Origin of the sequence: Sinomonas flava, from assembly GCF_039531875.1 — a bacterium.
Taxonomy (GTDB): Bacteria; Actinomycetota; Actinomycetes; order Actinomycetales; family Micrococcaceae; genus Sinomonas; species Sinomonas flava.
The window spans coordinates 1003903-1060715 of record NZ_BAAAQW010000003.1; the positions used below are offsets into that span (position 1 = coordinate 1003903).

The following is a 56813-nucleotide window of genomic DNA, read 5'->3' on the forward strand; positions in this document are numbered from 1 at the left end:
ACTGGGTGCCCGGCGAGAGGAGGTTGACGAAGAAGTCATTCGTCAGGACCCCGGGCCGGTCGGTGAGGACGCCGTGCGCGGAGCCGCCGATGTTGCCGCCGAGCGCGCGCATGCCGCCCACGAGGGCCGTCATCTCCGGGGCGGACAGGCCCAGCATGTAGGCCTTGTCCACCAGCAGGGTCTCCGCCGGAACCTTCTCGCCAGCGCGGAGGTAGTTGCGGAACCCGTCGGCGCGCGGCTCGAGGTACGCCACCGACTGGACGTCGGTCTGCTCCTGGGTCGCGTCCGTGCGGCCCGGCCGGAAGGGAACCGTCACGTCGAAGCCGGCGTCACGGGCCCCCTTCTCGACCGCGGCACAGCCGCCGAGGACGATCAGGTCCGCGAGGGAGATCTTCTTCCCGCCCGTCTGCTCGTCGTTGAACTGCCGCTGCACGCCCTCGAGGGTCTGCAGCGCGGTGGCGAGCTGCTCCGGCTCGTTGACCTCCCAGCCGCGCTGCGGCTCGAGGCGGATCCGGGCGCCGTTGGCCCCGCCGCGGCGGTCGGTCTTGCGGTAGGTCGACGCCGAGGACCAGGCCGTCGCGATGAGCTGCTCGGGGGTGAGGCCGGAGTCGAGGAGCCGGGACTTGAGGGCGGCGATGTCGGCCTCGTCCACGAGCTCGTGGTCGACGGCCGGGACCGGGTCCTGCCACAGCTGCGGCTCCGGGACCCACGGCCCGAGCATGTGCGGGCCCACGGGGCCCATGTCGCGGTGGAGGAGCTTGTACCAGGCCTTGCCGAACGCGAGCGCGAACTCGTCCGGGTTCTCGAGGAAGCGGCGGCCGATCTTCTCGTACGTAGGATCCACGCGGAGCGAGAGGTCGGTCGTGAGCATCGTGGGCCGGTGCTTCTTCTCGGGGTCGAACGGGTCCGGGATAATCTCCGGCGCGTCCTTGGCGACCCACTGGTGGGCGCCCGCGGGGCTCTTGGTGAGCTCCCACTCGTAGCCGAAGAGGATCTCGAGGAAGCGGTTGCTCCACTGGGTCGGGCGGTCAGTCCAGGTGACCTCGAGGCCCGAGGTGATCGTGTCTCCGCCCTTGCCCGTGCCGTAGTTGCTGAGCCAGCCCAGCCCCTGGTTCTCGAGGTTCGCGCCCTCCGGCTCGGGGCCGACATGGGCGTCGGCCGGAGCCGCGCCATGGGTCTTGCCGAACGTGTGGCCGCCGGCGATGAGCGCGAAGGTCTCCTCGTCGTTCATCGCCATGCGCCCGAACGTCTCGCGGATGAACACCGCAGCCGCCGCAGGGTCCGGGTTGCCCTGGGGGCCCTCCGGGTTGACATAGATGAGGCCCATCTCGGTGGCGCCGACCACCGGGACCATCTCCTTCTCGCCGACATAGCGCTCGGGGCTCAGCCACGTGTCCTCGGTGCCCCAGAAGATCTCCTCGGGCTCCCACACATCCTCGCGGCCGAAGGCGAACCCGAAGGTCTCGAAGCCCATCGACTCGAGCGCGACGTTGCCGGCGAGGACGATGAGGTCGGCCCAGGAGATCTTCTGGCCGTACTTCTGCTTCACAGGCCACAGGAGGCGCCGGGCCTTGTCCAGGTTGGCGTTGTCCGGCCAGCTGTTCAGCGGCGCGAACCGCTGGGAGCCGTCGCCGGCACCGCCACGGCCGTCGAAGACGCGGTAGGTGCCCGCGGCGTGCCAGCTCAGGCGGATCATGAGCCCGCCATAGTGGCCGAAGTCGGCGGGCCACCAGTCCTGGGACGTGGTGAGCGCCGTCGCGATGTCCTGCTTGAGCGCCTCGACGTCCAGCTTGGCGAACTCGTCGCGGTAGCTGAAGTCCTCGCCGAGCGGGTTGCCGGCGGGGCTGTGGGCGTGGAGCACCGTCAGGTCGAGCTGGTTGGGCCACCAGTCCGAGTTCTTGCGCGGGCGGTGCGCCTTGGGCTTCGGCGAGTCGATCGCCGGGTTCTCGCTCTCGCTGCCGTGCGAGGTCACGCTGTCATGCGCGACAGGGCATCCGCCCTGCTGGCTCTCAGTCATTGCTTCCTTCCCTCCCCCGGGCCCGCCTCGGGACTCGGGCAACCGTCACGAATTCTGGCCCCTTGGAGCACGTCTGGTACGAGCACGGCGGCCGGAGGACGCTCTCGGAGAAGGTGCGGCCGCGGCGCCGTACTGTGCACCTCTGACGCTAGCAGTGAGGGGCGCAGGTCGTCTTGTTAGGTGTCCATTCATTGGACGGCCCGGGCGAGCGCGGCGATGTCCGCCGGCGTCGTGCGGCAGCACCCTCCCACGAGACGCGCCCCGAGGCCGAGCCACTCCCCTGCGCACGAGGCGAGCACGCCGGCGTCGTGCGCGGCGACCCAGGCCTTGGTGTCCGGGTCGTAGGGCTCCCCGGCATTCGGGTACACCACGAGGGGGAGGTCCGTGGACCGGGCCAAGTGCGCGAGCCCGCGGCTCGCCAGAGCGGGCGGGACGCAGTTGATGCCGACGGCGGCCAGCCCGGGGCGGCCAGCCAGCTCGCCGGCGAGCCTGCTCACCGGCGTGCCGTCGCTGAGGTGCTGGGCGTCGCGGAGGGTCACGCTGAGCCATGCCGTAGCGCCGAGCTCCCCGACGAGGTCCGCGAGCCCGAGGACCTCCTCGCCCGAGGGGATCGTCTCGCACGCGAGGACATCTGCCCCGGCCTCGAGCAGCGCCTCCGCCCGTGGCCGGTGGAACGCCAGGAACTGCCCCCGGGTGAGCCGGTAGTCGCCGCGGTACTCGGAACCGTCGGCGAGGTACGCGCCGTAGGGGCCCACGGACCCGGCGATGAAGAGCTCCGGCGACCCGGGCTGCTCGGCGAGGCGCCGCCGTCGTGCGCTGTCGGCGAGGCGGACGCTCAGGCGCACGACGTCGAGGGCCTCCTGAGCGCTGAGCCCTCGCCTCGTGAGGCCGGCCGGCGCGGCCTGGTAGCTCGCAGTGGTCGCGACGCGGGCGCCGGCGCGGAAGTAGTCGAGATGGACGGCCTCGATGGCCTCGGGCGCCTCGAAGAGGACCTTCGCGGACCACAGCGGGTCCGCGAGATCGAAGCCGCGGGCCTCGAGCTCGGTCGCGAGCCCGCCGTCGAGCACGAGGATCTCCCCCGCGGCGAGCGCGGCGGCGACAGGGTTCGGCGTGGCCTCCATGGGACGAGGCTAGTGCGCGCTCAGCGGTAGTGGACGCTGACGCTGCCGGAGCCGGTCTTGGCCTGGATGCGGTTGGGCGCCGTCGGGTCGGAGGCCACGTCGACCTGGCGGCTGCCCGAGCCGGTGTCCACGTCCACGGCGTAGGGGCCCTGCGGGACGCGGAGCGTGATGCTGCCGGCGTCGGCGCACCACGGCCGCAAGTCCCGTCTCTCCCATGCAGACGGCGCCCGCCACCTGCGACGGCGAGCGGGCGCCGTCGTGGTGTGGTTTCGACTCCGCTTCGCTGCGCTCAACCAGCGGCGGTTGAGTCGTGGTGTGGTTTCGACTCCGCTTCGCTCCGCTCAACCAGCGGCGGTTGAGCGGAGCCGAAACCCTAGATCCAGTACCGCTCGTCCTCGGTGTCGCCCGGGTGTTGGCGGACCATCCCGGCCGCGAGCGTGTTGCCGTCCTGCGGGTCGATCACGAGGAACGCCCCGGTGCGGCGATGGGTCGCGTACGGCTCGAGCGGCAGCGAGGCGGCCAGGCGGATCTGGACCTCGCCGATGTCGTTGAGCGCGAGCTCGGACGCGGGCGCCACCTCGAACGAGTCGAGGTCCAGCTTGCCGGTGACGGCCCGCACGAGCCCGCGGACGGTCGAGGTCCCGTGCTTCACGAGCACCTTCGCGCCCTCGCGCAGCGGCTTCGAGGACAGCCACGCGAGCGACCCGTAGAGGTCCGCGGTGCTCTCGGGCAGCGTCCCGGCGGCGGCGATCGTGTCGCCGCGGGAGACGTCGAACTCGTCCGCGAGGCGCAGCGCCACCGACTGCGGCGCAGCCGCCTCCGTCAGCGTCCTGCCGGCGACGTCGATCCCCACCACCGTGGTCTCGCGGGCGGCCTGGCCGGGGGTCACGACGGCGACGCGGTCGCCCACGCGCACGACGCCCTCGGTCACCTGGCCCGCATAGGCGCGGTAGTCGCGGAACGCCTCCTCGTCCAGGCCCGGCGCGAGCGCGCCCTGCGGCCGGATCACCGTCTGGACGGGGAAGCGGAAGGGCTCCGCAGGAGCAGAGCCAGAGTCGTCGAGCTCGTCCGTGCTCGGCAGGCTCTCGAGCAGCTCGATGAGCGTCGGCCCCGAGTACCACGGGGTGCGGTCCGAGCGGTCCACGACGTTGTCGCCGTCGAGCGCGGACACCGGCACGGCCACGGCCTCGCGGAGGCCGAGCTCGGAAGCCAGCCGCGCGACGTCGGCCGCGATCTCGGTGTAGACGGACTCGGAGAAGTCGACGAGGTCGATCTTGTTCACCGCGACCACGACGTGCGGCACCCGCAGGAGCGCCGCGACGGAGAGGTGCCGCCGGGTCTGCTCGAGGACGCCCTTGCGGGCATCGATGAGAAGCACGACGGCGTCCGCGGTGGACGCGCCGGTGACCGTGTTCTTCGTGTACTGCACGTGGCCTGGGCAGTCCGCGAGGATGAACGTGCGGCGGTCGGTCGCGAAGTAGCGGTAGGCGACGTCGATCGTGATGCCCTGCTCGCGCTCGGCGCGCAGGCCGTCGGTCAGGAGCGCGAGGTCCAGGCCGCCGCGCTCCCCGCCGAAGCCACGGTCAGCGGAGGTGCGGGCCACGGCGTCGAGCTGGTCGGCGAGGATCGCCTTGGAGTCGTGCAGGAGCCTTCCGACCAGAGTGGACTTGCCGTCGTCGACGCTCCCGGCGGTCGCGAAGCGGAAGAGGGTGCCCTCTTCGAGCGTGGTGGTTTCTACAGGCTTGGTTTCGGCGAGCTCAACCGGCGTGTTCATCAGAAGTACCCGTCCTTCTTGCGGTCTTCCATCGCCGCCTCGGAGATGCGGTCGTCCGCGCGGGTGGCCCCGCGCTCGGTGAGGGTCGACGCGGCGACCTCGCGCACGACGTCGGCCACGGTGTACGCGTCCGAGAGCACGGCGCCGGTGCAGGACATGTCGCCCACCGTGCGGTAGCGCACGGTGCGCACGACGACGTCCTCCCCCTCGCGCGGCTGGCTCACCTCGCCCACGGCGCGCCACATCCCGTCCCGGACGAAGACGTCCCGGTCGTGGGCGTAGTAGATCGAGGGGAGCTCGATGTCCTCACGCTCGATGTAGCGCCAGATGTCCAGCTCGGTCCAGTTGCTGATGGGGAAGGCGCGCACGTGCTGGCCCACGGTGTGGCGGCCGTTGTACAGGTTCCACAGCTCGGGGCGCTGGTTGCGCGGGTCCCACTGGCCGAACTCGTCGCGCAGGGACAGGATGCGCTCCTTGGCGCGGGCCTTGTCCTCGTCGCGGCGGCCGCCCCCGAACACGGCGTCGAACTTGTTGCGCTCAATGGCGTGCAGGAGCGGGACGGTCTGGAGCGGGTTGCGGGTGCCGTCGGCGCGCTCGGCGAGCTCGCCGCGGTCGATGAACTCCTGGACGGAGCCGACCACGAGCTTGAGCCCGAGCCGGGCCACGGTGCGGTCGCGAAAGTCCAGGACCTCGGGAAAGTTGTGGCCCGTGTCGACGTGCAGGACGGGGAACGGGATCTTCCCGGGCCAGAACGCCTTCGCCGCGAGGTGCAGCATCACGACGGAGTCCTTGCCGCCGGAGAACAGCATCGCGGGGCGCTCGAACTCTGCGACGACCTCGCGGATGATGTGGATCGACTCGGCCTCGAGGGCGTCGAGGAGGGGCAGCGCCCGGGGGTTGAGCGGAGCCGAAACCCCATTCTGGTTTCGACTTCGCTCAACCGACGTTTCTGTCGTGATGCTCATACGTGGAGTCCGCATTCTGTCTTGTCGGAGCCGGACCAGCGGCCGGCTCGGGGGTCTTCTCCGGGGGCGACGGCGCGGGTACAGGGTGCGCAGCCGATGGAGGGGTAGCCCTGGGCAAGGAGGGGATTGACGGGCAGGAGGTTGTCCTCGGAGTACTGCACGAGCGCTTCGAAGGACCAGGGGGCGACGGGGTTGACCTTGACGAGGCCGTTCTTCTCATCCCAGGTCACGAGCGGCGTGTTCGTGCGGGTGGGGGCCTCGTCGCGGCGCACGCCCGTGAACCAGAGCTCGTAGCCCGCGAGCGAGCGGTGCAGCGGCTCGACCTTGCGCAGGGCGCAGCAGCGGCCGGGGTCGCGGGCGAAGAGGTCCTTGCCCTCGGCGGCGTCCTGCTCGGCGACGGTCTGCTTCGGCGTCACGTCGACGATGGTGACCCGCAGGTTCTCGGCCACCTCGTTGCGGGTCTGGTACGTCTCCGGGAAGTGGTACCCCGTGTCGAGGAAGAGGACGTCGACGCCGGGGAGCTGGTCCGCGACGAGGGCGGGCAGCACGGCGTCGGCCATCGAGCAGGCGACGGCGGTCGCCTCCACCGCGAAGTTCCTAGCCACCCAGCCGATCACCTCCTCGGCGGACGCGTCCCATCCGAGCTCGGCGGCGCCGGCCTCGGCCAGGGCCTTGAGCTCCTCGGCAGAGCGGCGGTTGAGCGCAGCCGAAACCCCGGGTTTCGGCTCCGCTGCGCTCCGCTCAACCACCGTCGACTCCGCTGCTGCGTCTCGACTTCGCTTCGCTTCGCTCGACGAACGCCGCTCAACCACCGGAGTCGGAACCTGCTCGGTGCTCACTGGAGTGCCTCTTCCTCGGCCGCGAGGGCCCACTCGGCGAACGTCTGGTTCTCGTCGGCGCGGTCCGCGAGGAACCGGCGGGTGACGCGCTCGACGTAGTCCGGCAGGTCCTCGGCCGTGACCTTGAGGCCGCGCACGGTGCGGCCGGTGCCGGCCTCCCCGCGGGTGTCGGAGGCGAGGCCGCCTCCGAGGTGGACCTGGAACCCGGGGGTCTGTCCGCCGTTGCCATCGGGGAGGAGCTGGCCCTTGAGGCCGATGTCCGCCGTCTGGATGCGGGCGCAGGAGTTCGGGCAGCCGTTGACGTGCAGCGTCAGCGGCCGGAGGAGCTGGTTGGCCGGGATGCGCTTCTCGAGCTCGGCGATCGCCTCGGTCGCGGTGTCCTTCGTGTCCACGATCGCGAGCTTGCAGAACTCGATGCCGGTGCACGCGATGGTCGAGCGGCGCCACGGGCTCGGGTTCGCATACAGCCCGAGCTCCTCGAGGCCGGCGACGAGCGAGTCGACGCGGTCCTGCTCGACGTCGAGCACCACGATCTTCTGGTGGGGCGTGGTGCGCAGCCGGGCCGAGCCGTGGGCCTCGATGAGGTCGGCGAGCTTCACAAGCACATCGCCGGAGACACGGCCCACCGTCGGCGTCGCGCCGATGTAGAAGCGCCCGTCCTTCTGGCGGTGCACGCCCACGTGGTCGCCCGGCGTCGTGGGCGTCTCGGCGGCGGGGCCGTCCGGAAGCGGCGCGGAGAGGTACTCGGTCTCGAGGACCTCGCGGAACTTCTCGGCGCCCCAGTCCGCGACGAGGTACTTGAGGCGGGCTCGGTTGCGCAGGCGCCGGTAGCCGTAGTCGCGGAAGATGCTCGTCACGCCGACCCAGGCCTCGGCGGCCCGGGACGGCTCGACGAACGCGCCGAGGCGGACGGCGAGGTGCGCGGATGTCGAGAGGCCGCCGCCGACCCAGAGGTCGTAGCCGGGGCCGAGCTCGGGGTGCACGACGCCGATCAGGGCGAAGTCGTTGATCTCGTGGACCACGTCCTGGGACGGGTGGCCGGTGATGGCGGTCTTGTACTTGCGCGGGAGGTTCGCGAAGGAGTCGTCGCCGATGTACCGGTCCGCGATCTCGCGGATCTGCGGGGTCGGGTCGAGGATCTCGTCGGCAGCGATCCCGGCGACCGGGGAGCCGAGGATGACGCGGGGGACGTCGCCGCACGCCTCGGTGGTGCGCAGGCCCACCGACTCGAGGCGGCGCCAGATCTCCGGGACGTTCTCGATCTCGACCCAGTGCAGCTGGATGTTCTGCCGGTCGGTGATGTCCGCGGTGCCGCGGGCGAAGTCGCGGGAGATCCCGCCGATGACGCGCAGCTGCTCGGTGGTGAGCGCGCCGCCGTCGATCCGGACGCGCATCATGAAGTAGCGGTCCTCGAGCTCGTGCGGCTCGAGTGTGGCGGTCTTGCCGCCGTCGATCCCGGGCTTGCGCTGGGTGTAGAGGCCCCACCAGCGGAAGCGGCCGTGGAGGTCGGTCGGGTCGATCGAGTCGAAGCCGCCGGCGGCGTAGGTCGACTCGATCCGCTCGCGGACGCTGAGGCCGCCGTCCTCCTGCTTCCACACCTCGTTGGAGTTCAGCGGAGCGGTGCCGTCCACCTTCCACTGCCCGTTCGGCTTGGCGGCCCGGGGGCGCGCAGGCCGTGCCGTCTCGGGCCGAGCGGGGCGCTCGGCTCCGGCGGTGCGCTCGGGTGCAGCAGTCTCAGTCATGCCTTCGAGGGTACGGAGCCTCCTCGGCGCGCCCCTAGGCCCCTGCAACGCACGGTCACGAGAGGACACATTTCGTCGCAATGACCCGCGGCCGAGGGGGAAAGGCTTGACTCACTTCCCGCTGAACGAGGTCCACGGATGGGTCGCGCCGTAGCGCATGAGCCACACGGCCAGCCCCGCGCACACCGCGTACCCGGCGCCCACGGCGAGCCACCCGGCGTCGAACGTGCCCGTCGCATCGGCGAGCACGCCCATCATGAGCGGGCCGAGCGCGAAGCCCGTGTACATCCCGGCCGCGAGCACGCCCGACGCCGCGCCGATGCGCTCGCGGGGCACGACGACGAGGACCGCCGCGTTCGTGATGACGTTCGCCCCCAGCACGGTCGCCCCGTGCAGGGCCACGCCGACCCAGAGCAGCGCCGGCACGTCCCACGCGCCGGCCGCGAGGAGGCACAGCACGCCGACGATGGCGCCCAGCGCGAGCGTCAGGAGCAGCCCCGACGGCCGAGCGCCGAGGGCCATCCGACGCCCCCACACGATGCGGGATGAGACGCCCACGATGCCGGACACGCCGGCCGCGGCGCCCGCGAGGACGAGCGGGAAGTCCAGCTCGCGCACGGCGAAGAGGGGCAGGTACACGTTGGTGGCCTGCATGCCCATGCCGGCGAAGAAGGAGAACCCGGCGAAGATCCACACCGGGAACGGGAGTCGGCCGCCGTGGGCGCGCGCCGCCGTCGTGCGCGGCGCGGCGGAGGCCCGGGGCACCTGGGCGAGCCCGTACGCGAGGAGGGCCGCCGCGATCACGGCGGTGAGGCCGAACGACCACTGCCAGCCCAGCCACAGGGCGACCGCCGGGAAGAAGAGGCCGGCGAACAGCTGGCTCGCCTGCACCCCGGACTGCTTGATGCCGATCCAGCCGGGCCGCTTCGCGGGCGGGACCGAGGCGACGATGACCCGGTTCGTGGTCGGGTTGGAGATCGCCTGCGACGGGCCGGCGAGGATGACCGCGACGAGCAGCACCCAGAAGCTGTGGGCGAGCGCGGCGATCACGAGCGCGAGCACGGTGCCGCCGAAGATCAGGACCAGCTGGGTCCGGGTGGTCGCGCGGTCGCTGAGCCGGCCGAGGGAGAAGCTGCTCACGGCCGCTGACGCGAAGACGGCCCCCGCCAGGAGGCCGAACTGCGACTGCGTGATGCCGAGGTCGGCGATGATGAGCGGGCTGAGCGCGCTCATGCCGTAGTTGAGCAGCGGGCCGACCCCCATGGCGCAGACGAGGACGAACAGGAGGGCCGCAGACGGCCCCTTGGTCTGCTGCGTCACCTCGCCTCCGCGATGGCCGCGTCATAGCGGTCGAGGGCGATCTGCGCGATGGCCTCCGACGGCAGCAGCGGCGCCGTGACGGCGTCCGCCCCGGCCTTCGCGAGCTGGTCGTGGAAGTAGCCCGGCGCGAGGAGGTAGGACGCGATGACGACGCGCACGCCGTCGCCCGCCGTGCCGTCCGCCCGGGTGGTGGCCTCCTCCACGCGCAGCTCGGCGACGGCCTCGGGGACGGTCGGCGAGGCGCTGGCCCCGTAGCCCGGCAGGATGCGGTTCGGGATGCGGTGGCGGAGCATGTCCGCGAGGCGCTCGACGTCCGCCGCCGCCTCGGGATTGCTCGAGCCGGCGGCGGCGAGCACGACGGCGTCGTCCGCTCCCAGCCCGGCCTCGCCGAGGCGCTGGACGAGCAGGCCGGCGAGCCGCTCGTCGGGGCCGAGCGGCCCCGCGCTCAGGGTGCCCGGCCGGGAGGCGGCGGCCTTCGCGATGTCCACGCGCACGTGGTACCCGACGCTGAGCAGGAGGGGCACGACGACGGCGCGCGCCCCCTCGGGGAGGCCTGCCACGACCTCGGGAAGCTCGGGGCCGTGCACATCCACGTAGGCGTCGAGCACAGACAGCTCCGGGCGTGCCGTGCGGATCTGGTCGACGGCCGCGAGGATGGCGGCCCGCCCCTCCGCATTGCTGGTGCCGTGGGCACACGCCACGAGGATGTCTTGGGTCATGAGGGGAGCCTACTCCCGGGGCTGTTTACGCCACCGAAACGTGCGCCGGCGGCGCGACTAGGATGAGCAGCATGAACGAGATGTTCCTGGAGAAGTTCCGCGCGCTTGTCCCCAAGTACCTCGAGGATCCGTGGCAGCCGGCAGACGGCCTTTCGGAGGACGAGCTCGATGCGGCGCTCGAAGAGCATGCGTTCACGATCCCGCTGGTCCTGCGCGAGTTCTACCTCGCGCTCGGCGGGTCCGAGCTCATGGAGGCGTACCACTACTTCTGGGACCCCGAGGAGCTCGAGATCGACGAGGAGGGGTTCCTCATGTTCCTCGAGGACGAGGAGGAGCAGTTCACCTGGGGCTTCCGTGCCGGGGACCTGCGCGTCCCGGACCCGATCGTCTACCGCAAGAACAACGCCCGCGGCGAGTGGGTGTCGGAGGACGGGACCTTCTCAGAGTTCACGTTCGACATGTTCGAGTGGGTGTTCAGCGAGGATGACGAGCAGGCCGACTGACCGCGTGACTACCGTCCAGTAACCGTTCTGAAAACTGATTTACGTCTATCACTGGACTTTTTACAGATCTGTCATATGCTTGTTCATGGGTTCACTACTAGCCTCCAGTGAATCCGGGTGCGAACGGAAAACGGCCCCGGGAATCGGCAGAAGCCGAGTCCCGGGGCCACCCGTTTAAGGGGTCCAAAGTTGTCATATAGGTCGAAGGCTGTCATAGGGTTCCAAGGTCGTCACGCCCCCACCCGACGCCACACGGGGTGACCTCGAGAGGGTCAGGCCTGGCGATCCACCACCGCGTCGGCGAATGCCGCCAGCGAGTCCTTCACGACGCCTTCCGGCAGCGGCTCCAGGGCGGCCTTCGCGGCGTCGGCCCAGTCCCGCGCTACGGCCCACGCCTGCTCCGTCGCGGGATGCGCGGCCAGCGCCTCGACGGCCTCAGCGAGGGCATCGTCGTCCGTGAGGTCGCCGTCGACGAGGGCGACGACGCGCGCGGCGGAGGCATCGCCGTCGGCCGCGGCCTGACGCAGCAGCAGCACGGGCAGCGTGGGCACCCCTTCGCGGAGGTCGGTCCCGGCGATCTTGCCCGAGGAGGCGCGCCCGCCGGTGACGTCGATGACGTCGTCGGCAAGCTGGAACGCGACGCCGACCTTCTCGCCGTACTCGACCAGCACGGACTCGAACTCGGCGGGCGCACCCGAGAAGATCACGCCGAACTGCCCCGAGGCGGCGATGAGCGAACCGGTCTTGTCGGCGAGGACGGAGATGTAGTGCGCCACGGGGTCCTCACCCTCGCGGGGCCCGACCGTCTCGTGGAGCTGTCCGAGGCACAGCCGCTCGAACGTGCGCGCCTGGATGGCGAGGGCGCGGCCGCCGAGGTCGGAGACCAGGATCGAGGCGCGCGCGAAGATGAGGTCGCCGGCGAGGATCGCGACGGTGTTGCCCCACACCTCGTGCGCAGTGGGCGCCCCGCGGCGGTAGGGGGCGGAGTCCATGACGTCGTCGTGGTAGAGGGTCGCGAGGTGCGTGAGCTCGACGACGGCCGCAGCCTGCAGCACCTCGGCCCGCTCGGGGTCGCCGAGGTGGGAGGCGAGGATGGTCAGCAGCGGGCGGATGCGCTTGCCCCCGGCCTCCATGAGGTGCCGGCTGGTCGCGTCGGCCAGCGGGTCGGAGTTGGAGATGGCCTCGCGGAGGACCTTCTCGACGCGGGCCATGCTCGTGGTGATCGCAGGCCCCAGGACATCGTCCTCGGCAATCGCGGCAAAGCCGGCAGGCAGCTGCATGCCGACGGCGATCGCCGTGGTGGTGGGAGGCGGCTCGGCGGACTCGGGGCGCCCATGCCCCGCGTGCGTCCAGCGGCTGTCTGCAGATTCAGTCACGGTCTCAAGCCTAGCTTTCGTGGCGCCGCACGGACGCATCGCGGGGAGGGACGGTGTTGGACGTGGCGGGAACGAGCGATTCGAGGACGCGGATCGCGGCGTCGGGCAGGGCCCCGCCGGGACGGTCCGTGAGGTTGGCCAGCAGGCGGACCACGAACCGCATGAGCGGCGGGACCGGCATCCCCGTCGCGAGCGCCGCGCGCATCACGGCGGGGTGCCCGATCAGCGCGGCGAACATGCGCCCGAGCGTGAAGTGGCTGCCCCACTCACGGCGCACCCGGTCGGCATACGCGGCGAGGCGACGGTCGACGTCGGCCGCGTCCGCCCGCGCCCGGCCCGCCGCGCGCTGGGCGGCCGCAGCGTCGACGAGGTACTGCGCCGCGAAGCGCCCCGACTCCATCGCGTAGGAGATGCCCTCGCCGTTGAACGGGCTCACCATCCCGCCGGCGTCGCCCAAGAGCGCCATGCCGGGGACCACATGGGGGGTGCGGTTGAAGCCCATCGGCAGCGCGGCGCCGCGGATCGGACCCACCTGGTTCGCCTCGTCGAAGCCCCACTCCCCCGGCATCCCGGCGGTCCACTCGCGCAGCACCTGCCGGTAGTCGAGCTTGCCGAACTCCTTGGAGGAGTTCAGGATCCCGAGGCCCACGTTGCAGGTCCCGTCGCCCACCCCGAACACCCACCCGTACCCGGGGAGCGGCTTGCCGTCGGCGCCCGGGAGCTCGAGCCAACCCTCCATCCAGTCGTCCTCGTGGCGCGGGCTCGCGAAGTACGTGCGGTAGGCGACGCCGAGGGGCCGGTCGTCGCGCTTGGCCAGGCCGCGGGACACGGCGGCGCGGGTCGAGTTGCCGTCGGCGGCGAGGACGACGTCGGCGCGGAACTCGCGCGTCTCCCCCGTCTTCTTCCCGTCCCCGTCGAGAAGCTGGGCGCGGGCACCCACGACGCGGCCGCCGTCGTCCGTGATGACCTCGGTGACCGAGTGCCCCTCGAGGATCTGCGCGCCCGCGGCACGTGCGTGCTCAGCGAGGGCCTCGTCGAAGCCGAGGCGTGTGCGGATGAGCCCGTAGTCGGGGAAGTCCTCGAGCGCGGGCCACGGGAGCTCGAGCGTGCGGCCGCCGGCGATGAGGCGCAGGCCGCGGTTGCGCCGCCAGCCGTCCTCGGCGGCATGCGGCAGGCCGAGGAGCTGCATCTCGCGCACGGCGCGGGGCGTGAGCCCGTCGCCGCAGACTTTCTCCCGCGGGAAGCGGGTCTTCTCGAGGACGGTGACCGGCACGCCGGAGCGCGCGAGGTAATGGGCAGCGGTCGAGCCGGCAGGGCCGGCCCCTATGACGAGGACCTCCATGGGACTCAGCTCAGCGCGACGCGCGGCGGGAGCGGCGCACCTTCGCGAGCGGACCGGTGGACGATGCCGGCGAGACGGGCTTGTAGGCCCGGTGCACGGCCACGATCCCGCCCGTCAGGTTGCGGTAGGCGATGTTCTCCCACCCGTCCATCGCGAGCCACGCGGCGAGGTTGTCCTGGTCCGGCCACGCCCGGATCGACTCGGCGAGGTACACGTACGCGTCCGGGTTCGACGAGGCGCGGCGGGCGATCTCCGGCAGCGCGCGCATGAGGTACTCGAGGTACATGGTCCGCCAGAGCGGGTTGACCGGCGAGGAGAACTCGGCGATGACGAGCCGGCCGCCCGGCTTCGTCACCCGCAGCATCTCGGCCAGTGCCTTGTGCGGCTCGTTGACGTTGCGCAGGCCGAAGCTGATCGTGACGGCGTCGAACGAGTTGTCGGCGAACGGCAGGTTCGTGGCGTCGCCGGCGATGAAGTCGATGTCCGGGCGGCGCCGCTTGCCGACCTTGAGCATCCCGAGCGAGAAGTCGCAGGCCACGACGTCGATACCGGCGTCCGCGTAGGGCTCGGCGGAGGTGCCGGTCCCGGCCGCGAGGTCGAGGACGCGCTGGCCGGGCTTCGCCGCGACGGCGTCCACCACGACCCTGCGCCACCGGCGGGTCTGGCCGAGGGAGAGGAGGTCGTTGACGACGTCGTAGCGCGGTGCCACCTCGTCGAACATGGAGGCGACCTCGTCGGGTCGCTTGTCGAGGGATGCCCTGCTGCCTGCGCTGCTCACCCGCACCATTCTGCCAAAGATTACCGCGTAGTCTTGATCCATCATGAGCCACCCTCTGCGCGCCCTCACGGTTGATCTGGGCCCCACCGGCCCTGGCACCACCGGCCAGGGCGACGTCCCCGACGATCTGGCGGCACTCTTGGGAGGCGCAGACACGCAGTGCTGGATCCGCCGCGGCGAGGGGCAGGTCGGCTTCGGGGCGGTGGCCCGCTTCACCGTCACCGGGCCCGAGCGCTTCATCGAGGCCGAGGCCTGGTGGAAGCACCTTGTGATCGAGGCGGACATCGAGGACCCGGTCCAGCACCCTGGCACCGGCCTGGTCGCCTTCGGCAGCTTCGCCTTCTCCAAGACCTCCCCTTTCCTCTCGCGGCTGATCGTGCCCGAGCTCGTCGTCGGCATCCGGGACGGACGCGCCTGGGCCACCCTCGCGGCCGCCGACGGGAGGCGCCCCTCCGAGACCGAGGTGCGCGGCGCCGTCGTGCGCGCGCTCGCCGACCGCACCCGCGGCACCGGGGCGACCCGACGCACGACGGCGCGCGCGGACCTCGCGGGCGGCAACGGGCAGGCGGGGGGCCGGGCCGCGCGCAGGCCCGTGCGCCTCGGACCCGGCTCGCTCGGGGAGCAGCGGTGGATGCACGCGGTGTCCTCGGGAGTGGGGCGGATCGCCGCCGGCGAGCTGGAGAAGCTCGTGCTCGCGCGGGACATCGTCGTGGAGGACGGCGCGGGGATCGACCGCGGCGAGGTGCTGCGGCGGCTGTCGTCCGCCTACTGGGACACGTGGGTCTACGGCGTCGACGGGCTGGTGGGGGCCACGCCCGAGATGCTCATCCAGGTGGAGGGGCGCACCGCGCAGGCACGCGTGCTCGCCGGGACCCTCGACCGCCGTGACGCCTTCGGGAAGGGCGAGGACTACCCCGCCCGGGTGCTCGCGGGCTCGGCGAAGCAGCGGCACGAGCACGACATCGCCATCCAGTCCCTCACCGTGGCGCTCGAGCCGTTCTCGGACGCCATGAACGCCCACGACGAGCCGTTCATCCTCGAGCTGCCGAACGTCTTCCACCTCGCGAGCGACGTGAAGGCTGAGCTCGCCGAGGTCGAGGGGCACGTGCCCACCTCGCTCGCCCTCATCAACGCCCTGCACCCCACCGCGGCGGTGTGCGGGACGCCCACGCAGACCGCCGGCGCGATCATCCGCGAGCTCGAGTCGATGGACCGGGGGCCGTACGCCGGGCCGGTCGGGTGGCTCGACGCCGCCGGGAACGGCGAGTGGGGCATCGCGCTGCGCGGGGGCGTCATCGAGTCCCCGACGACGATCCGCCTGTACGCGGGCTGCGGGATCGTCGAGGCGTCCGTGCCGGAGACCGAGCTCGCCGAGACGTGGGCCAAGTTCCGCCCGATGCTCGAGGCGCTCGGCGTCGAGCGCTGACCGGGACCCCGCAAGCGCACGGCAGAGACCCCGCAACCGCCGTTGTGGTTGCGGGGTCTCTGGCAGGGCCTTGCGGGGTCCCTGGCAGGCCCTTGCGGGGTCCCTGGCCTCAGAGCACCTTACTCAGGAAGCCCTTGGTGCGCTCGTGCTGCGGATTGGCGATGACGTCGCGCGGGTTGCCCGACTCGACGACCACGCCGCCGTCCATGAACGTCAGGGTGTCGCCGACCTCGCGTGCGAAGCCGATCTCGTGGGTCACGACGATCATGGTCATGCCTGACGCGGCGAGGTCCTTCATGACGTTCAGCACGTCGCCGACGAGCTCGGGATCCAGGGCCGAGGTCGGCTCGTCGAAGAGCATGAGCTCGGGGTCCATGGCCAGGGCACGGGCGATCGCGACGCGCTGCTGCTGGCCGCCGGAGAGCTGCGCGGGGTAGTGGTTGGCCCGGTCCGAGAGCCCCACCCGGTCAAGGAGCTCGAGCGCGCGCTTCCGCGCAGAGGCCCTGTCGTGGCCCTTGACCTGGACGGGCGCCTCCATGACGTTCTCCACGGCCGTCTTGTGGCCGAAGAGGTTGAAGCGCTGGAACACCATCCCGATGTTGCGTCGCTGCCGGGCGATCTCCTTGACCCGGAGCTCGTGCAGCCTCCCGCCGTGCTCGCGATAGCCGATGAGCTCGTCGTCGACGAAGATCCTTCCCGCGCTGATCGTCTCGAGGTGGTTGATGCACCGGAGCAGGGTGGACTTGCCGGACCCCGACGGACCGATCAGGACGGCGACCTCGCCCTGGCGGACCGTCATGTCGATCCCGCGCAGCACATGGTGCTGGCCGTAGTACTTGTGCACTCCCTCGATCCGGACCAGTTCGCCAGCCCCGGAGGGAATGCGGTGGGTGCCTTCGGGCGCCGGTGCGCTCATCGTCCGCTCTCCTCGATGTCCTTGCCGGCCACGGTCGGGCCGCCGGGCATGGTATCCGCGGCGGAGCCGAGACCGGCGGCCGCGGCCTTGGTCGCTGCGGGGTTGACTACCGCGGCCGGTGCGAGGTTGTCCACGCCCTTGCCGTAGTGCTTCTCGATGAAGTGCTGGCCGACCATCAGGATGCTCGTGACCAGCAGGTACCACAGCGCCGCGACGATCAGCAGCGGGATCGGCAGGTAGGTCTTGTTCGCAAGCGAGTTCGTCACGAACGTCAGGTCGAGGGTGAACGGCACCGCCAGGACCAGCGAGGTGGTCTTGAGCATGCCGATCGTCTCGTTGCCGGTCGGCGGGACGATCACGCGCATCGCCTGGGGGAGGATGATGCGCCGCATGATCTTGCCCCTGTGCATCCCCAGGGCCTCGGCGGCCTCCATCTGGCCCTTGTCCACGGACTTCAGGCCGGCACGGAAGATCTCGGCGAGGTACGCGGACTCGTTCAGGCCCAGCCCGATCACCGCGGGCAGGAACCCGCGGGTGGGATCCTCGAGGACCCAGGTGACGAGCGCCGGCCCGAAGGGGACGCCCAGGGACACGGTCGGGTACAGGACCGTGACCAGGCCCCAGAAGATCAGCTGTGTGTAGACCGGGGTGCCGCGGAAGAACCACACCCACGCCCACGCGGACCAGCGGAAGATCGGGTTGTCCGACTGCCGCATGAACGCCAGGACGACGGCGAGCACGATCGCCAGGATCATCGACAGGACCGTGAGCAGGAGCGTCCAGCCCACGCCGCGGACCACGTTCACGTCCAGGATGTAGAGCGCGACGGTTTCCCAGTGGAAGTTGGGATTGGTGGCCAGGCTCTGGACGGCCAGAGCCAGCAGGAGCACGATGACGGCGGCGCCGACCCACCGGCCGGGGTGGCGCACCGGAACCGCCTTGATCAGTTCCGGTGCGCTTGCCGTGGAGGCTGGGGCGTCGGCCTTGTGAACAGTCATAGTCATCAGACTGCCGGGTTGACCTCAGACTTCGAAAGAGCGCCTTCGGCGTTGTTCCACGAGTCCAAGATCTTCTTGTAGGTGCCGTCCTCCATCAGGCTCGTCACCGTCTTCTGGATGAGCTGGGCGAACGCGGTGTCGCTCTTGGCCACGGCGATGCCCTGCGGTGCGGAGTCGTAGGTGTCGCCGAGCTTCTCGACGGCGCCGTTGGTCTGCTGGACCGCGTAGCCGACGATCGGCGAGTCAGCGGCCATCGCGTCGAGCGAGCCGTTCACGAGACGCGTGTTGAGGTCCGTCTGGGCCTTGAGGGAGACGACCTCGATCGCGGGCTTGCCAGCGGCGGTGCACTTGGCGTTGCGCTCTTTGAGGTCCGGGTCCTCCTGGACGGTGCCGGTCTGGACGCCGACCTTCTTGCCGCAGATGTCATCGAGCGAGAACTTCTTCGGGTTGCCCTTCTGCACGGCCCACGCGGTGCCGGCCTTGAAGTAGCTCACGAAGTTCACCGCGGCGAGGCGCTCGGAGTTGATCGTGAAGGAGGACATGCCGAGGTCGTACTTCGGACCGAGGGCGGGCAGGATCCCGGTGAACTCCGCGGTCTGGACCTCGGTCTTGAGGCCGAGCTTGGCGCCGATGGCCTTGGCGAGGTCGACGTCGTAGCCCATCGGCGTGGCGTTGTCGCTTCCGCCGAGGAACTCTGCCGGCGCGTACGACGTGTCGGAGCCGACGACGAGCTTGCCCTTGGACTTGATCGCATCCGGAACCTGCGAGGCCAGGCTGTCGTCCTTCTTCACCGACGACGGGTCGAAGGACGCCGATGCCGACCCCGACCCGCTCGGCTTTGCCGCTCCCCCGGTCTCGGAGGCGTTCGTGCAGGCCGTGAGCGCGAGGGCCCCGACGGCGAGGACCGCAGCGCCCTTGGCGGCGAGCTTCGCGGAGAAAGTCATATCTCTACCTTTACTTGGAGGTACATGTCAGAGGTGCTAGGCGACGCCCCATCCTACCCTTGACCGGGGCACGATGAGATGTGCATCACAGGCAACTTATGTTTCCCTATTGGACAACACCCTTGAAGGGTAATCAAGCCCTGTCACGGGGAGGTTTCCGAAATCCCAGACACCCGCCCCAAACGGGCGGCGAGGCCCCAGCCCCCCGCCTCCGCCGTTTCGGGTACGCGAATTCCCCGCCTCCTCCGTTTCGGGTACGCGAATTCCCCGCCTCCTCCGTTTCGGGTACGCGAATTCCCCGCCTCCTCCGTTTCGGGTACGGAGGATCCGCCGCGCTAAGACGTCCCTCCAAGCGGAGCTCCCCCGCGTACCCGAGACGGCACAGGCGTGACTTTGGCGTACCCGAGACGGCACAGGCGTGACTTTGGCGTACCCGAGACGTCACAGGCGTGACTTTGGCGTACCCGAGACGGCACAGGGGTGACTTTGGCGTACCCGAGACGGCACAGGGGTGACTTTGGCGTACCCGAGACGTCAGTTGGGGCTCACGGCCCTGCCCACGGCCAGCCGGATCCGCTCGTGCAGGTCGCGCAGGGACGCCCTGTCCACCCGGGCCTCGATGATCTCCCGCCCCCGTCGCCGCGGAGCGCCGAGCGCCGCGGACGCCTCTGCCGCGGTGCGCACGAGCGTGTGCCGCACCCCGTAGGCGGCGGCGAGTGCCCGGAGGTCGGCGCGGTGCGGCGTGCCGAAGAGGCGTTCGACGGCGGCCGCCGCGCCCGGGAGCGCCGGGTCGCCCACGCGCCCGTGCTCGAGCAGGCCGAAGATCGCCCCGCCGGCGTCGTTGAGCACGACGGCGCGCAGGTCCGGTTCCGCTTCCCCGTCGCCGAGGAGTAGCCCGCCGGTGTCGTGCAGGAAGGTCAGGTCTCCGAGGAACGCGGTGGTCTCGGTGCGGCGGCCGAGCCAGAGGCCTGTGGCGGTCGAGATGGTCCCGTCGATCCCGGACAGTCCGCGGTTGGCGAAGACCCGGGCGGCCGGCTGCGGCGGAGGGGCCGCAGCGAGGTCGACATCGCGGATCCCGTTGGACGATCCGAGCAGCAGCTGCCCCCGGGCGCTCTCCCACACGAGCTGCGCGAGCCTCGGCCCCGTCAGCGGAGCGCCGGGGCCGCCGACGATCCGGTCCACCGCCTCCTGCGCCGCGGCGCCGGCGAGGAGCCACGAGTCGAGCCACCCCTCGGCCCCGCGCCCGGCGAAGCCCGAGAGGATGTCGAGGTCGTCCACGAGCCGTTCCCGGCGTCGGCCCTCCCGGAACCACGCGACCGGGCGGGGGTGGTACAGCGCCGTCTGCACGCCGTCGCGGGCCAGGAGCGCCGTGACCGGCCGGGACAGGGTGGGCCGGCCGAACAGCACCACGCGCTCGATCCTCAGTCCGGGATGCCCGTCCAGGAGGAGCCGGTAGGGGCCCACGGCATGGCCGCCGAAGCGCGCATTCGAGGACGGCTCCGCCAGCAGCGGGAGGCCGTGCGCGGCCGCGAAGGCCTCCGCGAGCGGGCCCGCCCCATGGCCTGCGAGGACCACGGTGCGCCGCGGCGGCAGCCCGCCGAGGGCCGCGACCGGCGGCCGGCGGTAGGCGTACGGCTGGAAGGGAGGCGGCTCCCAGCCGCCGCCGGCGGGCGGCTCCCAGCCGGGTTCCGGCACGAGCGGGTCGCGGAAGCAGAGGTTCAGCTGGACGGGGCCGGCGGGGATCCCCTCGAGCGCCCCCGTCGCCGCGGAGAGGGCGGTCCGCACGGACGACGACGGCGACGCACCGGCCGCGACGCTCGTCGCGAAGCGCACGTGCTCGCCGAAGAGGTCGAACTGCTCGGTGGTCTGGTTCGCACCGGTACCGTGGAGCTCCTCGGGCCGGTCCGCGGAGAGGACCACGAGGGGCACCTCGGCGTGGTTGGCCTCCATGACGGCGGGCAGCAGGTTGCCCACGGCCGTGCCGCTCGTGGTCGCGACTGCGGCCGGCCGTCCCGAGGAGAGGGCCGCGCCGAGGGCGGTGAAGGCGCCCACACGCTCGTCGACCCGCACCACGAGCTCGAGGTGGCCCCGGCCCTCCGCCTCGGCCAGCGCGTAGGCGAGCGGGGCGCTGCGGGATCCCGGGCAGACGACGACGCAGCGGACGCCGCCCGCGAGCAGCGCGTCGACTGCTGCGCGGGCGGCGTCCAGGGAACTGAGGGCACTCACGCCCCCATCGTATGTACTACTTCGCGTGCGGGGCCGGGAGGACCTGCACCACGGCCGGGCGCGGGGCGCGGACCTGGCCGGCGGCGGGCGTGCCGCCCTTCACGTAGTCCGGGAAGAGCGAGTGCGGCTCCTCGAAGGTGCCCTCCTCGCCCGGGTGCTGGACCGAGACGTAGACGTGGCGCTCGGCGTCGTGGACGATCGGGCCACAGGTCTCGGCGTCCCGCGGGACCGAGAGGAACTGCTCGACCTTGCCGCGCTCAGGGCCCTCGAGGGTCACGCGGAAGAGGCCGTCGTTGTAGCCGATCGAGCTCGGCGCGCCGTCGGTGGCGAGCCACATGTACCCCGAGGAGTCGAACGCGACGTTGTCGGGGCACGAGATCGGGGAGACCTTGTCGGTGGGGTAGCCCGCGAAGTACGCGGTCTTGTTCTTCGCCGGGTCGCCGGCGACGAGGAGCAGGTTCCAGCCGAAAGCGGTGGCCGTCTGGTCGCCCCCGTCCTCGGTGATCTCGATGATGTGGCCGTCGCGGTTCGCGGTGCGCGGGTTGACCTCGTCCGCCAGCGCGTTGGTGCCCTTGCCGCGGTTCGAGTTGTTCGTGCAGACGACATAGACCTTGCCCGAGGTGGGGTGCGGCTCGACGTCCTCGCAGCGGTCCATCTTGGTCGCGCCCACCTTGTCGGCGGCCAGACGGGTGAAGACGAGGACCTCCTCGACGGTCATGCCCGGCACCGCGGAGGCGCCGCCGACGACGAGCGGGAGCCACTCGCCGCGGCCGTCGAACGCGCCGTCGGACGGGAGCGCGCCGGAGCCGTCGATCTCGCCGGCGGAGTTGCCCGTGAACTTGGCGACGTAGAGGTCGCCCTCGGACAGGAGGGTCATGTTGTGGGCCCGGTCGCCCTCCCTGTACGTGTCCTTGGAGACGAACTTGTACAGGTAGTCGAAGCGCTCGTCGTCGCCCGAGTACGCCACGGCCTTGCCGTTGGCTGCGATGCGGACGTTCGCGCCCTCGTGCTTGAAGCGGCCCAGCGACGTGTGCTTCTTGGGGGTCGACGTCGGGTCCATCGGATCCACCTCGACGACCCACCCGAAGCGGTTCTCCTCGTTCTCGTAGCCCGCGGTGCGGGTGTCGAAGCGCAGGTCGTCGAGCTCCCAGCCGCGGCCGGTCGCCTTGTCGGAGAGGCCGTAGCGCTTCTGGGCCGCCGTGGTGCCGGCAGAGCGGAAGTAGCCGTTGAAGTTCTCCTCGCCGGAGAGGATGGTGCCCCACGGCGTCGTGCCGCCGGAGCAGTTGCCGAGCGTGCCCTTGACCGTGCGGCCGGTCGGGTCGGCGGCGGTCTTCAGCAGCGCGGACCCGGCCGCGGGGCCGGTCAGCTGGTACTCGGTGTCGATGAGGAATCGGCGGTTGAGCGGGGCGCCCTTGACGTAGGTCCAGGCGCTGTTCTTGTCGCGGCGCGTGAGCTCGACGACGGACAGGCCGTGGGCGGCGCGGGCGACGGCGCGGACCCGCGCCGGGTCGGCGTCGAGCTGCGCCTTCGGGAACATGATGCCCTCGTTGGTGTACTCGTGGTTCGTGAAGAGCACCGCGCGGCGGCCGTTCTCGCCGTCGATCCGGATGATGTCGGTGTAGTCGTTGTTGTAGCCGAACTGGCGGGCCTGGGCGGCCTCCGTCTGGTCCGCGATGTCGAACGCGGGCGAGTCGTTGAAGAGCGGGTCGCCCCAGCGGATGATCGGCGTCCAGCTGTAGCCCGACGGGACGGTGAACTCGTCGACCGTGAAGTGGACGGGGCTGATCGGGGTGAAGTCGAGCTTGCTGGTGACGCCCTTGGCCGCCGGGGCAAGGCCAGCGGCCTCCGAGCGCCCGGCGCCCGTGCCCGTGAAGGCCAGGGTGAGCGCGCCGGCGAGGCCGAGCCCCAGAGCGGAGCGGCGCGAGATCGCCCCGGCGGCGATATCGCGGAAGTACCCGTTGTCCGAGGTGTTGCACACCTCCCCCAGGCACGCGTTGTCGCACTTGAGCGCGCAGGTCACGGCGCTTCGCTTGCCGCGGACGTGGTCCAGCATCGGCAGCAGCAGGCGTCGGTTCTCAGACATGTGAAGTGTTCCTCCCAGAAGGTGCGGGCTGCGAACCCTCAGACAAACAGTGGGAGGAGAATCTCGAATCTCGCCGAGGTGAACACTCGGCAAACACGCTGCCGAAACGGCGTGAGGTGCGCTATGTGCCCGTGTGACCGCCGTCGCTGTCCGCGCGGCTTTCTCCCCCGCGGCCCGGGTCCCGTGCCACGAGGACCGCGTGGCACCGGCGGAGCCGCTCGATCCACCACGTGCGCCGCTCCGCCTCCACGGCGAACCGGGCCAGCAGCTCGGGGTCCGGCTCTGACCGCCGGATCAGCTCGGCCCCGGCCCGGAGGTAGCCGCCCTCAGGCACGAGAGGCGACCGCACGACGTCGTGCGCCAGCAGGGCCCCGGTGCCGAGCCCGCACGCGTACGGAAGCTGCGGGAGCGCGGCGGCCAGCGCGACGCCGGCGGCGAGCCCCACCGAGGTGTCGAGCGCCGAGCTCACGACGGCAGGCAGCCCGGCCTCGCGCACGATCTCGAGGGCGCGCCGCACTCCCCCGAGCGGGGCGGCCTTGACGACGATGAGGTCCGCCGCGCCGGCGCGGGCGACGCGCAGCGGGTCCTCGGCCTTCCGGACCGCCTCGTCCGCGGCGATGCGCACCGGGGTGCCGCGCGCCTCGAGGAGGGCACGGACCTCGGCGAGCCCGTTGATGCCGGGGACGGGCTGCTCGGCGTACTCGAGGCCGAATGGCTCGAGCTGCCCGAGCGCCTCGACGGCCTCCGGCACCGACCAGCCCCCATTCGCGTCGACCCGCAGCGCCGCGTCCGGCAGCACCTCGCGCACGGCGGCGACCCGACCGACGTCGTCCGCGATGCTCTGCCCCGCCTCGGCGACCTTGACCTTGACGGCGGTGACCGGCCCGAAGGCGGCGAGCACCTCGGGGACGCGTCCCGCGGGGACAGCCGGGACGGTCGCGTTGACGGGCACCCGCTCGCGCACCGGCGCGGGGAACCCCTCCCACGCCGCCTCGACGGCGGAGGCGAGCCAGCGGGACGACTCTGCGTCGTCGTACTCGAGGAACGGGGCGAACTCGCCCCAGCCGGCCGGCCCGCGCAGCAGGAGCGCCTCGCGCTCGGTCACGCCGCGGAACCTGACGGTCAGCGGGACGCGCACGACGGCGGCGGCCGCCTCGAGCTCTGGCAGGTCAGGGAGCACGGGGCGCCGGGTGCAGCTCATGCGCCCACTGTACGCAGGGATCCCGTCAGCACCGCCCACGAGGCAACGCCGGCGAGGGCGATGACGGCGGCGAACGCGAACAGCCACACGGCCGAGGGGACGCCGGTCTTGCGGGAGAGGATGAACGCGTCCGAGCTCGCGAGCTCCCGCCGGCGGCGCGTATGCACCGACACAAGGTTCCACCAGTCCCGCGCGGCGCCCATCACGAGCGCGAGCCCGACGGCGAGCGTCAGGTGGCCCTGGAGGTCGACGGGCACCGCGGCAACGATGGCCGCGACGGCGATGATCGATCCGGCCAGGATGAGCACGCCGGCGAGGTTCCGGATGAAGAGGAAAACGAGCGCGAGCACGATCACGGACACCGACAGCGCAGTCCTCCCCCACCCGGCCGCGGAGGCCCACACGAGCGCGGCGCCGACGGCGGCCGGCGCCGGGTAGCCCCAGAAGCCGAACCACACGGCCCGGCCGCGGCCCACGCCGTGGGTCGTTCCGCCCTGGTCCATGCGCAGCGTGATCCCGGTGACCCGCATGCCAGTCGCGAGCCCCGCGAAGGCGTGGCCGAGCTCATGGACCACAGTGACGAAGCGGCCGAAGAACCGCCACAGGACCGGGACGACGCACAGCGCCGCGGCACCGCCCAGGATCCACAGCAGCTCCGCCGCGGGCACTACGAGCGGGCTCGAGCGCCCGAACCCGGAGAGGAACCCGTCGACGAAGGCCTGCCACCACTGTTCGATCACGGGCACCGAGCCTACCGGCGCCCGCTGGGAGGGGGCCGCGCGCCGTCGTGCGCCGGCCAAACGCCGCACACGTGTCAGGTACACTGCGGGCATGACGCGCAAGGCCACAGCACTCGATGTCGCACGGCGAGCCGGCGTCTCCCGCAGCGCCGTGTCGCTTGTGCTGAACGGGCGCGGCGACGGCAACGTCGCCAAGGACTCCCAGGAGCGCATCCTCGCGGCGGCGGCCGAGCTGAACTACACGCCCAACGCGATCGCCCGGAGCCTGCGGGACCAGCGCTCGCGCGTGATCGGGCTCGTCTCGGACCAGGCCGTCACGAGCCCGTTCGACGGCGAGATCATCGCCGGCGCCGACGCGGTCGCCCGCAGCCGGGGGTTCGTCACCCTCGCCACCGACACCGAGCAGGACGCCCTGAGGGACCTCGACGCGGTGCGGACCCTGCTCGACCGGCAGGTCGACGGGCTCATCTACGTGACGGTGGGCCTGCACGAGCTCCACGTGCCGCAGGGCATGCTCGCGGTCCCGGCCGCCCTCGCCAACTGCTACGCGTCCCCCGACTCCCCGCCCGGGGCGTCGGCGCTCCCATCGATCCAGCCGGACGAGGTGACCGGGGGGCACGACGCCGCCGCGCACCTGATCGGGCTCGGCCACCGCCGCATCGCCTTCCTCGGCGGGGAGTACTCCTCGCCTGCTGTCGCCCTGCGCGAGGCGGGCTTCCGGGCCGCCATGGCCGAGGCCGGCCTGCCCGTGCGCGAGGACTGGGTCTTGGAGGCCGGGTGGGACATCGCTCCCGGGCACGCAGCCGCGACCGCCCTCCTGTCCGCGCCCGCCGGCGAACGGCCCACCGCCCTGCTCGGCGGCAACGACCGCGCCGCCGTCGGGATGGTCCTGGCTGCCGCCCGCCTGGGCCTCGACGTCCCCCGCGACGTCTCGGTCATGGGGTACGACGACGAACAGCGCGTCGCCTCCGTCATGGTCCCGGCACTGAGCACCGTGGCGCTGCCGCTGCGGAGGATCGGCGAGGAGGCCATGCGCGCTGTGCTCGGCGCCCTCGACGGCGGCGGCCCGGCCCGGGGGCCGCTCCTCATCCCGTGCGAGCTCACCCCCCGATACTCCACCGGCCCCGCCCCCGCCGTCTGAAGGTCACCTCCTGGGAGTCACCTCCTGGGAGTCACCTCACGTGACCCCCAGGAGGCGACCCCCAAGAGAACCATCCGCGGCGGCCGTCCGGCGAGCCCTGGGGGCAGGGTCAGGCGCCCGGGACGGCGAGCCGCCACGCGCGTGCCCGGACGCCCGGGCCCATCTCGAGCCGGTAGGACTGGGCTCCGGAGGGGTACGCCCGCAGCGTTGTCGCGGCGCCGGCCGAGGTGAACACCTCGACGATCGACGCGTCGACGAGCACCCGCACCTCTTCGCCCTCCGCCACGGCCCCGCTCCACACGGTCGCGTCCCCGAGCCGGAGGCGCACCGTACCCTCCCCGGCGACCACAGCGTCGGCCTGGTCGGGCAGCGGCAGCTGCGGGCCGCCGTCGTGCGTCCCGGGCGTGTCCTCAAGCGGCTCGGCCCGAAGCGCGGCGAGCTCGGGGGCGGCCTGCAGCCGGACGGCGCCGCCCTCCACCCGCAGCTCCCGCGGGAACGTGAGCAGCCCAGACCAGCCGACGGCGTCACAGTCCTCCGGCGTGCGGCCCCGCAGGCCGGAGGCTGCGACCTCCTTGGCCCAGCCCCACATGAGCACGCGCTCCCCGGCCTGGACCGCCTGCGGCGCGTAGAACGAGCCGCCCACGTCCGTGATGCCCGACGAGAGCGGCGTGAAGACCGGGAGCGCGGTGACCGGATCGAGCGCCAGGGACCCCACAAGATGCCCGACCCCGGTGAGCTGCTCCTCGCGCCAAAGCGAGAACACGGCCACCCATGAACCTCCCGAACGGACCAGCTGCGGGCACTCCCAGATATTCGCGTCGGGCAGCTCGGAGGCGACAGGGTCCTCCGAGGTGAGCCAGATGCCGTGGTACTCCCAGGCCGAGAGGTCGTCGGCGCCGTACAGCAGCACGGCGGCGTGCCCGGTGGCGAGCCCGGCGCCCTGGACTGCCCACCGGCGACCGGCGAACTCAAAGAGGAAGGGGTCGCGGACGGCGACGACGCGCGGGTCGTCGGGCATCCCCGCCGCGACAACGCCGTCCTGCACCCACTCCCCGAGGTCGGCCGTCCCCCGGGCGAGCACGACCTGGGAGCGGCCCGACCCGTCCGCGACACCCGAGTAGACCGCGGTGGGCGTCCCCGCATCGAGGGTGACGACGCCGGTCCAGCACCCGTACGCGTCGGGGCCGCCCTGCTGCGGGGCGAGCGCGACGGGGTGCTCCTCCCACCGGACGAGGTCCGGCGAGCTCACGTGCCCCCAGTGGATCCGGTGGTGCCGGGCGGACTCGGCGTTGTGCTGGAAGAAGACGTGCCAGCGCCCGTCGGCGAACGCCACGCCGTTGGGGTCGTTGACCCAGCCCCGGGACGGGCGGGGGTGGAGGCGGGGGAAGGAGCGGTCGGGGTGAGCTGCGGATGCGTCCGCCCCGATGGTGGCGGGGACGACGGCTGCGGATGCGGTATGAGCGGAGGTCATCGGCGTGCTTTCTACTTGCCCGCGCCGGCGGTGAGGCCGTCGCGGAGGGAGCGCTGGCCGACGAGGAAGACGACCAGGGCCGGGATCATGGACAGGACCACGCCGGCGAGGACCACGGAGATGCTCCCGGTGCCCATGTTCCCTTGGAGGGAGACGAGGCCGAGGGGCAGCGTGAAGTTCTGTTCGGAGATGGTCAGGATGAGGGGCCGGAAGAACTCGTTCCAGTGGAAGTTGAACGCGAGGATCCCCACGATCGCGAGGCCCGGCATGGCCAGCGGCGCGTACACGGAACGGAAGATGCGGAAGGGGGACGCGCCGTCGATCGCGGCGGCCTCGGCGAGTTCGGCGGGCAGGCCGAGGAAGTACTGGCGCATGAGGAACGTGCCGAAGGCGGTGGGGATCGCCGGGAGGATCAGGGCAAGGAGCGTGTCGGACAGGCCCATGCCGCGGATGAGCATGAACACCGGCACGATCGTGACCTGGACCGGGACCATCATGGTCGCCAGCACGAGGGAGAACAGCGCGCCCTTGCCACGGAACTTCAGGAACGCGAAGGCGTAGCCGGCGAGCGCAGCGGAGATCATCTGGCCCACGGCGATGAGTCCGGTGACGAGGGCGCTGTTGAGCACGAGCAGCGCCATGTCGACCTGCTTGAAGACCTGCGCGTACGAGGTGAAGTCCGGGTCCCACGGGATGAACGACGGCGGGAGCCTCAGCGAGTCCGCGGGCGGCCGCAGGGAGGTGGAGAGCGTCCACAGCACGGGCCCGAGCGTGAGCGCTGCGGCGAGGACGAGGACGGCGATCCGGCCGACGAGCGACCAGTCGGGCGCACGACGGCGCCGGGTCGCCGGGGCGTTCGGGCGGCGGTCCCGCCGGGCAGACCCGGTATGGGCGCCGCGGTTGGAGGAGGCGGGGACGGGGGTGGCGGTCGTGGTCATGTCAGGGGCCTCACTGGTAGAAGACGAAGCGCTTGCTGAGCCGGAACTGGAGGGCCGTGACGGCCATGATGACGAGCATGAGGACCACGCCGATCGCGGAGGCCTTGCCGAATTCGAGCCGCTGGAACGCGGTCTCGAAGATCACCATGACGGCCGTGCGCGTGGAGTCTCCGGGGCCGCCGCGGGTGAGGACGTAGGGCTGGTCGAAGACCTGCAGGGCGTTGATGATCGCCATGACGGAGGCCACGAGGGTCGTGGGGCTGATGAGCGGCAGGGTCACGTGGCGGTGCTTGCGCCAGCCGGTGGCGCCGTCGAGGGACGCGGCCTCATAGGTCTCCTGCGGGATGGAGGCGAGCGCCCCGAGGAACAGCAGGAACGAGAACCCGAAGTTCTGCCACACGTAGACGAGCACCACCACGGTAGCGGACCCGACCGGCGTCGTGAGCCACGGCACGGCTGGGATGCCGACGGTGCCGAGGAGCCAGTTGACCACGCCGAACTGCTCGTTGAAGAGGTACTTCATGAAGATGGAGACGCTCGCCGCGGAGAGGATGAGCGGGAAGAAGAAGGCCGAGCGGAAGAAGACGCGCAGCCAGTGGGGCAGGCGCTCCTGGACGAGGATCGCGAGCCCGAGCGCCACGCCCAGCTGGAGCACGACGGCGACGGCCACGAACCCGATCGTGTTGCCGAACGCGACACGCACGGTGGGGTCGGCGGAGAGCTCGGTGAAGTTGGCGAGCCCGGCGAACTGCGGGGCGCTGAGGATGTCCCAGCGGAAGAACGCCAGGAGCACCGAGGCGACGATGGGCACGAGTGTGAAGACGCCCATGCCCACGACGGTGGGGGCGAGGAACAGCCAGGCCATGGCGCGCGAGGCGGTTTTCATGCGGTCCTCCTGAGGGCCAGCTCGAGGTCGTTCTGCAGGGAGGAGAGCGTGCCCTTGAGCTGCTGCTCGTCCCCGCTCACGGCGAGCGAGACGTTCTTGATGAGGGCGGTTTCGACGGCGGCCTGCTGCGGCGGCGCAGGAATGGGCCCGGTCGCGGGGAACCGGTCCAGGGTGTCGTAGAAGACCTTCCAGTGGGCGGGGCCCTTGCCCGCGTAGAGGGCCTCGTTGACCATCGACCTGCGGGCAGGGGTGGTGGTCGGGGTCGCGAAGATGAGCTCCATCGCCTCCCGGGAGGCGCTGAACTTCACCCACTCCCACGCGGCGTCCTTGTCCTTGGCGGTCTTCATGATCGCGTAGCCGGCGGTGCCGAACTGGTGGCGCTGGAGGGCGGACGCGGGCCCGCTCGCCCAGCGTGGGAAGAACGCGACGTCGAACGCGTCCGGGCCCATCCCGGCCTCGGCGAGGCCCTGCACCCAGTAGCCGCCGGCCGGGGTCGTGCCGATCCTGCCGGAGGCGAAGAGCCCGACGAGGGAGTTGCCGCCGCCCTCTTCCGGGCGGACTCCGAGGCCGTCCTTGACGAGTCCGCGCAGGAAGTCAAAGGTCTCGAAGACGCGCGGGTCGTCCGCGTTGGGCGACTCCCAGAGGTAGCCGCCGGAGCGGGAGGCGCGAGAGGGGTCCGAAGCGTAGAAGCGGTCCCAGAGCCAGTCCCCGCCGGTGGCGCGCTGCTCTGCGAGGAACGAGGTGCCGTTGGCGTAGAGCCACGGGACCACGCCGCCGAAGAGCCGGTTGGTCCAGTAGTACGGAGTGAAGCCGCCCGGATTGGCGCGTCGCATGGCCGCGAGGGCGGCGCGGAAGTCCAGGTGGCTCCAGTCGTCGGCGGGGCGGGACAGGCCCGAGGCTGCGAAGACCTTGGTGTTGTAGTACATGTCTGCGGCGTTCCAGTCCATGGGGAGCTGGTACAGGCTCCCCCGGTACATGAAGGCCTCGACGAGGCTGGGGTGGACGTCGGCAAAGTACTCGGCCATCGCGCCGGCGTCGCGGCGAATGAAGTCATCGAGCGGGTGGGCGAGCTTCTCGGCGAAGAGCTGGGCGCCCTCGGTGGCTACGTAGACCACGTCCGGCGGGTTGCCCGCGGCGACCATGGTGAGGATCTTGCTGAAGAAGTCCTTCCAGTCCACGGCCTGGATCGCCTGGACGCGGACCCTGATCTCGGGGTGGAGGCGTCGGAACGCGTCGACGGCCTTCTGGCGGGCGGCGGCGTCGGCCGCAGTGCCGAGGATGGCGATGCTGAGGCTGCCGTCGTTGCGGCCGGGGATATCAGTCCCTGTGAGGCGGGGCCACGAGGCCGCGGTTGCCCCGAGGATTCCGACGCCGAGGGCTCCGAGGGCGGTGCGCCGCGAGATCTCCCGCAGCCTGATGGAGTCGCCCATGACTCTCCTTTGAGGGGTTCGTACGGCTGAGTGCCGTGCCTAACACGTGTTAGGAATCGTAGATGTGACGCCTAACACGTGTCAAGTGCCCGGGTGACCCTGATGGCGCGCCCGGCCCTCAGGAGTCGTCCAGCCGCGTGTGGCACGCTGGAACGGATGGCTGCACCCACCCCCGCCCGCTCCGAGGTCCCCGGCTCCCGCGGCCGACGGGATCCGGCCTCACGGATGCCCGACAGGGACCCGAGGCGCGCTCCCCGCCCGGCGGTAGGGGTCGGGCCGTTCCTGCTGGCCTCGCTCGCGGCCGTCGCCGCGCTCCTGTGCACCTACCTGTTCTTCGTGCGCACCACCACGGGGCAGTACATCGACGAGTCCGCCCTCGTCGAGGCCACCGAGCTCTACGGGGCCGCGGGCAAGGCCTCCCTGCGGTTCCTCGACTTCCTCCCCGCGCTCTCGGTCGCCCTCGCGCTGGGGGCGCTGGGATACGCGGCGCTCGTACGACGGCGCTGGGCCGCCTCCGCCGTCGCCCTCGCCGCGGCGCTGTGCGCCAACCTCGCCACCCAGCTGCTCAAGAACGAGGTCCTGACCCGCCCCTACCGCGGCATCGAGACCTACATGGAGAACTCGCTCCCTTCGGGGCACACGACCCTCGCCGCGTCCGCAGCGGCCGCGGTCTTCCTCGTCGCGTCCCCGCGCTGGCGCCCCCTCGTGGCCTTCGCCGGTGGGACCTACGCCGTGGCAACCGGCGTGTCGACCCTCGTGAACCAGTGGCACCGACCGGCCGACGTCGTGTCCGCGTTCCTCGTCGTCGCCGTGTTCATGGCCCCCGCGGCCTGGCTCGTGCTGCGGACGGGCATGCGGTGGAACGCGTGGGACGGGTTCGGGCGCCACGTGGGCTCGTCGCGGCTGTGGCTTGCCCTGCCGACGGCCGCGGGGCTCGCTGCGGCGGCGGTCGCCGTCGTCGCGCTCGTGCGGATCGCCCCGCTTGCTGGGCGGGAGGTCAGCACGACGAACTACTTCTGGGCCGGCCTGGCGTTCATCGTGATCAGCGGCTACCTGGTCGCCGTGGGGGCATCCTGGCTCATGGCGCACGCTTCACGTCCCCGTCGCTGACACGGCGGTCGGAGCAGTCGGCCGGGCAGGACTCAGGCGCCAGCCTGCCGCCGCTGCGCCCGCGGGACGGCCCACGCGAGCACGGCCGCGGCTGCGAGGCCGAGGCCGCCGGAGGCGGCGACCCCCGCCCCGAGGCCCAATGCGGCGGTGACGGCCGAGAGCAGGACGGGACCCGCCGTCGTGCCCGCGTCCGCCATGAGCCGCCAGAGCCCGAGGAACTGTGCACGGCCGGGGCTCGGTGAAAAGTCGGCGCCGAGGGTCATCACCATGCCCGAGCCGATGCCGTTTCCCATGCCGAGCACGCATGAGGCGGCGAGGAACGGCCAGAACGTGCCCGTCCACGGCATCGCGATGAGGGAGAGGCCCATGAGGGTCATCGAGGGGACCGCGACGGCGAGCCGGCCCCGGGTGTCCATGGTCCGCCCGCCCGGATAGAAGAGCAGGAGGTCCATGCCTCCGGCTATCCCGTAGACGAGTGCGGCGGTGGTCGCGTCGAGTCCGAGGTGGTCGGCCCACAGTGGGATGACGACCTGGCGGGACTGCCGCACTGCGGCAACGAACAGGACGCCGAGCCCGACGGTCGTCAGGACTCTCCAGTGTCCCGCCGCGACCTGCGCGAGGCGGGGCTCGGGCGCGCGCGGCCCGTCGCCGTCGTCCGCGGTGAGGTCGCGCATCCACAGGGCGACCACCGATGCGCCGGCGAGCACCACCGCGCCGAGCCAGTAGGCGCCGCGCAGGCCCCAGAACTGGATCGCCCCCGCGCCGAGGAAGGGGCCGATGAAGATCCCGATGCGGCTCACCCCGCCGAGGGTCGAGAGCGCGCGGGCGCGGTAGTCCACCGGGACGGCCTCCGTGAGGTACTTCTGGCGGGCCAGCCCGGTCACGCTGCCCGACATGCCGAGCACGACGAGCGCGGGGACGAGCTGCCACAGCTCCTGGGCGAGGGCCGCGAGCACGAGCGCCACCGCGCCCGCCAGCTGGGCTCCGACGATCGCCCAGCGTTCCCCGAAGCGCAGCGTGAGGTAGGAGGCGGGCAGGTTGAACAGGAGCGAGCCCAGCCCCACGAGCGTGACCGTCAGCGCAGCGACGGCCACGGACGCGCCGAGGTCCCGCGCCGACAGCGCGATGACCGGCAGCACGGCCCCCTCGCCGAGGAAGAACAGGACGGACGGGCCGAAGGCGGGGACGGCGATCGACAGGAGGGAGAACTGTCCGGGCCGCTGCACTCCCCCACTCTAGTGACGCGCGAGGTCACGCCTCCCCATTGCACGCACAGGGCGCAGTGGCTAGAGTAAATCCAGTCCTTGGACTAACCTCGCCTCATGCCGGGCCGAGACCACGCCGGAGACGCGGCCGCTATTGGGGGCGGCCGCGCCTCCGTGCTGGCGGTTGCGGCGTGGCTGGGGTGCGCGGCTTGGGCAGGCGCTCGGACTCTGTCTGGGCCCCGATGAGGAGGGTCATCGCTGGTAGCCGGAGACGATCGCGGCCGCGATCTCGCGGTACGCCTGGCGCGTCTCGGGGCGGAGCGCCGGGAGGGACACGAGGTCGCCGTCAGCCATCGAGCGGTCGTGGGGAACGGTGATGAGGGCGCGGCACAGGCCCGAGAGCGTCGATTCGATCGCGCCCTTGTCCACGCGCGCGGAGACGTCGTCCTTGTCGGTCACGACGACGATCGCGCCCTTCGCGAGGCGGTCGTAGCCGTGGGCCGACAGCCAGCGCAGCGTGTCCCGGGCCCGTTTGGCGCCGCTCACCGCATAGCCGGCGACCACGACGATGTTGTCCGCCTCCTGCAGGATGCCCCGCATGGCCGGCCGGCTCACGCCCGTGCCGCAATCCGTGAGCGTGACGCCGAAGTGCGTGGCCACGAGCGCGTGGACGCGGCGGTAGTCCTCTGCCGTCAACGAGTCGGAGAGCTCCGGATCCTGCTCCCCCGCGAGAAGGTGCAGGCTGCCGGCCTGGTGCAGGTAGGAGACGAGTCGCGCACGCGTGGTGACCGAGTCGAAGTCCCGCAGGAGGCTCGTGATGGACCGGCTGCGCTCGGATTCGTAGGCCCCCTCGCCGAGGGCACGCTCGACCAGGTCCCCTGCGTCCGGGTTCGCGTCGATGGCGCACGGGGGTTCCGGCCGCAGCTCGGCGAGGGTGAGCCCGACGCCCACGGTGGTCGAGGTCTTGCCGATGCCGCCCTTGAGGGACAGGAACGCGGTGTTCCAGCTGCCCTCGAGGCGCCGGGCAATCTGCCGCTCGAGCAGTTCTTCGCGGCGCTCCCGCTCGCTCGGCCCGAGGTTCACGGCACCGCCCGTGATGCGGTAGAGGAGGCCCCGCAGGCCCTTCGGCGGATGGGCCGGGCCCGGGCGGACGAAGCCCGCCGGCTCCTCCGCGTGCTCAGCCTCCGCGGGCACTGGCGTGGGCTCGCGCACGGGACGCGGCGGTGCTGGCCTTGCCGCCGGCGCAGGCCCGGTCGCCGGCGCAGGCGCAGGCCTGGTCTGGGGCTCTCCGTAGGTGCGAGGCGAGCGCCCGCGGCCAGAGGCCACGGCGGTTGCGCGTGTCGCGGGCGTGGTCTCGACGTCCGGTTGGCCGCCGGCCACCGGTTCGTCCCCGGCCACCGGCCCGTCCCCGGCCACCGGCCCGTCGCCGGCCGCGGGCGGGCCGTCGTCCCCGGCGCGCTGGGCGGCGTCCGCCGAGGGCTGGCCAGGGGCCGCCTGGTTGGCGTCCCCCTCCGACGGCGCGGGTGCGGCGGCCGCCCGAGGCGACCCGTCGGCGTCGTGCGCGCCGGTGGCCGCAGCCGTGTCGGGCTCGGTTGGAGGAGCAGAGTCGTCGACGTGCGCCGCCCGCCGCGCCGCTTCCTCGGCTTCGCGCAGCCGCCGGGCCTCGCGCCGGGTCATGGGCGCAGGCGAAGCAGCCTCAGGCTCGACCGGACCGTCCGTCATGCTGCCCCCTCTTCCTCGCCCTGCCGGAACGTCAGCTCAGGCTGCTGGCCTTGAGCCGGCGGATGAACAGGCGGGACTGCTCGGGGCCGTACGGGAGGATCGGGACGGCCTTGGTGGCGTCGTCCGGAGTCTCGCGCGTGGCCTGCCTGGCCGAGCGCACCGCCGTCGCCATCGTATCCGCCATGGTGCGCACAAGCGCGTCGCTGCACAGCGCCCCATGCCCGGGGACCAGGTTGTCGTAGCGGTGCCGCAGCGCCGAGATGTGCCGCAGGACGTCCGCCCATTCCTCCGGGTACGAGTCCCCGAACTCCGGGTATGCGCCCTCCTCGACGAGATCGCCCGCGAAGAGCGTGCTCTGGGTCCCGACGAGGAGGTCGCCGTCCGTGTGGCCGCGGCCCAGGTGGAACAGGGTGACCGAGGTCCCGCCCAGATCGACGAGCACGGGCTGGTCGCGGACGATCGCCGTGGGGACCACGATCTGGGTGTTCTCGCCCTCCCCCGCCGCCATCTCCGGCTCGGCCTCGGCCACCGACTGCCGCTCGGCGTCACCCGTCTCGGCGATGGCCGCCACCGCGTTCTCGTGCGCGTAGAACTCGGTCACGCCCGCCGCGGCGAACACCGCGTTGCCGAAGTAGTGGTCGTAGTGCGCGTGGGTGTTCACGACGACGAGCGGCAGCTCCGTCTTCTCCCGCACGGCCGCGAGGATCTCGGCGCCCTGCCGCGGGCCTTGGCCGGTGTCGACCACGAGGGCGCGCTCGGTGCCCACCACGAGCCCGACGTTCATCCGCAGTGGCTCGGTGGCGAGGACGTATGTGCTGGCTCCGAGGTCTCGCCATTGCGCCATGTGATGCATTCCTTCTCGTCCGCGGGTCAGGGTTGAGCTTGATTCTGCCATGCCCCCTAGAGGTCCGCGAGGATGCCCCCCGGCTGCTCGACCGCGTCGGCGACGAACCGCAGGAAGCCGCCGGCCGTGCCGCCGTCGCACACGCGGTGGTCGAATGTGAGGGTCAGCTGGACGACCTTGCGGACCTGCAGCTGGCCGTCGACGACCCACGGGCGGTCGATGATCCGGCCCACGCCGAGGATGGCGGCCTCGGGATGGTTGATGATCGCCGCGCTGCCGTCCACCCCGAACACGCCGTAGTTGTTGAGCGTGAAGGTGCCTCCCGTGAGGTCCGCCGGGCTGGCCTTCCCCTCGCGGGCCAGGGCGGTGAGCCGGCGCAGCTCGGAATCCAGGCCGCGGGCGCTCAGGGTGTTGGCGTTGCGGATCGCCGGGACGACGAGCCCGCGGTCGGTCTGGGCCGCGAAGCCGAGGTTGACGCCGTCGAACTGGACGATCTCCTGGCCGTCGCCTGTCTCCTCGATCCTCGTGTTGAGCTCAGGGAACTTCTGCAGGCCCGCGACCACGAACCGTGCGATGAAGGCGAGCAGGCTCGGCGTGCTTCCGGGGTCGCGGCGCTTGAGGCCGTGACGCAGGTCCACGAGCGCCGTCGCGTCGGCGTCGACCCAGACCGTCGCCTCCGGGATCTCGGTCCGTGACCGGACCATGGCCTGCGCGACTGCCTTGCGCACGCCCTTGACGGGGGTTCGCGACGCGATCGCGAGGCCCGTCCGGGCATCCGCCTCCCCTGCCGAGGTCACCCCCTGTGGCGCCGAGGTCACCCCCTGTGGCGCCGACGTCACCCCCTGTGGCGCCGAGGTCACCCCAGCCGATTCGACGTCGCGGCGCATGATGAGACCGTCCGGACCGGACCCGGAAATCCGGGCGAGCTGGACATTGAGGTCTCGAGCAAGCCTGCGGACGAGCGGTGAGACGACGCGCACGGCGTCCGCGGGCGGCGTCGTGCGCGCCGGTTCCGCGACGGGAGCGGACGACGGCGCCGCCCCCTTGCGCCGTCGGGTGCGGCCGCCTGCCGCCCCACCAGGCGTGCCGTAGCCGATGAGGACATTCCCCGACCCAGAGGCTTCTGCGGGCGCTGGCGGACGGGCTCCGGCGCGTTCCTCCTCGCGATAGGCCTCCCGGGCGACTGCCCGAGCCTCAGACGGGGTGACCTCGGCGCCACCAGAGGTGACCTCGGCGATGGTGATGAGCGGGGCGCCGACGTCGATCGTGGCGCCCGGCTCGCCGTGCAGCTCGGCAACGGTCCCGGCATACGGCGTGGGCACCTCGACGACGGCCTTGGCGGTCTCGACCTCGGCGACCGGCTGGTCCACGGCCACGGTGTCGCCTGCGGCGACGAGCCAGCGGACGAGCTCGGCCTCGGTCAGGCCCTCCCCGAGGTCGGGGAGCCTGAAGGTCCTCTGTGCGGTGCTGTTCTGGGCGCTCACGGCGGTCGCCATGTCAGTCCTCCCACTGAAGGTCGTCGAGGGCGTCGAGGATGCGGTCGACGCTGGGCAGGTACCAGTGCTCGAGCTTGGGCGCCGGGTACGGGATGTCGAACCCGGTCACGCGCCGCACGGGCGCGGCGAGCGAGTGGAAGCAGCGCTCCTGCACCCTGGCCACGATCTCGGACGCGACCGACGCGAAGCCCGCGGCCTCGGCCACGACGACGGCGCGGCCCGTCTTGCGCACGGACGCGGACACGGTCTCGTCGTCGAAGGGCACGATCGTGCGCACGTCGATCACCTCGACGGACCGGCCCTCTGCCGCGGCGGCCTCGGCCGCCGCGAGCGCCGTCGGCACGGTGGGGCCATAGGCGATGAGCGTCGCATCCGTGCCGGAGCGTGCGACGGCGGCGGCGCCGTCGACGCTGAGCCGCCGCGCGCCGTCGTGCGCACCGGCGCCGGGGCCCTCCCCGCCCCGGCCCGCGAACTCCGACCGCAGCGCGTCCAGGTCCACGAGGTCCTTGGACCAGTACAGCTTCTTGGGCTCCATGAACACGACCGGGTCGTCGCTCGCGATGGCCTCGCGGAGCATGCGGTACGCGTCAGCGACGGTCGCGGGCGTGAAGACCTTCAGGCCCGGCGTGTGGGCGTAGTACGCCTCGGAGGAGTCGCAGTGGTGCTCGACGCCGCCGATCCCGCCCGCGTACGGGATGCGGATCACGAGAGGCAGCCGGACCCGTCCGCGGGTGCGGTTGTGCATCTTGGCGATGTGGCTCACGATCTGCTCGAACGCCGGGTAGGCGAAGGCGTCGAACTGCATCTCGATGACCGGGCGCAGGCCGTTCATCGCCATGCCGATCGCCATCCCGGCGATGCCGGACTCGGCGAGCGGCGTGTCGAAGCAGCGGTCCGCGCCGAACTCCTTCTGGAGGCCGTCTGTGACGCGGAAGACCCCGCCGAGCGTTCCGACGTCCTCGCCGAACACCACGACGCCCGCGTCGGCGCGCATCTCGTCGGCCATGGCCGTGGTCAGGGCCTTGGCGAAGGTCAGGGGTTCGGGGCCTGCGGGGCGGGCGGCGGCGCGGGCCGCGGCGGCCTCGGCGACGGTGCTCATGCTCCGTGCTCCTTTCCGGAAAGGTCGCGGGACTGCTCGTCGGCCACGAGGGCGGCCTGCTCGCGCAGCTGCGGGGTGGGTTCGGTGTAGACGAAGCGGAAGAGGTCCTGGGGGTCGACGGCGGTGTCCTCGCCCAGGCCCTCGCGCAGGCGCCGGGCCACGTCCTCGGCGTCGGCGGCGACGGCGGACTCGACGTCGTCCGTCAGCACGCCTTCGGTGCGCAGGTACTCGCGCATGCGCTTGAGGGGGTCCTTGACGGCCCAGGCCGCCACCTCGGCGTCCTCGCGGTAGCGGGTCGCGTCGTCGGCGTTCGTGTGCGCCTGCATCCGGTAGGTGTAGGCCTCGACGAGCAGGGGCCCCGAGCCCGAGCGGGCCAGGCGCACGGCGCGGTCGAGGACCGCGAGGAGGGCGACGGCGTCGTTCCCGTCCACGCGCTCCCCCGCCATGCCGTAGCCGATGGCCTTGTGGGCCAGCGAGGGCGCGACCGTCTGGTGAGCGAGCGGCACCGAGATGGCGTACTGGTTGTTCTGCACGAAGAACACGACCGGCAGGTGGAACACGGCGGCGAAGTTGAGCGCCTCGTGGAAGTCGCCCTCGCTCGTGGCGCCGTCGCCGCACATCGCGAGGACCACGGTGTCCTCGCCGCGCAGCTTCGCCGCGTGGGCGACGCCGACGGCGTGCAGCAGCTGAGTGGTCAGCGGCGTGGACTGGATGCCGACCTTGTGCTCGTGCGGGTCGTAGCCGCCGTGCCAGTCGCCGCGGAAGATGGTCATGGCCTCGACCGGGTCCACCCCGCGCGTCATGACGGCGACCGCGTCGCGGTACGTCGGGAACATCCAGTCACCGTCCGACAGGCACAGCGCCGCCGCAACCTGGCAGGCCTCCTGGCCGTGGCTCGACGGGTAGACCGCCATGCGGCCCTGGCGGACGAGGGCCGAGTTCTGGTCGTTGACCCGGCGGCCGACGACGAGTCGGCGGTACGCCTCGAGCAGTTCTTCCGCGGCGGGGATCGGGTACTCGTGGCCGGGGGCTGAGCCGCGCTCGTCCTCGGGGCGCAGCGATCCGTGCTCGTCGAGGATCTGGATCTGGGCCACCCGGCCGTGCACCGGGAGCATGTAGTCCTCGATGCTGATCCCGAAGCTGCGGATGGCTTCCTGTGCCTCGGCGGGAATGGTCATGGCTCCTCCTCGTGCCGGACGTGTTGACTCAAGTATCCGCTTCCGTGGCTATTCGTATGCCGTTGAAGGGCACATCATGGAAAACTGGATTCAGAACGCAGCAATTCAGAGACGAAACGTCGGGATGACGTGGATCACAGGAGGCTTCCATGGACGATCTGCACCCCAGCCGGGAGGCGCCGCCCCGGGCCGCGGAGCCGCGGCCGCTCGACGACGTCGACCGCGCCATCCTCGCCGAGCTCACCGAAGACGCGCGCCGCTCCGTGACGACCATCGCGGAGAACGTGCACATCTCCCGCGCGCACGCCTACAACCGGATCTCCCGGCTCCAGGCAGACGGCGTGATCACGAAGTTCACGGCCCTCGTCGACCCGCTGCGGGCGGGCCTGCGCTCGAGCGCGTACGTGACCCTCAAGGTGCGCCAGCAGACGTGGCGCGAGCTGCGCGAGCGGCTGCGGGCCATTCCGGAGGTGCACCACATCGCCCTCGTGGGCGGGGACTTCGACGTCATCATCCTCGTGCGGGCGCTGGACAACACCGACCTGCGCCGCGTCGTGTTCGACCAGCTGCAGAACATGCCCGGCGTCCTGGACACGCAGACGTTCCTGGTGTTCGAGGACCTGGACACGCGCTGAGCTGCCACGCGTCCGGCGTGGGAAGGTAGAGGCAAGGAGCCGTGACGAGGAGAGCCATGAGCAGCGATGCGGGGACGGAGCGAGCGGACGCCCCATCGCGCGGGAGGCCCGTGTGGATGTGGGTGCTCATCGCCGCCTGCGCGGCGGTGGGCGTGGGACTCGTCGTCGCCGTCGCCGGGCTATTCACCGCGCCCCCGCCGCGGCCTCCCGGGCCGCCACCGGGCACGTCCAGCGCCCCGCCGCCGACCCCCGACGGCGAGCTGTCCGCCTACCGGCTCAGCGATCGCCTGCCGTTCTCGTCGGCCCCTGTCTGGCACGCCGCCCCGAGCGCCCTGTACACGTTGACCGCCGCCCCCGAGGAATTCCGCTACGTCGGCTCGAACGGGTGCACCCTCGTCTTCCGCACCGGCCCGCTCGTGCCCTCGCCCTCACCCTCGGCGCGCACGACGGCGACCGTCTCGCCACCCGCTGCCGGCTCTCCAACCCCCTCGGGCCCCTCGGACAGCGCCGGCGCCGCGGCGTCGGACGATCCCGAGACGGCGGCGACGGCGGCAGCGCTCGAGGGCGCAGCGGCCGCCGTGCTCGCGCGGGGCACGGGGGGCGCGGTGACGGGGAGGGGCTTTCCTGTCGTCGTGACCCTCGGGTCGCTCACGGGGCCCCTTGTCGACATGGCCGGGGCAACCCTGCGGGTCGAGCATGCCGACGGCACCGTCACGCACGTCCGCCTGGCCGTGCGCGCCGTGCCGTCCGCTCAGGCGTCCTTCCAGGTCTCCGCCGAGTGCGCGACCCCCGAGGAGGCTGCCACGGCAATGAACCACGCGAGCGTGCACGCCTTCATCGCGACGCGCTGACGCCCACGCTGAGAGACCGCACAACCAAGCGCCAGGGACCCCACAACGGATCATCTCCGTTGTGGGGTCCCGTCCCGGCGGTTGCGGGGTCTCTGGCAGGTCAGCGGCCGGTGAAGGCGGGCTTCCGCTTCTCCTGGAAGGCCTTGAACCCCTCGGCGTAGTCCTCGGAGGAGCAGAGCTGGGCCTGCGCCTTGTTCTCTGCCTCCATGGATTCCCAGAGCCCGAGGCGCCGGTCGCGGATCTGCGCGACGAGCTCCTTCGACGCGACGAAGGCACCGGTGGCGCCCTCGGCGACGCGGCCGACGATCTCCCGCGTGCGCGGCAGCAGCTCCTCGGCCGGGAAGGCCCGGGAGAACATGCCGGAGCGGACGGCGTCCGCCCCGCTCATGAGCTCGGCCGTGTAGACGAGGTCGAGCGTGCGGTGCATGCCGAGGCGCTCGGTGAAGTACCAGTGGCCGCCCGAGTCCAAGGTCGCCCCCAAGTTCGCGAACGGGGAGCCGATCTTGGCGTTCTCGGCCACGTAGACGACGTCGGTCGCGAGCAGCAGCCCGAGGCCGACCCCGAGGGACGCACCCTGGGCGGCCGCGAACGTGGGCACCGGGAAGGCCGCCATCTTCTGCAGCAGCGGCTGCACCTTCCCGCCCAGGTACCCCAGCACGTCGTCGTCGGCGGGGACGACCCCGGAGATGTCCCGGCCGGCGCAGAAGGCCCGGCCCTCGCCGCGGAGGAGGAGGACCCGCACGTCACCGCGGGAGGCGGCGGCAGCGGCGTCGTCGTACGCGTCCGAGAGCTCTCCGAGCGCGGCCTCATCGAGGGAGTTGAGCTTGGCGGGCGCGTCGAGGACGACCTCGGCGACCCCGCCGGCGATGGTGAGGTTGATCATTCAGGCTCCTTGGTTTCGGCTCTGCTCAACCGCCGTCACGCGTCGAAGTCGACGGACACGCTGTCCGTGGTCGGGTGGGACTGGCACGTGAGGACATAGCCGCGCTCGACCTCGTCCGGCTCAAGCGCGTAGTTCTCCGTCATCTCCACCGTGCCCGAGACGAGCTTGGCGCGGCACGTCCCGCAGACGCCGCCGGCACACGCGAACGGCACGTCGGGGCGCACGCGCAGGGCCGCGTTCAGGATCGTCTCGTTCGCGGAGACCGGGGACTTGACCGTGCCCTGGAGTCCGTCGAGGCGGAACTCGATCTCGAAGCTCTTCCCACTCGGGTCCTCGATCACCGGGCGGCCGATGTTGCCCTCGAGGCTCGTCGGGGTGCCGGTGGTGAAGAGCTCGTAGCGGACCTTCTCGGGCTCCACACCGCGGGCCGAGAGCGTATCGCGCACGAGCTGGACGAGCTCGAACGGGCCGCACAGGAACCACTCGTCGACGTCGTCGGCGTGGATCACGGTGTTGAGCAGCGTGGTGAGCTTCTCGTCGTCGACCCTGCCGGAGAGCAGCGGGGAGATGCGCTGCTCCCGCGAGAGCACGTGGTGCAGCGCGAAGCGGGACGGGTAGCGGTCCTTCAGGTCCGCGAGCTCCTCGACGAACATGACGTCCATGGCCGCCTTGTTCGCGTAGATGAGGTCGAAGCGGACGTTCTCGTCTGCGGCGAGGACGGTCTTCGCGATCGCCATGATGGGCGTGATCCCGGAGCCGGCCGCGACCGCCACGAACGTGTGCTCGACATCGGTGTCGATGCTCGACGGGTCGTTGAGACCGGTCATCCTGTGCTTCGAGATGAACGCGCCGGCGGGGCTCATCACGTCGAGCACGGTGCCGGGCTCGAGGCTCTCGTTGGCCCAGGTCGAGAAGATGCCGCCGAGGTCGCGCTTGATGGCCACCTTGATCTCGGTGGAGCCGTCGTCGAAGCGTCGGGGGGCGGCGCAGATCGAGTACGAGCGGCGCACCTCCCGCCTCTCGCCGCCCTGGTTCGGGTCCTCCAGCTCGGCCCGGAGGGCCACGTACTGGCCGGGGATGTAGTCGTACTCGTCGGCGAGCCCGGCGGGAACCGCGAACGTCACCTCGATCGCGTCGTTGGTGAGCTTGCGGACGTCGCTCACCTCGAGCTTGTGGAAGGACGCACGACGCCGCGTGGTCCCCTCCGCGTCCGAGCCGGCGGCCGCGTCTTCTGCGACGTCAGCGGCGGTCTCGTTCAGCTGGTCAGTCATCTAGAGCACCTTGAAGTAGTCGAAGGGTTCCTTGCAGTCCTGGCAGACGTAGAGGGCCTTGCAGGACGTGGAACCGAAGCGGGACATCTCGCGTGTGTTGAGGGAGTGGCACTGCGGGCACTTGACGGCGAGGCCCAGCTTGATCGGGCCGGCGTGGGACTTGCCCGTGGGTGGGGCGATGCCGTACTTCTCGAGCTTGGCCTTCCCCTCCTCGCTCATCCAGTCGGTGGTCCAGGCCGGGGAAAGCACGAGGTCGACCTCGACCTTGGAATGGCCGGCCTTGGCGAACACCGCCGTGAGGTCGTCCCGGATCGTGTCCATGGCGGGGCACCCCGAGTAGGTCGGGGTGATCGTGAGGCGGACCGTGCCGTCGGTGTCGAGGCGGCCGTCCCGCAGGATCCCGAGGTCCGCGATGGACAGCACCGGGATCTCGGGGTCGGTCACCGTGGCCGCGAGCTCGCGGACCTCGTCGTCAGTGGTGATCATGGCAGTTCCTTGCCTCGGTCCTCTACCAGGTTGCCCCGGGGTGCTTGCGCGCGAGGACCTGCATCTCGGCGAGGATGTAGCCGAGGTGCTCGGTGTGCTCGCCGCGGCGGCCGCCGCCGCTGGCACGCGGGACGTTGGGGACGCTGAGCGTGGCCTCGTCGAGGACCGATGCGATCTGGGCGTCGAAGGCGGCCCGCAGGCTCGAGGGGCGCACGCCGGCGTCGCCGACAGCGTCGATGAGCGCGTCGTCGTCGAACATCTCGTCGACGTAGGGCCACACGAGCTCGAGGGCGTCCTGCATCCGACGGTGCGACTCCTCGGTGCCGTCGCCGAGGCGGAGGGCCCACTGCACGGCGTGGTCGCGGTGGTAGTCCACCTCCTTGAGCGCCTTCGCGGCGATGGCGGCGATGGTCCCGTCGGTCGAGGCCAGCAGCTCCGTGTAGAGGAGGTACTGGTAGACCGAGACGACGAGCTGGCGCGCAATCGTGAAGCCGAAGTCGCCGTTGGGCTGCTCGACGATCCAGAGCGAGCGGAACTCGTCCTCCTCCCGCCAGTAGGCGAGGTCGTCCTCGGTCTTGTCCCACGCGTGGCCCGCGTAGGAGAGGAAGGAACGCGCGTGGCCGAGAACGTCCAGGGCGATGTTGCCGAGGGCGATGTCCTCCTCGAGCTCGGGGGCGCGTGAGATCCAGTGGCTCAGGCGCTGGGCGAGGATGAGGGCGTCGTCGCCCAGGCGCAGGGCGTACTGCGCGACGTCCTCGGTGGGCTTCTCCTTGGCGATCGCGATGTCCTCGGGACGCAGCGCGTTGCCGGGGGTGACTCGGGTGGCCGACGCCGCGGAGTCGCCGAAGCTGTCGAGCGAGTGGTCGGTGTGCGTCGTCACAGGTGCTTCACACCCTCGCTCTTGGTGTAGTACGTCGCGTGGCGGTAGTCCTTGCCCTGGGGCGATTCGAAGAACGCGCCCTTGGAGTCCGGGTCGGACGAGGCGATGGCATCCGAGGGGACGACCCAGATGGACACGCCCTCGTTGCGGCGGGTGTAGAGGTCCCGCGCGTTGCGCAGCGCCATTGCCGCATCAGGGGCGTGGAGGGAACCAGCGTGGACGTGGGAGAGGCCGCGGCTCGAGCGGACGAAAACCTCCCAGAGGGGCCAGATGTTGGTCTGCTCGCTCACTTAAGCTGCTCCGATCTCGTTCTTGGCGGCCTTGGCGGCCTGCTTCTCTGCGTACGCCCGGGCCGCTTCGCGGACCCACGTGCCGTTTGCATGCGCCTCGCGGCGGCGCGTCATGCGCTGGGCGTTGCACGGGCCGCGGCCCGCGATGACCTCGTGGAACTCCTGCCAGTCGAGCTCCTTGTGGATCCACCGGCCGTTCACCTCGTCGTAGCGGAGCTCCGGATCCGGGAGGGTCAGGCCGAGGACCTTGACCTGCTCGGCGATCATCCCCACGAACCGCTGGCGCAGCTCGTCGTTGGAGAAGCGCTTGATGTTCCAGGCCATGGACTGCTTCGAGTTCGGCGAGTCGGCGTCCGGCGGGCCGAACATCATCAGGGCCGGGGCGTAGAAGCGGTTGACGGCGTCCTGGGCCATCTGCTTCTGGGCCGGGGTGCCGTTCGAGAGCTCGAGCAGGATCTCGAAGCCCTGGCGCTGGTGGAACGACTCCTCCTTGCAGATGCGCACCATGGCGCGGCCGTAGGGGCCGTAGCTCGCACGACAGAGGGGGACCTGGTTGGCGATCGCCGCGCCGTCCACGAGCCAGCCGATCGCACCCATGTCGGCCCACGTGCGGGCCGGGTAGTTGAAGATCGACGAGTACTTGGCCTTGCCGTCCAGGAGCTGCTGGTTCAGGACGTCGCGCGGGGTGCCGAGGGACTCGGCCGCCGAGTAGAGGTAGAGGCCGTGGCCGGCCTCGTCCTGGACCTTCGCCATCAAGATGGCCTTGCGCTTGAGGCTCGGGGCGCGGGTGATCCAGTTCGCCTCGGGCTGCATGCCGATGATCTCGGAGTGCGCGTGCTGGGACACCTGGCGCACGAGCGTCTTGCGGTAGGCCGCGGGCATCCAGTCGCGAGGCTCGATGCGCGAGTCCTCGGCGATGATGCGATCAAAGTAGGCCTGACCCGCAATGTCCTCAGCCGACGGGGCCTCGTCACCCTGTCCAGGCTGGGGCTGGGGCACGGACTGCAGGGTCGCAGCTGCCATGTCTCCTCCTCAGAAATAATTACCGACCGTTCGTTCAGAATATGGGTCGATTCTACTGCCGTCAAGGTACGCAGCCCGTTTGCCCCGCAGATGCCCGCGGCACTCGAATGTGGCGCGTTCTCTACTCGATTCGGGGCAGAGCCCTGTCCGGCCTCCCTGACGCGGCGCCACCTTTGATTCCATGATCCCGACGACCAGCGCCCAGGCCTTCGGCGATGAGGCCAGTCCCGCCCAGCATCGGTTCAGGCGCCGACGCCGGCGCGGGACAGTGGTCCTCCTCGTCGCGCTCGCCGTCGTGGTCGGCGCCGCGTCCGCAGCCGTCGTCTTCCTGGGATCGATCGCGACGACCTTCGACTCCGCGACCCAGAAGATTCCGACAGCGTTCCCGCAGAATGTCGCGCGGCCCGCGGAGGTGCCGGCCGCAGACGGCAAGACCGCCGTCAACATCCTTCTGGTCGGCAGCGACAGCCGGGGGGCCGCCCTCTCGCAGGCGGAAGCCGGCGAGCCCACCGACCAGCGTTCCGACACCATCCTGCTCGTCCACATCCCCGCCGACAGGAAGAACGCCTACGTCATCTCGATCATGCGGGATACCTGGGTCCCCATCCCTGGTCGGGGGAACGCGAAGATCAATGCCGCCCTCGCCTTCGGCGGCGTCCCGCTCATGGTCGAGACCGTCGAATCGCTTCTCCATCAGCGCATCGACCACGTGGCGCTCGTCGACTTCGAGGGGTTCAGGGCGCTCACCGATGCCGTGGGCGGCGTGGACGTCGACGTTCCGGTTCCCTTCACCGCGTCCCAGTCCCCGGGCTACCGGTTCGCGGCTGGTCCGCAGAAGCTCACCGGCGAGCAGGCCTTGGCCTTCGTCCGTGAACGGTATGCCTTCCCGGACGGCGACTACCAGCGCGTGCGGGACCAGCAGATCTTCGTCAAGTCCCTGGTGGGCCACATCGCGCGGCCGGAGACTCTGGCCAATCCGTTCGCCCTCAGCCGGGTGGTCACGCAGTTCGCGCCCTACCTCACGGTGGACAGCGGGTTCACGGCGCAGGCCGTGTCTGCGCTCGCCTTCGAGCTGAGGGGCATCCGCCCATCGGGCATTGTGAGCTTCACGCTGCCCACGGCGGGGACGGGCGTCTCACCGGACGGGCAGTCGATCGTGATCATGGACGGCGAGGCCACGGAGGCACTGGCCGCCGGGATGAGCGGTGGCACGGTCGCCCAGTACGTGTCGGATCGGAACCTCCAGAACGGCAACTGAGCCAGCCGAGACGGTGGCCGCCGTCTCGGCTCGCTCGCTGGGATCCCTGCTCAGCCTGCGGAGCGACGGCCCCGCTGGTCCCTCAGCTGCGCCGGCAGCCACAGGTCGTCGGCCAGGCCGTCCTCGTCGAAGGTCTCATTCGCGCCCGGGAGCTGGCCCAGCACTCCGGAGGACGGTGCGTGGCGGTCGTGCCTGTCCGCATAGTGCCCCGGAACAGCCGCCGGGCGGTAGGCAGGCTCGTAGGGGGCCTCAGCCAGCGGCCGGCTGTCGGGAGCCGGCTCGTGCAGCTCGGCGTCGGGGGCGTGCACGGCAGGGCGCGGGGTGCGGGAAGGCCTGCGTTTGGCCGAGGGCCGCCGGCCCTTGGTCCGGCTCCCGCGAGCGTCCTCGCCGTAGGTGCCGTAGTACGAGTAGGCCGAGGACTCCGGCCCCGCGGTGGGCACGCAGTTCAGGACGACGCCGAGAATCCGGCCGTTGACCCTGCTCAGGTTCCCGAACGCGCGCTCGAGCTGGTCGGTCGTGGTCTGGCCCGCGCGGGCGACGACGAGGGTGCCGTCCACGGCCCGGGACAGCACGGCCGCGTCGGTCACCGGGAGCAGCGGCGGCGCGTCGACGAGGACGATCGCGTCCTCGGCGAGACGGCGCAGGAGGGCCTGCATGGCGCGCGAGCCGAGGAGCTCTGCGGGATTCGGAGGGATGCGCCCCGAACCGAGCAGCGTGAGGTTCTCCGAGCCCGCCCAGCCCTGCCGGACGTCCTCGATGTCTGCGCGGCCCGAGAGGACGTCGGTGACCCCCACTCCCGGGACGAGGTCGAAGACCTTGTCGACCATGGGCCGACGGAGATCGCAGTCCACGACCACGACCTTCTCCCCCGCCGCCACCATGCCGGCGGCGAGGTTGGCCACCACGGCGGACTTGCCCTCGGAGGGCATGGCACTCGTGACCAGGATGACCCGCGGCGGCTGGTCCACGTCGACGAACTGCAGGTTCGTGCGGAGCTCACGGAACGCCTCTCCGAGCGCGCTCCCCCACTGGTCCGCTCCGATGACCTCGGCCTGAGGCCCGAAGTCGTGGTCGACCGGAAGGGTGCCGAGCACCGGCACGGCGAACTGCCGCTCGACCTCGGCCGCAGTGCGGATGCGCCGGTCCACATGGTTGCGGACCATGGCATACGCGAACCCGAGGAGCAGGCCACCGACCACTCCGACGCCGAGGGTGAGGCGGATGTTGGGAGAGACCGGTTCGGTCGGCAGCACTGCGCGGCTCAGCGTCACGACGCGGACAGGGGGGAGGCCAGTCTGGCCGGCGGAGCGCTCGATCTCCGAGACCTGGGCGGAGAGCGCGGAGATCCAGGCGTCGGCGACGCGCTGCGCCTCCGAGGGATCAGTGGACTTCGCGGAGACGCGGATCTCGGTCGTGTCGACTGGCACGGTGACCGTCACGGCCGAGGCGAGGTCCTGCGGGCTGCGGTCCAGACCGAGGTCGCGGGCCACGCGCTCGGCGACGAGCGCCGACTCGGCGACCGACTTGTAGTTCTTGGCCCGGGACTTGGCGAGGTTGTCGCCGGCGAGAGACAGGCTCAGGTTGTCGCCGCCCACCGTGATGACGACGCCGCTCGCCTCGGCGGCGTACTGCCGGGGCTGGACCAGATACCAGCCGAAGGCCATGGCGGTCGCAAGCGTGGTGATGAGGAGGATTCCCCGCCAATGCCGCCGCATGACCGCCATATAGTCGCCAAGGGTCAATTCCCCGCCCTTGCGCGCGTCCGTCTCATGCTCCACGAAAACTGTCCTCCCCATTGGCCGCTTCCGCGGACACCCGATCGAGTCTACCGAAGGCGCGCCGTGCCGCGTCACACGAGGCGTTCGCCGTATCCCTGCAGAGCGTCCAATGCCGGAAGCAACTGCGACGCCATGGCCTCATAGGCGGCTGGGCCCCTGCGGAAGGGGTCGGTCACCTCGTCGTCCCGGCTGGGTGCGCGCCTGAACGCCGAGGCCCGTGCGATCGCCTGCTTCCATCCCGGACGCCACTCGGCGGCGCCGCGGCGTTCGGCGCCGAACGAGGCATCACCGAGAATGCGTGCGAGTTCCCGGATCAGGAACGTGCGCTTGAGTGCCGCCGGCTCGGCCCGCAGCACCTCTGCCAGGTGCTCCCTGCCAGCCGTGAGCACCAAGTCCGCCGCGCGGATGGTCTTGGGCTCGAGCTGACGGGCGGCAAACCCGTCGAACGTGACCCCCTCGGCGAGTCCGATGGCCGCGATCGGCCCGGCAACAGGTTCTCCCACGAGGGCGCGGGTCCCGGCACTCGCGACGCGGGTGCGCCCGGGCGCCAGAGTGTCCAGCCTGTGCTGGAGCCACCGCTCGGCAAGGGGAGAACGGCATACGTTGCCCGTGCAGACCACGAGGATCCTGAAGGGCTGTGCCGCATCCAAGGCTGGCTCCGCGCCGCTGGTCAACGTCCAAGGGCGGACGCGCGGAAGGGATGTTCCTCCCGCGCGACCGTCCCTGCGGCGTTGTTGCCCATGCGGGTGTCGCTACTGGCGGGCCGCGCTGCGGCGGCGGGCGACGATGGTGACAGCCGCGCCGGCCGCGACAGCACCCACGCCGGCGATGGACCAGCCGATCAGCGCCGGGTCGGCGCCCGTCTGGGCGAGGGCCTGGCCCCCGGTCTGGCCCTGGTCGCTGACCTGGGCCACCTCGGCCGACCCCACCACGACCACGCGTGCCGTCGCCGTGTGGCCGGAGGTCGCGCCGACGGCGGTGATGAGGTACGTGCCCGGCTCGTTGAGGACGATGGTGGCGGTGGCGACGCCCTTGGCATCGGCGACGACGGACAGCGGCGCGGGAGCCGCAGAGAGGATTCCGGGAACGCTGAGGTTGGCCCCGCCGCGGCCGCCGCCCGCAGCCTGCGGGCCTCCGACGAGGCTGAAGCTGATGGTCACGGTCTCACCGGGCGCGAAGCCGGATGCGGTGAAGGTGAACGCCTCTCCCGGGGCCACCGTCGAGTCCGAGACGACTGCGGAGGGCGACGGCGCGGGGTACTGGCCCGCGACGGCCGGGAGTGCCCCGGCGAGAACGATTGCTCCTGACAGCGCGAGTGCGGCGCCGATCTTCTTCTTCATGGTCTAACTCCCCCTAGCGATAGTGGTTTCGCCGCCTGTCAACGGCTATACGGGGCACACCATCATTCTCTACGGCCCCTGTCACGAAGATGACCTCAGAGTTCACCCGGACCCTCGGAGACTAACACGTCCGGAGAAAAGGCCGAAAACGCGCAATAAACGCCTCCGGGACTCATCGCGCGCTTGGTGTGCACTCAGTGCCAGAGCCGTTCTGGACGACGTCTGCACGGGGCTGCACGCCCGGGCTCGCGTCGATGCGGGTGGGCTCATCCGGCACCCCGCTGAAGCGGAACTCGAGCTGGGTGCTCTGGCCCGGGGCCAGCCGGACTGTGAGCACGCCCACAGGACGTCCTGCGTGCCGGTCGGACGCCATGCCACCGGGCGCGCCGTCGATGACGGCGTTCTCCACGTAGGCTCCCGCCGGCCCGTAGGCCACGACATTCGTCTGCACCGTTCCGGGCGGTATTCCGAACACCCCATTTCCGGTCACGTATGCCGGCAATGAGTGCGCGGCATCCGCCGGGGCATCATTCCTCAACGAGATCCGCAGAACTGCGCGGGAGCCCTGGGAATCGCACGTCCGCACGACAGAGACGGTTCGCCGGACGTAATAGTCCATTTTGGCGCCCGTGCCGTCATTGAAATAGGCGCCGAACCGAGCGTCCCCCTGTTCCGGCCCCGCCACCGTCCCGGAGATGTTCCACTCGCTCAGGGCGGCCTGTTCCTCGGAATGCGTCGAATAGAGGAGCACGCGGCCGTCTCCGACGACCGTCTCGACCGCGGACAGGAGGGCCTTCTCCTTCGGCTGGCGGGCAGAGAAGGCGTCGAACACCTTTCGCGCCACAGCCGCGAAATACACGTCCTGCTCCTTCGGAGACTCGATTCGGTAGATGTCGGAAAGGAGGGTCCGCACGGCGTTGTCGCTCGTCAGCGACGTCGGCAGCCCGTCTCCGCGGAAACGCGAGAATTCAGGCCCCGAGAGGTCCACCGGGCCCCATGCGCGCAGCAGTTGGGCGAGGGCGACCGGGTCGAGTGACGCCACCCCGTCGACCTTCCGTCCGGTCGAGGCCTCCCACATGGCCGCTGCGGTGGCGGCCGCCGTCGGGAAGTCGGGCGTCAGCGTCACGTCCTGCATGAAGCGGCCGAGCCGCGAGCTGTAGATGCGCGTCTGGACGGGGTCCACAGCAATGGGCGGGGCGAAGACCCCGAGCCCGCCAGCGGAGCCCTGGGCCGCGACGGAGACCGCTCCCCGCTCGGCGACGAGCTCGACCAGGGCTCCGGGGATGCCGCCTCCAGCACGGGTCTCGGCGTTGTTCTGGATGAGGACGAGGTACCGCCTCGGCCCGTCCGAGCCCAGCATGCCTGGGCCGATCCGGGCCATCGCCTCGGCGGTCTGGACCGCGCGCTCGACGGCGCCGAGCTGCTTCCTGCCCTCCGCCAGCGGCTCGCGCAGCTGCGGCAGGACCGCTGAATCGTCGATGCCCTGCAGACGTGACGCCGCGGCGTCGACCGCGTCTGCCGCCTCCGCGAGACGGGGAGCCGCGCCTGCGAGTGCGGAGAGGTCGCGCTGTCCCCCGGGAGGGGCGAGCAGCGAAGGTCCAACCGCCGAGGCGGCGTCCATCAGGGCCGGCAGGGCCGAGCTGGCGAGCCCGTCGGCCGCCACGGACACCTCCCGGGCCGCCCGCAGGTTCGGGCCCGCCCACGGCAGTGCCTCGGCGAGTGCCCACAGGGGCGAGGACGACGATCCTCGGGCGGCGGCAGCGTGCTGCTGTATCTCGCGGACAGTGGCACGCGCGTCGTCGAAGCGCCCGTCCTCGGCCTGCCCCTTGAGGACAGGCGCCAAGGCTGCCACCCGCGTGAGCTCGTCACGGGTGCTCAGCGCCTGCGCCGCGACAACGGCTCCGCACACGACGACGGCCGCGAGCAGCGCGGCCAGGGCCCAGGCCCGCCGGAACCGCCAGGCCCGCCGGGACCGCCGCGCTCTCCTGCGGGCGCGCCCGTCCCTGCGCAGGTCCCCCATCTGCTGCCTCTTCCGCTTGTCCGATCGTCCTCTGCCGATGCTAGTGGTCCCCGCGGCGCCCCCCAACCTGAGGGCCGCCGCGGATGTGGCGCGGCGGATAGGGTTGGCCCATGAGTGAAGCTCCGGCCCCGGCCGCGCCTGTCGCGAAGAAGGTCCCCACCCCCCGCGAGCACCACGGGGAGACGTTCGTCGACCCCTATGAGTGGCTGCGCGACAGGGAGAACCCCGACGTCGTGGCGCACCTGAAGGCTGAGAACGTGTACACCGAGGCCGTCACAGAGCACCAGCAACCCCTCCGCGACGCGATCTTCGAGGAGATCAGGCGCCGCACCCAGGAAACGGACCTCTCCGTCCCCGCGCGCAAGGACGGCTGGTGGTACTACTCCCGCACCGTCGAGGGGCAGCAGTACCCGATCTACTGCCGCGTCAAGGCAGCGGAGCCCGCCGAGGGCGCGCACGACGGCGGCGACGCCCTGGGCGCGTGGACCCCGCCCGCCGTCGTGCCCGGCACGCCGGTCCCCGGGGAGGAGATCCTCCTGGACGGGAACGCCGAGGCGGAGGGGCACCCGTTCTTCGCCCTCGGCGGCGCGGCCGTGACCCGGGACGGCAGCCTCTACGCGTACTCGGTCGACACGGCGGGCAATGAGACGTTCACCCTGCGGGTCAAGGACCTCCGGACCGGCGAGCTCCTGCCCGAGGTGATCGAGGGCGTGTTCTACGGGCTCGAGTTCGACCCGGACGGGTCGCGGCTCTTCTACATGGTCGCCGACGATTCGTGGCGCCCCTACCAGGTGCGCGTGCACGTCCTCGGGACCCCCGTCGAGCAGGACACGGTCCTGTACCAGGAGGACGACGTCGCGCAGTGGACGGGGATCGACCTGTCCTCGGACCGCCGGTGGCTGCTCGTGGGGATCGGCAACTCGGAGTACTCGGAGACCCGCATGCTCGACCTGACCGAGCCCGGTGCTGCCCTGCAGCTGGTCCTGGGCCGCGAGGCGCGCATCCTGCATTCCGTGGAGCCCTTCGTGCACGCGGGCCGCACGCGGCTGCTCGTGACGCACAACGGGCGTCAGGGTGGGGAGAGCACAGCGGCGAACAGCACCGCGCCGGATGGGGCGGCGCCGAACAACATGGTCTCGCTCGTCGATCTGGCCGAGCACGCCAAGCCGCTCGCGGAGCAGGAATGGACCACGCTCATCGCCCACGACGACGCCGTGAAGGTCGAGGGCGCCGACGTCACCGCGACGCACCTCGTCGTCTCGCTGCGCCGGGACACCATCACGACCGTCCGGTTCGCTCCCCTCGCCGATGCCGTCGCGGCGGCGGACGGCGGGCACGCGCCGTCGTTCGTGGAGCCGGAGTTCGGCGAGGAGCTCTACACGGCGGGGGCGGGCGTCAGCGACTTCACGGCGCCCGTGGCCCGCATGAGCTACACGTCCTACTTCACGCCGCCGCGCGTGTACGACTACGTCCTGGCGACCGGCGAGCTGCTCCTGCGCAAGGAGACGCCGGTGCGCGGCGGGTACGACCCGGCGGACTACGTTGCCGAGCGGGCCTGGGCGACGGCCGACGACGGCACCCGGGTCCCGCTCTCGGTGCTCCGGCGCGCCTCGGTGCGGCAGGACGGGACGAACCCCGCGCTCGTCTACGGGTATGGGTCCTACGAGGTCAGCATGGACCCGGGCTTCGCGATCCCGCGGCTGAGCCTGCTGGACCGGGGGATCGTGTTCGTGCTCGCGCATGTGCGCGGCGGCGGCGAACTCGGCCGGAAGTGGTACGAGGACGGCAAGAAGCTGCACAAGAGGAACACGTTCACCGACTTCGTGGCCGCCACGGACTGGGTCGCATCGTCGGGCTGGGCGGACCCTGGGCGGATCGCGTGCATGGGCGGCTCGGCCGGCGGGCTCCTGATCGGCGCGGTGCTGAACCTCGCCCCGGAGAAGTACGCGGCGGCGGTGGCGCAGGTCCCCTTCGTGGATGCGCTCACCACGATCCTCGACCCTGCCCTGCCGCTCTCGGCGCTCGAATGGGAGGAGTGGGGCAACCCGATCGAGGACGCCGAGGTGTACGCCTACATGAAGTCGTACTCGCCGTACGAGAACGTCCACCGGGCGCCGTACCCGAAGATCGCCGCCGTGACGAGCTTCAACGACACCCGCGTGCTGTACGTCGAGCCGGCCAAGTGGGTGCAGGCGCTGCGCGAGGCGTCCACGTCCGGGCAGCCGATCGTGCTCAAGACCGAGATGGACGCCGGCCACGGCGGCGCCTCCGGCCGGTACGAGGCGTGGAAGGACCGCGCCTGGGACTACGCGTTCATCGCCGACGCCCTGGGCGCGAGCGACCTCCTCCCCTGACTCTGGGGGTCACCTCCTGGGGGTCACGTCCTGGGGGTCACGTCCCGGGGGAACGGCACTCTGCAATCCGGACTTGCCCTCCGGGGCCTGCTAGGCGCGGACGTCAACCCGCTCGTCGTCCACCTGCTCCGAGGCCTCGGAGCGCTTGGCCCCCGCGCGCTTCACGAGCAGCCATCCGAGCCACAGGAGAACGCCAACCGCGGGTACGCACAGGATCGTGTAGAGGCCGATCGGGAAGACCTCGCCGGTGGCCTTGTCTGTCATCGTGTCGAAGGCGATGAGGACCGTGATGGCGGCGAGGGCGGCCAGGCCCAGCCAGCTCGTCCACGGCGAGCCGGGCATGGGAAGGGTGGACGCGGCGTCGCCCTTCTTCTTCCGCAGCATGATCTGGCACGCGAAGATGGAGCCCCATGTGAAGATCACGCCGATCGAGGCGGTGTTGAGCGCAAGGTCGAACGCGTGGCTCCCGCCTGCCCAGATGTTCAGCACGATGCCCACGAGGTACACCGCGCCGATGGCCAGGACCGCGGCGTAGGGCACGTGGCGCGAGGACATGCGCGTGAGCCAGCCGGGGGCGTGGCCGTTGGCCGCCATGGTGCGGAAGATCCGGCCGATCGAGTACAGGCCCGTGTTGCACGAGCTGAGCGCTGCCGTGATGACCACGAGGTTCATCGCGGACCCCACCCAGCCCAGCCCGAGCTGGTCGAAGACGGTGACGAAGGGGCTCACGCCGGCCTTGTAGTCATCCGAGGGCAGGAGCATGGCCAGCAGCAGCACCGACCCGACGTAGAAGACGACGATGCGCACCACCACGGCGCGGATGGCGCGGGGCACCTCCCGCTCTGGGTCCTCCATCTCGCCGGCAGTGATGCCGACGAGCTCGATCGCGTTGTACGCGAAGATCACGGCGTTGAGCACGAGGATCATCGCGAAGAAGCCGTGGGGGAACATGCCGCCGTCGCCGGCGAGGAGGTTCGCCGGGGAGGCGTGGGTCGCGCCGACCTGGGCGTTGAGGACGACCATGACGGTCCCGGCCACGAGGAAGAGGCCGATCGCCCCGACCTTGAGCACCGACGCCCAGAACTCGAACTCGCCGAAGGCCTTCACGCTCAGCAGGTTCACGGCGACGAGGAGGGCGAGGGCGCACAGCGCGGAGACCTCGACCGGGACGTTCGGGAAGAAGTACTGGAAGTACAGGCCGATGGCGAGCAGTTCGGCGATACCGGTCATGGCCCAGTTGACGAAGTACATCCATCCGGAGAGGTAGGCGCCCTTCGGACCGAACATCTCGCCTGCATAGCTCACGAAGGACCCGGACGTCTGCCGGTACATGACCAGCTCGCCGAGTGCGCGCATGAGCAGGTAGGCGATGGCGCCGGCGATCGCGTACGAGAACACGAGTGCGGGGCCCGTGGATGCGAGGCGGCCGCCGGCGCCCATGAACAGGCCGACGCCGATCGCACCTCCCATCGCGATCATCTGCACATGGCGGCGGGTCAGGGACTTCTGGTAGCCCTCGGCGGAGACTTCGGCGGGTGAGGAATGGTGGTGCACAGGCAAAAACTGTCCTTCTGGGAGCTTGCCCGCACCGGTGGGGCCGGGCCGCCGTCAAGTGTAGGCACGCCTCGCACCGCACCCCTCGGCGATGTGGCACAGATCTCCTGTGGCGCCCGTCTCTCCTGCCGGTACGGGGGTGACCTCGGCGCCACACCCGGTGACCTCGGCGCCACACCCGGTGACCTCGGCGCCACACCCGGTGACCTCGGCGCCACACCCGGTGACCTCCGCGCCACACCCGGTGACCTCGGCGCGGCTAGCTCGGGACGGCGGCGCGCACGACGGCGGCGGTCGCCTCCGCGATCGCCCTCTCCTCGTCGGTGGGAACCACGAGGACGGGGATGGCGGACCCGGGTGCCGAGATGACGCGGGGCTCCTTGGAGCGCTCGGCGTTGCGGTCGCCGTCGAGCACGACGCCCAACGCGCCGAGCCGGGCCACCACGCGGGCCCGGAACGCGACGGAGTTCTCGCCGATCCCGGCCGTGAACACGATCGCCTTCGCCCCGCCCACCGAGACGTGGTACGCCCCGACGTACTTCGCGAGCCGGTAGGACGCGACGTCGAGCGCGACCTCCGCTTTCCGGTCCCCGGCCTCGGCGGCCTCGACCACCGTGCGCATGTCGTTCGAGCCCGCGAG

General features: G+C 71.4%; 49 protein-coding genes (2 of these 49 only partly in view). 8 read left to right on the forward strand and 41 right to left on the reverse strand.

The features are described 5' to 3' along the window. The 9 genes from katG to ABD298_RS07325 form a co-directional block, all read right to left on the reverse strand. Window positions 1–2017, reverse strand: the 5' portion of a protein-coding gene (gene katG, locus ABD298_RS07285; protein ID WP_344298965.1) for a catalase/peroxidase HPI. Its footprint begins 224 nt before the window's first position; only the first 2017 of its 2241 coding nucleotides appear in the window; it begins with the start codon at window positions 2015–2017; its stop codon lies off the left edge, out of view. 188 nt (window positions 2018–2205) lie between these two features. Beyond that, window positions 2206–3138, reverse strand: a complete 933-nt coding sequence (gene mmuM / locus ABD298_RS07290) for a homocysteine S-methyltransferase (protein ID WP_344298966.1) — start codon at window positions 3136–3138, stop codon at window positions 2206–2208. 20 nt (window positions 3139–3158) lie between these two features. Continuing rightward, complete coding sequence (locus tag ABD298_RS07295; RefSeq protein WP_344298967.1) at window positions 3159–3338, reverse strand: DUF4097 family beta strand repeat-containing protein; 180 nt, start codon at window positions 3336–3338, stop codon at window positions 3159–3161. A 173-nt stretch (window positions 3339–3511) separates the two neighbouring features. After that, window positions 3512–4912, reverse strand: a complete 1401-nt coding sequence (locus ABD298_RS07300; RefSeq protein ID WP_344298968.1) for a sulfate adenylyltransferase subunit 1 — start codon at window positions 4910–4912, stop codon at window positions 3512–3514. Then, complete coding sequence (gene cysD / locus ABD298_RS07305) at window positions 4912–5877, reverse strand: sulfate adenylyltransferase subunit CysD (protein ID WP_344298969.1); 966 nt, start codon at window positions 5875–5877, stop codon at window positions 4912–4914. The genes ABD298_RS07300 and cysD overlap by 1 nt, the downstream gene beginning before the upstream one ends. After that, entirely contained in the window at window positions 5874–6626 is a 753-nt protein-coding gene (locus ABD298_RS07310) for a phosphoadenylyl-sulfate reductase (protein WP_344298970.1), read from the reverse strand. The genes cysD and ABD298_RS07310 overlap by 4 nt, the downstream gene beginning before the upstream one ends. 86 nt (window positions 6627–6712) lie before the next feature. Further along, entirely contained in the window at window positions 6713–8458 is a 1746-nt protein-coding gene (locus tag ABD298_RS07315) for a nitrite/sulfite reductase (RefSeq protein WP_344298971.1), read from the reverse strand. Window positions 8459–8569: 111 nt separating this feature from the next. After that, window positions 8570–9778, reverse strand: a complete 1209-nt coding sequence (locus tag ABD298_RS07320) for an MFS transporter (RefSeq protein ID WP_344298972.1) — start codon at window positions 9776–9778, stop codon at window positions 8570–8572. Continuing rightward, entirely contained in the window at window positions 9775–10497 is a 723-nt protein-coding gene (locus ABD298_RS07325; RefSeq protein WP_344298973.1) for a sirohydrochlorin chelatase, read from the reverse strand. The genes ABD298_RS07320 and ABD298_RS07325 overlap by 4 nt, the downstream gene beginning before the upstream one ends. 71 nt (window positions 10498–10568) lie before the next feature. Between ABD298_RS07325 and ABD298_RS07330 the strand changes: the two genes are divergently transcribed. Further along, entirely contained in the window at window positions 10569–11000 is a 432-nt protein-coding gene (locus tag ABD298_RS07330; protein ID WP_208710184.1) for an SMI1/KNR4 family protein, read from the forward strand. A gap of 272 nt (window positions 11001–11272) precedes the next feature. Here ABD298_RS07330 and ABD298_RS07335 read toward each other — a convergent pair whose 3' ends face one another. From ABD298_RS07335 to ABD298_RS07345, 3 genes are read right to left on the reverse strand one after another with little or no spacing between them, the layout of a single operon-like run. Next, on the reverse strand, window positions 11273–12376 hold the full coding sequence (locus ABD298_RS07335) for a polyprenyl synthetase family protein (RefSeq protein ID WP_344298974.1): 1104 nt from the start codon (window positions 12374–12376) through the stop codon (window positions 11273–11275). Window positions 12377–12386: 10 nt separating this feature from the next. Continuing rightward, on the reverse strand, window positions 12387–13718 hold the full coding sequence (locus ABD298_RS07340; protein ID WP_344298976.1) for a geranylgeranyl reductase family protein: 1332 nt from the start codon (window positions 13716–13718) through the stop codon (window positions 12387–12389). Between the two features lie 10 nt (window positions 13719–13728). Further along, window positions 13729–14496 carry a demethylmenaquinone methyltransferase gene (locus ABD298_RS07345; protein ID WP_344298977.1) on the reverse strand — a complete coding sequence of 256 codons (768 nt, stop codon included), beginning with the start codon at window positions 14494–14496 and terminating at the stop codon, window positions 13729–13731. A gap of 43 nt (window positions 14497–14539) precedes the next feature. Between ABD298_RS07345 and ABD298_RS07350 the strand changes: the two genes are divergently transcribed. Then, on the forward strand, window positions 14540–15922 hold the full coding sequence (locus tag ABD298_RS07350; protein WP_344298978.1) for an isochorismate synthase: 1383 nt from the start codon (window positions 14540–14542) through the stop codon (window positions 15920–15922). Between the two features lie 109 nt (window positions 15923–16031). Here the strand turns inward: ABD298_RS07350 and ABD298_RS07355 are convergent, their stop codons facing one another. From ABD298_RS07355 to ABD298_RS07385, 7 genes are all read right to left on the reverse strand, one after another. Then, window positions 16032–16838, reverse strand: coding sequence for an amino acid ABC transporter ATP-binding protein (locus ABD298_RS07355; protein ID WP_222703650.1), 807 nt, complete (start codon window positions 16836–16838; stop codon window positions 16032–16034). Further along, complete coding sequence (locus tag ABD298_RS07360) at window positions 16835–17836, reverse strand: amino acid ABC transporter permease (RefSeq protein ID WP_425564339.1); 1002 nt, start codon at window positions 17834–17836, stop codon at window positions 16835–16837. Before ABD298_RS07360 ends, ABD298_RS07355 begins: the two co-directional genes overlap by 4 nt. A 5-nt stretch (window positions 17837–17841) precedes the next feature. After that, window positions 17842–18780: an ABC transporter substrate-binding protein gene (locus ABD298_RS07365; RefSeq protein ID WP_344298980.1), complete on the reverse strand. Its 939-nt coding sequence runs from the start codon at window positions 18778–18780 to the stop codon at window positions 17842–17844. Between the two features lie 534 nt (window positions 18781–19314). Next, window positions 19315–21006, reverse strand: coding sequence for a 2-succinyl-5-enolpyruvyl-6-hydroxy-3-cyclohexene-1-carboxylic-acid synthase (gene menD, locus ABD298_RS07370; protein WP_344298981.1), 1692 nt, complete (start codon window positions 21004–21006; stop codon window positions 19315–19317). Between the two features lie 16 nt (window positions 21007–21022). Further along, window positions 21023–23089, reverse strand: coding sequence for a PhoX family protein (locus ABD298_RS07375; protein ID WP_344298982.1), 2067 nt, complete (start codon window positions 23087–23089; stop codon window positions 21023–21025). A 121-nt stretch (window positions 23090–23210) separates the two neighbouring features. After that, on the reverse strand, window positions 23211–24290 hold the full coding sequence (locus ABD298_RS07380) for an o-succinylbenzoate synthase (RefSeq protein ID WP_344298983.1): 1080 nt from the start codon (window positions 24288–24290) through the stop codon (window positions 23211–23213). Beyond that, window positions 24287–25030, reverse strand: coding sequence for a M50 family metallopeptidase (locus ABD298_RS07385; RefSeq protein ID WP_344298985.1), 744 nt, complete (start codon window positions 25028–25030; stop codon window positions 24287–24289). Before ABD298_RS07385 ends, ABD298_RS07380 begins: the two co-directional genes overlap by 4 nt. Window positions 25031–25121: 91 nt before the next feature. On the opposite strand from ABD298_RS07385, the gene ABD298_RS07390 reads away from it, so the two are divergent. Further along, window positions 25122–26171, forward strand: coding sequence for a LacI family DNA-binding transcriptional regulator (locus tag ABD298_RS07390; RefSeq protein WP_344298986.1), 1050 nt, complete (start codon window positions 25122–25124; stop codon window positions 26169–26171). Between the two features lie 109 nt (window positions 26172–26280). Here the strand turns inward: ABD298_RS07390 and ABD298_RS07395 are convergent, their stop codons facing one another. Genes ABD298_RS07395 through ABD298_RS07410 form a run of 4 tightly spaced genes read right to left on the reverse strand, consistent with a single transcriptional unit; the run spans window position 26281 to window position 30896 of the window. Continuing rightward, the gene (locus tag ABD298_RS07395; RefSeq protein ID WP_344298987.1) at window positions 26281–27642 is read right to left on the reverse strand and encodes a glycoside hydrolase family 32 protein; all 1362 of its coding nucleotides are present in this window, start codon (window positions 27640–27642) and stop codon (window positions 26281–26283) included. An 11-nt stretch (window positions 27643–27653) separates the two neighbouring features. Then, entirely contained in the window at window positions 27654–28580 is a 927-nt protein-coding gene (locus ABD298_RS07400) for a carbohydrate ABC transporter permease (RefSeq protein WP_344298988.1), read from the reverse strand. 10 nt (window positions 28581–28590) lie between these two features. Beyond that, window positions 28591–29466 carry a carbohydrate ABC transporter permease gene (locus tag ABD298_RS07405; RefSeq protein ID WP_344298989.1) on the reverse strand — a complete coding sequence of 292 codons (876 nt, stop codon included), beginning with the start codon at window positions 29464–29466 and terminating at the stop codon, window positions 28591–28593. Further along, a complete protein-coding gene (locus ABD298_RS07410; RefSeq protein WP_344298990.1) occupies window positions 29463–30896 on the reverse strand; it encodes an extracellular solute-binding protein in 1434 nt (477 codons plus the stop codon). The genes ABD298_RS07405 and ABD298_RS07410 overlap by 4 nt, the downstream gene beginning before the upstream one ends. Before the next feature lie 156 nt (window positions 30897–31052). Here ABD298_RS07410 and ABD298_RS07415 point away from each other — a divergent pair, with 156 nt between their 5' ends. After that, entirely contained in the window at window positions 31053–32006 is a 954-nt protein-coding gene (locus ABD298_RS07415) for a phosphatase PAP2 family protein (protein WP_344298991.1), read from the forward strand. Window positions 32007–32038: 32 nt separating this feature from the next. On the opposite strand, the gene ABD298_RS07420 is transcribed toward ABD298_RS07415, so the two are convergent. From ABD298_RS07420 to pdhA, 6 genes are all read right to left on the reverse strand, one after another. After that, window positions 32039–33232 (reverse strand): MFS transporter, encoded by a 1194-nt coding sequence (locus tag ABD298_RS07420; protein ID WP_344298992.1) that lies wholly within the window; start codon window positions 33230–33232, stop codon window positions 32039–32041. Window positions 33233–33463: 231 nt separating this feature from the next. Then, complete coding sequence (locus tag ABD298_RS07425) at window positions 33464–34888, reverse strand: MinD/ParA family ATP-binding protein (protein WP_344298993.1); 1425 nt, start codon at window positions 34886–34888, stop codon at window positions 33464–33466. A gap of 76 nt (window positions 34889–34964) precedes the next feature. After that, the gene (locus tag ABD298_RS07430) at window positions 34965–35777 is read right to left on the reverse strand and encodes an MBL fold metallo-hydrolase (RefSeq protein ID WP_344298994.1); all 813 of its coding nucleotides are present in this window, start codon (window positions 35775–35777) and stop codon (window positions 34965–34967) included. Between the two features lie 56 nt (window positions 35778–35833). Next, window positions 35834–37273 carry a dihydrolipoamide acetyltransferase family protein gene (locus tag ABD298_RS07435; RefSeq protein ID WP_344298995.1) on the reverse strand — a complete coding sequence of 480 codons (1440 nt, stop codon included), beginning with the start codon at window positions 37271–37273 and terminating at the stop codon, window positions 35834–35836. A 1-nt stretch (window position 37274) separates the two neighbouring features. Continuing rightward, entirely contained in the window at window positions 37275–38372 is a 1098-nt protein-coding gene (locus ABD298_RS07440) for an alpha-ketoacid dehydrogenase subunit beta (RefSeq protein WP_344298996.1), read from the reverse strand. Then, window positions 38369–39550, reverse strand: coding sequence for a pyruvate dehydrogenase (acetyl-transferring) E1 component subunit alpha (gene pdhA / locus ABD298_RS07445; protein WP_344298997.1), 1182 nt, complete (start codon window positions 39548–39550; stop codon window positions 38369–38371). Before pdhA ends, ABD298_RS07440 begins: the two co-directional genes overlap by 4 nt. A 149-nt stretch (window positions 39551–39699) precedes the next feature. Here pdhA and ABD298_RS07450 point away from each other — a divergent pair, with 149 nt between their 5' ends. After that, window positions 39700–40185 (forward strand): Lrp/AsnC family transcriptional regulator, encoded by a 486-nt coding sequence (locus ABD298_RS07450; protein WP_344298998.1) that lies wholly within the window; start codon window positions 39700–39702, stop codon window positions 40183–40185. A 56-nt stretch (window positions 40186–40241) separates the two neighbouring features. After that, window positions 40242–41036: a hypothetical protein gene (locus ABD298_RS07455; RefSeq protein ID WP_344299000.1), complete on the forward strand. Its 795-nt coding sequence runs from the start codon at window positions 40242–40244 to the stop codon at window positions 41034–41036. A 100-nt stretch (window positions 41037–41136) separates the two neighbouring features. Here the strand turns inward: ABD298_RS07455 and ABD298_RS07460 are convergent, their stop codons facing one another. From ABD298_RS07460 to paaA, 6 genes are read right to left on the reverse strand one after another with little or no spacing between them, the layout of a single operon-like run. Continuing rightward, the gene (locus ABD298_RS07460; RefSeq protein ID WP_344299001.1) at window positions 41137–41919 is read right to left on the reverse strand and encodes an enoyl-CoA hydratase/isomerase family protein; all 783 of its coding nucleotides are present in this window, start codon (window positions 41917–41919) and stop codon (window positions 41137–41139) included. 35 nt (window positions 41920–41954) lie between these two features. Next, window positions 41955–43190 (reverse strand): 1,2-phenylacetyl-CoA epoxidase subunit PaaE, encoded by a 1236-nt coding sequence (gene paaE / locus ABD298_RS07465; protein WP_344299002.1) that lies wholly within the window; start codon window positions 43188–43190, stop codon window positions 41955–41957. Then, window positions 43191–43676 carry a 1,2-phenylacetyl-CoA epoxidase subunit PaaD gene (gene paaD / locus ABD298_RS07470; RefSeq protein ID WP_344299003.1) on the reverse strand — a complete coding sequence of 162 codons (486 nt, stop codon included), beginning with the start codon at window positions 43674–43676 and terminating at the stop codon, window positions 43191–43193. It abuts the gene before it with no gap. A gap of 22 nt (window positions 43677–43698) precedes the next feature. Beyond that, on the reverse strand, window positions 43699–44556 hold the full coding sequence (paaC, locus tag ABD298_RS07475; RefSeq protein ID WP_344299004.1) for a 1,2-phenylacetyl-CoA epoxidase subunit PaaC: 858 nt from the start codon (window positions 44554–44556) through the stop codon (window positions 43699–43701). Then, window positions 44553–44846, reverse strand: a complete 294-nt coding sequence (gene paaB / locus ABD298_RS07480) for a 1,2-phenylacetyl-CoA epoxidase subunit PaaB (RefSeq protein ID WP_208710228.1) — start codon at window positions 44844–44846, stop codon at window positions 44553–44555. Before paaB ends, paaC begins: the two co-directional genes overlap by 4 nt. After that, window positions 44847–45869, reverse strand: coding sequence for a 1,2-phenylacetyl-CoA epoxidase subunit PaaA (gene paaA, locus ABD298_RS07485; RefSeq protein ID WP_344299005.1), 1023 nt, complete (start codon window positions 45867–45869; stop codon window positions 44847–44849). A gap of 181 nt (window positions 45870–46050) precedes the next feature. Here paaA and ABD298_RS07490 point away from each other — a divergent pair, with 181 nt between their 5' ends. Continuing rightward, window positions 46051–47127, forward strand: coding sequence for an LCP family protein (locus tag ABD298_RS07490; protein WP_344299006.1), 1077 nt, complete (start codon window positions 46051–46053; stop codon window positions 47125–47127). A gap of 50 nt (window positions 47128–47177) precedes the next feature. On the opposite strand, the gene ABD298_RS07495 is transcribed toward ABD298_RS07490, so the two are convergent. The 4 genes from ABD298_RS07495 to ABD298_RS07510 all read right to left on the reverse strand — a co-directional run bounded on the left by ABD298_RS07495 (window position 47178) and on the right by ABD298_RS07510 (window position 52265). After that, window positions 47178–48905: a tyrosine-protein kinase domain-containing protein gene (locus ABD298_RS07495; RefSeq protein WP_344299007.1), complete on the reverse strand. Its 1728-nt coding sequence runs from the start codon at window positions 48903–48905 to the stop codon at window positions 47178–47180. A gap of 71 nt (window positions 48906–48976) precedes the next feature. Beyond that, a complete protein-coding gene (locus ABD298_RS07500; RefSeq protein ID WP_344299008.1) occupies window positions 48977–49555 on the reverse strand; it encodes an arsenate reductase/protein-tyrosine-phosphatase family protein in 579 nt (192 codons plus the stop codon). 102 nt (window positions 49556–49657) lie between these two features. Next, entirely contained in the window at window positions 49658–50245 is a 588-nt protein-coding gene (locus ABD298_RS07505; RefSeq protein WP_208710236.1) for a peptidase, read from the reverse strand. Window positions 50246–50417: 172 nt separating this feature from the next. Next, window positions 50418–52265 (reverse strand): DUF4012 domain-containing protein, encoded by a 1848-nt coding sequence (locus ABD298_RS07510; RefSeq protein WP_344299010.1) that lies wholly within the window; start codon window positions 52263–52265, stop codon window positions 50418–50420. A 110-nt stretch (window positions 52266–52375) separates the two neighbouring features. Between ABD298_RS07510 and ABD298_RS07515 the strand changes: the two genes are divergently transcribed. Next, on the forward strand, window positions 52376–54619 hold the full coding sequence (locus ABD298_RS07515; RefSeq protein WP_344299011.1) for a S9 family peptidase: 2244 nt from the start codon (window positions 52376–52378) through the stop codon (window positions 54617–54619). Window positions 54620–54709: 90 nt separating this feature from the next. Here the strand turns inward: ABD298_RS07515 and ABD298_RS07520 are convergent, their stop codons facing one another. Continuing rightward, window positions 54710–56173: an amino acid permease gene (locus ABD298_RS07520; RefSeq protein ID WP_344299012.1), complete on the reverse strand. Its 1464-nt coding sequence runs from the start codon at window positions 56171–56173 to the stop codon at window positions 54710–54712. A 259-nt stretch (window positions 56174–56432) separates the two neighbouring features. Continuing rightward, a protein-coding gene (locus ABD298_RS07525; protein WP_344299013.1) for an acetate/propionate family kinase crosses the window boundary here: on the reverse strand, window positions 56433–56813 show its 3' end. Its footprint extends 786 nt past the window's final position; 381 of the gene's 1167 nt are visible here — the last part of the coding sequence; the start codon falls outside the window, past its right edge; its stop codon occupies window positions 56433–56435.

What these genes read in the sequence shown, in the direction of transcription:
- ABD298_RS07440 (WP_344298996.1), bottom strand. Translation starts at nt 38,372, where the DNA reads ATGAGCACCGTCGCCGAGGCCGCCGCGGCCCGCGCCGCCGCCCGCCCC.
- ABD298_RS07325 (WP_344298973.1), bottom strand. Translation starts at nt 10,497, where the DNA reads ATGACCCAAGACATCCTCGTGGCGTGTGCCCACGGCACCAGCAATGCG.
- paaA (WP_344299005.1), bottom strand. Translation starts at nt 45,869, where the DNA reads ATGGCAGCTGCGACCCTGCAGTCCGTGCCCCAGCCCCAGCCTGGACAG.
- cysD (WP_344298969.1), bottom strand. Translation starts at nt 5,877, where the DNA reads ATGAGCATCACGACAGAAACGTCGGTTGAGCGAAGTCGAAACCAGAAT.
- ABD298_RS07510 (WP_344299010.1), bottom strand. Translation starts at nt 52,265, where the DNA reads ATGGGGGACCTGCGCAGGGACGGGCGCGCCCGCAGGAGAGCGCGGCGG.
- ABD298_RS07340 (WP_344298976.1), bottom strand. Translation starts at nt 13,718, where the DNA reads ATGGAGGTCCTCGTCATAGGGGCCGGCCCTGCCGGCTCGACCGCTGCC.
- ABD298_RS07380 (WP_344298983.1), bottom strand. Translation starts at nt 24,290, where the DNA reads ATGAGCTGCACCCGGCGCCCCGTGCTCCCTGACCTGCCAGAGCTCGAG.
- ABD298_RS07350 (WP_344298978.1), top strand. Translation starts at nt 14,540, where the DNA reads ATGAGCCACCCTCTGCGCGCCCTCACGGTTGATCTGGGCCCCACCGGC.
- ABD298_RS07430 (WP_344298994.1), bottom strand. Translation starts at nt 35,777, where the DNA reads ATGGCGCAATGGCGAGACCTCGGAGCCAGCACATACGTCCTCGCCACC.
- ABD298_RS07395 (WP_344298987.1), bottom strand. Translation starts at nt 27,642, where the DNA reads ATGACCTCCGCTCATACCGCATCCGCAGCCGTCGTCCCCGCCACCATC.
- ABD298_RS07425 (WP_344298993.1), bottom strand. Translation starts at nt 34,888, where the DNA reads ATGACCCGGCGCGAGGCCCGGCGGCTGCGCGAAGCCGAGGAAGCGGCG.
- paaE (WP_344299002.1), bottom strand. Translation starts at nt 43,190, where the DNA reads ATGACTGACCAGCTGAACGAGACCGCCGCTGACGTCGCAGAAGACGCG.
- ABD298_RS07330 (WP_208710184.1), top strand. Translation starts at nt 10,569, where the DNA reads ATGAACGAGATGTTCCTGGAGAAGTTCCGCGCGCTTGTCCCCAAGTAC.
- ABD298_RS07375 (WP_344298982.1), bottom strand. Translation starts at nt 23,089, where the DNA reads ATGTCTGAGAACCGACGCCTGCTGCTGCCGATGCTGGACCACGTCCGC.
- ABD298_RS07460 (WP_344299001.1), bottom strand. Translation starts at nt 41,919, where the DNA reads ATGATCAACCTCACCATCGCCGGCGGGGTCGCCGAGGTCGTCCTCGAC.
- ABD298_RS07405 (WP_344298989.1), bottom strand. Translation starts at nt 29,466, where the DNA reads ATGAAAACCGCCTCGCGCGCCATGGCCTGGCTGTTCCTCGCCCCCACC.
- pdhA (WP_344298997.1), bottom strand. Translation starts at nt 39,550, where the DNA reads ATGACCATTCCCGCCGAGGCACAGGAAGCCATCCGCAGCTTCGGGATC.
- ABD298_RS07515 (WP_344299011.1), top strand. Translation starts at nt 52,376, where the DNA reads ATGAGTGAAGCTCCGGCCCCGGCCGCGCCTGTCGCGAAGAAGGTCCCC.
- ABD298_RS07400 (WP_344298988.1), bottom strand. Translation starts at nt 28,580, where the DNA reads ATGACCACGACCGCCACCCCCGTCCCCGCCTCCTCCAACCGCGGCGCC.
- ABD298_RS07365 (WP_344298980.1), bottom strand. Translation starts at nt 18,780, where the DNA reads ATGACTTTCTCCGCGAAGCTCGCCGCCAAGGGCGCTGCGGTCCTCGCC.
- ABD298_RS07355 (WP_222703650.1), bottom strand. Translation starts at nt 16,838, where the DNA reads ATGAGCGCACCGGCGCCCGAAGGCACCCACCGCATTCCCTCCGGGGCT.
- ABD298_RS07505 (WP_208710236.1), bottom strand. Translation starts at nt 50,245, where the DNA reads ATGAAGAAGAAGATCGGCGCCGCACTCGCGCTGTCAGGAGCAATCGTT.
- ABD298_RS07410 (WP_344298990.1), bottom strand. Translation starts at nt 30,896, where the DNA reads ATGGGCGACTCCATCAGGCTGCGGGAGATCTCGCGGCGCACCGCCCTC.
- ABD298_RS07450 (WP_344298998.1), top strand. Translation starts at nt 39,700, where the DNA reads ATGGACGATCTGCACCCCAGCCGGGAGGCGCCGCCCCGGGCCGCGGAG.
- mmuM (WP_344298966.1), bottom strand. Translation starts at nt 3,138, where the DNA reads ATGGAGGCCACGCCGAACCCTGTCGCCGCCGCGCTCGCCGCGGGGGAG.
- ABD298_RS07300 (WP_344298968.1), bottom strand. Translation starts at nt 4,912, where the DNA reads ATGAACACGCCGGTTGAGCTCGCCGAAACCAAGCCTGTAGAAACCACC.
- paaD (WP_344299003.1), bottom strand. Translation starts at nt 43,676, where the DNA reads ATGATCACCACTGACGACGAGGTCCGCGAGCTCGCGGCCACGGTGACC.
- ABD298_RS07315 (WP_344298971.1), bottom strand. Translation starts at nt 8,458, where the DNA reads ATGACTGAGACTGCTGCACCCGAGCGCACCGCCGGAGCCGAGCGCCCC.
- ABD298_RS07360 (WP_425564339.1), bottom strand. Translation starts at nt 17,836, where the DNA reads ATGACTGTTCACAAGGCCGACGCCCCAGCCTCCACGGCAAGCGCACCG.
- ABD298_RS07490 (WP_344299006.1), top strand. Translation starts at nt 46,051, where the DNA reads ATGATCCCGACGACCAGCGCCCAGGCCTTCGGCGATGAGGCCAGTCCC.
- ABD298_RS07435 (WP_344298995.1), bottom strand. Translation starts at nt 37,273, where the DNA reads ATGGCGACCGCCGTGAGCGCCCAGAACAGCACCGCACAGAGGACCTTC.
- ABD298_RS07390 (WP_344298986.1), top strand. Translation starts at nt 25,122, where the DNA reads ATGACGCGCAAGGCCACAGCACTCGATGTCGCACGGCGAGCCGGCGTC.
- ABD298_RS07415 (WP_344298991.1), top strand. Translation starts at nt 31,053, where the DNA reads ATGGCTGCACCCACCCCCGCCCGCTCCGAGGTCCCCGGCTCCCGCGGC.
- ABD298_RS07455 (WP_344299000.1), top strand. Translation starts at nt 40,242, where the DNA reads ATGAGCAGCGATGCGGGGACGGAGCGAGCGGACGCCCCATCGCGCGGG.